This is a genomic window from Rhodococcus sp. OK302, from assembly GCF_002245895.1.
Lineage (GTDB): Bacteria > Actinomycetota > Actinomycetes > Mycobacteriales > Mycobacteriaceae > Rhodococcus_F.
Genome location: NZ_NPJZ01000002.1, coordinates 56,188 through 110,695, shown reverse-complemented (window position 1 = coordinate 110,695; position 54,508 = coordinate 56,188). Strand labels below are relative to the sequence as shown.

Here is a 54,508-nt window from a genome sequence, read left to right as displayed (position 1 = left end):
GAGGATCCTGTTGTCGGGGCGGGGATTCGGCTGACTCTCGAACTCAGTGCGGTCAACGGTCCGGCTGATCCGTACGTGGACTGGATCGAGGGATGTCGGGTCCTGATCCAGCACGCACAGCGCGAGGGGGACATCGTGGGGACTGTTTCACCTTCAAGTCTCGCAAGAACGGTCATCGCGTCCTTCACCGGTATCCAGATGGTCTCGAATGTGTTGTCGGGTCGTGCGGATCTCGAAGAGCAGATCGACGTATTCTGGGGATTCTTGTTGCCGAGCATCATGCCGGCCGCCCGCGGTGGTCGGATCGGCGATATCTGTCGGGCGCGTTTGCTTCCCTACGCGTCGTAGTCGGATCATTCGTTGTCGCGGTTCACGGGGTGCGGTGGGGTCGGGACAAGCGCACCGACCCCACCGCGACCTTTGTTCCTTCTTGTTCCAAGGTGACCACGGCACTGTGGTGACCGTCCCGGTCCAACACCACGATCACGAGTGTGTGCTCATCGAGTTCGACAAATTTGGAGAAGGTGACATCGAGTTCGTCGACAGCCGCCTCGACATTGCCTGTGGCGGCATGCGCGCCTTGGCGGACCGCCTCGAGGACCGACATTCCCGGGACATGGTCACACGGATGATCGAAGAGTATGGGATGGGTTGTGTCAGTGCGCAATTGCCACACACCTTTTCGTGGGTGATTGCTCAGAACGACGTCGGCGGATCTCGATCTTCCCACGGTGTGCGGCTCGACGGGTTCCTTGCAGATCGCCGGACCAACGCCGTCAGCTTGTCTCGATGTCCACCGAAGTCGATCATAGGTCTCCGGCGTCATCACGTTCGCGATTCCGAGGCCGGTGCCGACGACCTTCCCGTCGATGACGAATCGAAGATTGATCGTGAACTGCTTCAGAGCGGAGTCTGATCGCAGGATTCCGGACACTGCGGCATCGATCCGTACGTCGGACGGATACATTCCGATCTGTCGAAGGTCGGATCGTGCCTTCACGTGAATCCGCTGCATCACAAAACGGGATGTCAGGGGCACCCGGTAGCGTGTGTGTGCAAGGTAGATCGCCGATTGTCGAAGGGTCTCGGCGAGCAGCATCGTGTCGTGTCGACCGGCTACTGACTCGTAGAACGTGTGCGCCCGTGGCCATTGCGCACCCAAGACGAATGTGTCCGGGATTTCTGTCGAAATGCATTCTGTGACAAATACTTCCGCGACGGATCGTCGATGAACCAGCCTTCGGGGCACGGTCGACTCGAACCCCAGAATCGGTGTTCGGTCTGTTGAGTGATCAAGCGTTGCAGTCATGTCGCCGGTGTCTCTTGCTCTCCTGGGCAGTCACGCGATCGAGTGACCGTCGATAGTTTACCGAGCATATCGAACGAACCGTTTGTTATTGAGGAGGGTGCCGCCCTACTTGGGGTGTGGGTTCACGCGGTCGTCGGAACACTGTCGAATGAGAGGTTGCGACGACCGTGCCGTTTTGGAGGACTGTGCCCGGATTGATGATCAATTGGTGAGGCTGGCTGATTTCGGGATGTCGGTGAAGGGATTCCACTGCAGCGCTGGTGATTTCGCGTCAACGCTGCTATGTGACCCTGCGTGCGGTGAGGCGCCCGGCAGGAACACTGCGAGGTCCTCGTCGATCACAGTGTCGCCGGTGGAGCCGGTCTCTACCAAGGTTGTGGCGACACGATGGTAAGTGGGTGGATCGTGCTGTCGAGGACGTCGTCGATCTGCTATTCGCCGAAGCGTTTCCTCGGTGCCGCGCGCAAACATCGAGAACTGCGGGGTGCGATTCACTTTACTTCGCTGCACGGCATTTTTGCAGGCCATGCGTAGGTGGCATGTCGCTGACACACAGCTGGTCGCACAGCCTGAGCAGTCAGTTCACCTGCGATGTAACTCCTGACCTGGCCCGGTGTCCCACCAACAGAATCCACCCCGGCGTTCCCGAATCGTGTTGATCCCCAGTCGTATTCCGGAAAGTTGACAGAGACGCGGTGACTGACGGTGAGTGGATTGGCGACCGACAGCCGCCGGCGGCGGCACTGCCTGGTCAGATCAGTCCGGTGGCGTTGGAGATCCATTACCCAGGTCGGTACGGCGGCGTCGATCGCCGCCTGACCTGTGTCCACTAGTCGAGGGCAAGGCCAGTATGGGCAGAGCCACCAGCCTGCGCTGGTGGCTCTGCCCATTTCTTCGCGTAGCTGAGTCAGCTCAGATTGCCGAGCACATTGCCCAGGATTCCGCCGACCACGTTAGTGAGCGAACCCTGCGGATCGGTGATCGAGCCGAACACCTGGCCCGATCCCGTGTTCACCGAGCCGAAGCCCATATCGTCGAGGCTGCCGGAGCCGGCCTCGACGGGGTTCGGCGGACGGACGGTGACGCATACGCCCATCGGGTTGATCTTCCAGTAACCATTCGCGAGCACGATATTGGTGCCGGCACCGCTATCGATTTTGGTGCCGACGGCGGCGCTGTCGGGGATCTTGTAGGTGGTTTCCAAGGCGATGACGGCGCCGCCCATTGTGGTCCACCCACCGCCTTTTGCGGTAACGGAGTTATCGTTGCCGGGGACAACGGTAGTAGTGACGTCCGACCACTTCTGGTCCCCGACAATCCATTTGACGCTCAGGCGAGCCTTCACCAACTGGAACCCTGCCGGGTGGTAGTCAGTGATCTCGTTGACGAGTGCTCCCGAACCCGACACCTTGGTGACGTAGGTGACGTTGTTGCCCGCGGCGGCGGTGCCGTCGCCGACAACCTCCTTACTGAGGGTGTAGGGCGTGTTCAAGGAACCGGCCCATTTGGAGGTGACCGACTGGCTGGTCGCGCATGTGGGTGCGGCCTGTGCCACCGAGGCTCCGAGTCCAACGGTGACGCCGGCGGCGATGAGGGCCAGGGACGCGGTGGTCGCCACAGCATGGCGTAGTGAGCGGCGTGACATGTAGTGCTCCATTCAATTCGGGCGATCGTGCAATTGGGTCCTGAACGCCCCCGCGTCAGGTTGGGATGCTGGCCTGGTCACGATGAGTCGGAAACATCGAGACCGGACGTCCCTATTGTTTACAGGACGGTTGTCCATTTCGGGGGGAAGATCGGCATATCTATCCAATTTAAGGTTTGCGCATTAGTGGCTGCATGACCGTTGTGTCCATTTGTGACCAACATCACCACGTGACGGTTTTTCCTTCGGCAACTGCCGTCACATCGCCATTACCAGCGGAAAGGCATCTTCGGATCCCCGCTGGATTCGATTGTCAGGATAGATTATCGGCTCGATTTCCGCATCTTCCTGGTTATCCATAGACAAGCCGTCCTTTGTAGGTGCGCAAATGCCACTTATTTTGTATATGGGACGCAGAAGCGGGTTCGAATGTCGAGCCCGGATGTCGACCTGGCGCACGCGTCGCTCTCCATTGCCGAGGCCGTAACGTCTCGATGTCACCTTCGATTGATTCCTTCGACATTTCCGGATGGCAGTGGACATCATCGGCATACGATCACCAAGGCGGCCGGCGTCTCTCGGGTGACGTTTTACCGCGTAGGGTCCGACTAGCTGGCAGTCATTGCCCCTGCCGGAGCCACCTACGACACAGCTTAAATATTGTCTAACTTGTTGGTAGTCAATATTTTTGGAGGCTTTACCCCAAGGTATGACCGCAGCTGAACTCTGGTACGTCAGAGTGGCTGGCAACGTGCATTTTTCTTGCGCCACCGGTGGGTGCGCGAGGACGATCTCGGCCGCTGGTGGGTGATCGGTGCCTACAACTCGACCGTGGGCTTCGAATACGGGATCGGATGGGCACAATTGGGCAATGTCGGCGGTGGAAGATTTCGGCGGTGGAAGATTTGAGTAGCGACTACCCGCAGGGCATTTACACGCCCAGCCCCGGAACCTGTACCCGAGAACGACTCACCACCTTCGCCGTTGCACTCACTCAATCCGTAGGCCGTGAGAACCGCACCTGTCGGTCGGATCTGATTCAATGCAGGCATGACATCGCCATCGATCGAACCTCTGCAGCTTTTCGAGACGTCACCGGGAAAATGGTCACTGATGCTCACGGATCAGCACTTCGGCAGAGTCGCAGCGGTATTCGAGCAAGTTGAAGGGTTCGACGGGGGAGGTTACGACTGGGCTTCGGTGGCTCACGCAGTGGTCGGACGCGATGCGCCGAATCTGGAAGGCCGATTCGACACCGATCCCGAAGCCGGGATGTTTGTTGCGTACGGCGGCGACCATGAAGCGCTCGGTGAACTCGGTGTACTTCTCGCCAAGGCGTATTCGGATGCTGAGTACCTCGGCGGACTGGTCGCGATTTCCGAACTCGATTAGTCGGATCCAGATCGACCGCTAGAACCCAAGCCTGAGAGATCCGCGGTCCTGCTGCGGCTGAGGCTGCGTACCTTGACAATTGGGATGACGACGGTGCGGAGCGATCGTTGTCAATGTCGTGGGCGATGGTTCAGTCGATGCCGGAGGCCAAATGCACAGAGATCGAGCAGCGCTGGGATCCGGACAGCTAGGAGGCTGAAGCGCTCGGCTTCTGATCAACGGCCGGCGGTGCGGCCTGCTCGTCTACTGGACTGCGTCAGCTTTCACGGGTGCCCTGCGCGCGTTCGTCATGCCAACGATCAAGCCCGCGTTGCCGTTACGGCTACGTGGCTTGGAGTGTTCTTCAGCCCCGCGGAACCGGGCGGCCCCGCCGGCTGGTCGAGTTCGATCGCGCCTTCCGCTACCGTTGACGGTGACCAGATGATCGCGCATCACGCTGGGGATGCCCAATGCACAGCACCACGGGACCGTCGCGATCTGCGGGGATCTCAGGTGTCACGACCGCTATGCTCGTCGCCTGCGCTGTCGCACTCGCCGCGGCTTTCGTTTTCACCCCGGGGGCGCTGGCGGGCAGACCGGGCGAAGGTTGCGCAGACCAGGGTGAACTTATCGAGACGGTCCGCGCGGCGTTCGTCGGATATTGGAGTTCCGGCGTCCGGGCTTTCTCTCCGAGGTTGGAGGCAGTTGTCGACTACTGGTTCCGGTATTACGTGGCCAAGGCCGTGATTGCTGCAATCCTGCTGACGGTCCTCTTCGCGCTCGGAGCAATCCTCCGGAAGTCGTTTGCGAAGGCTGGTCCACTCACGGCGGGAAAGAAGATCGCATTCGTCTCGGCCGGAGGACTTGTCACGGTTCTGGCGTTGTTCTCATCGGTGCTGGTGATGGCCAACGTTCAGGGCGTCATTGCGCCGTTCGCCTCGTTGATGTCGGTGTTGCCGGTGCGGGAATCCGACGGAGAACTCGCCGATGCTCTCGGTCAAGTCAGGCAGCAACTCGCTGAATCGACGAGCGCGGGCAACCAGATAGCGCCTGCCCTGGATCTGATGATCAGCGACTTCGCTCGATGTCACCTGGCCATGGCTGTGATTGCGCTGATCGGCGCGGCCGTCTTCATCGGCGCGAGCGTGGTGTTGTGGACTAAGTTCGCCCGAACGGCACGGTCCAGCAGGCGGACGAGGCGTGTGTTGGGGTCGATCGGTGCACTCTGCGCAGTGTTCGCGCTGGGATTGATCGTTGTCGGCGTGGCGAATACGGCCACTGCAGAACACCCGGCGCCGGCGCTCTCGGCCTTCTTCGATGGTGGGCTCTGAACACCCGCGATTTACTGAGTTGGGCAGGCTTGAAAATCAAGCCACCGATAGCTATGTCAGGGCCGATGTCGCTGCCGCAATCGATGGACAATTCCTCACAAGTGCAGTCCGAGAGGCAAAGCAGTCCCTGAGTCACATACGTTGCGGCGACGATACCGATCCTGTCGGCCAGCCCAGGCCAGCCGCAATCAACACTTACAGGCAGTCCCCTCCCTCGAGACGAAAAAGCTATACCTCGACATCGGTAGTACCGACGTCGAGGCGTAACTCTTGCGCTTCTTTACCTACCGACCGGTTTGTCTGATTTAATGTTTGTCAACTGTCCGTCTCCCCTCGATCTCAACCGAAAGAGAGCCATGAGCAACCTACCCAACACCCCGCCCACCGACGCCGAGATCACTGCTGCCGCCCTCAATTGCATGGCAGAGCGCGCAAGTGGCGGCGTGAGGATCGCTCAAGCAATCAAGAACATCAGCTGCAAAGACGGGGTTGTCACCGCAATCTTCGACCCTGCCAAAACTGGAATCACGGTCGAACTCTTTCACGACATCAATAAGTTCGGGAACCTCGCACAGTTCGTCGGCACGCCGTTTGCATTCAACGATGACGATGGAAAATGGTTCCGTCAAAGTCTGGTTCGAATCGACACGGCGCTCTCGGATGGATCGTCACTTGGAACGCTGACGACAGCAGAGCTACACAAAATGGCCGAATCACGATCGGCTCGGAATAGTGCAGCAAACGACGGCCATCCGCAATAGCCATGTCGGATGATCTGATTCTCGGCGAAAACCCGCACGCCCTCGACAACGAGACACTGATGCTCAGACATCGCCAGTTCGTCACAAGATCCACTGAACGCGCACTGGCGGGAGACTTCGAGGGGCGTGACGTCTGGGCGCGGGCCGCTGATCGCTTCGCGGCGGTCGCTCGACGGCGCGGCCCAGGGTTCTGAGGATTGAAATTCCAGGCAAGCGGCGTCGGCCGGCTTCGCACATGAGATAGAGGAACCGAATTTGACTGACTACCTCGGCTATGAAGATCTCCGGATCTCAAACGACGCCCCGAGAACGAACGGGCTTCAACGGGTGATCTACGGATTCCTTGACGCCGAAGGGTCACCAACCGACGCCGATCGGATTGCACTACTGGGCCTCATGCAGATCGTCGGAGAATTGGAATCCACTGCCCGCGAACCCGATTCAGAACGCAGGCGACGCGGCAAGTGAAGTTGCAACACGAGCGGACCGACCCAAATTCCATGCAAAACTGTTGTGCGCTCGTTGACTGCCCGGAAGATCCGGGTTCTGGGGTGGCTCACCCGATGGATCAATGTTGTCCGTCACGGTTTTCGATGAGCCCACGCCGCAGGTCATGATCTACAGCGGCATTGGCCCGGTCGGCTGCTGAACCAGTGCAACCAGAACGAAATCGGCCCTACCAATCACGGGTATACATGCGCACGATCGGACGCAACTGCACTCTCACCTCGATTGGTGTCAACATCGAGGTGTGGCTGCGGGCGGTGGTGGCGGTCATCGGTGAAAATCTCCTCGGCTGGTGGGGTTCGTCATTGTTGCAGGGCCGGTCGTTTCTGGTGGAGCGGACGCCAGCTGCAGATGGTTCGGGTTGCGCGTAGTGAGGATGCCGGTGATGGTGATGGTGATGGTGATGTTGATGGTGACGACGACGATCGACGAGGGGACGTGTCATCACCACAGGTCAAGGGTGGGTGAGCGCCAGGCCTACTTTCTCCGACGTAGTGCGGCGGGGTCCGACTGCTGCTTCGAATGGTCGGTTGTAGGACGGTGAATCTGCTGGGACCGCGCGGCGGTGATCGGCGGTGCGGAATCTGGTGGCCAGATCGACGAGCAGCTCCAGCGATGCTCCGGAGAGTCCGTTCGCAGTCAGCAGCAGCTGTTTGAGTGCCAGGTCATCGAGGCGTTCGACGATCTCGGTGTCCGAGGCCTGTGCGCGGGTTCGATCACCGGACCAGGGGATGGTGAAGAAGTAGCCGGGCGAGACGGCGAAGTAGTCGGCCAACGCGGCCACGACTTCCTCGGACGGGTTATCGCGTATTCCGTTGCGCAACTGCGAGAGATATGGCGCCGAGAGCCGGCATCCTTGTGCCAGAAGTCCTTTCGCCACTGCCCTGTTGGTCGGCCGCCGATTCGCGGCGGCGAACAACTCGTTCAATCGAATCTGAAAGACGTTTTCGCTGGCTACTCGCCCGACCATTATCGACTCATTTCCTTCGTCGTCTCCTTCTGTGTTCGAGTGAGGATACCGACGAGGTGGGCGTGCAGTGCGGGCTGGTTCGCCGGTGACGCTGGCGGCGGGCTGCACGTCGACGGAATCGATCGGTCCTCCGGTGAGCAGAGGTCCGCCGTATCCTTGCGCGGTGCCTGAGAGTGTCGGCGTGCCGAGTCGAGCAACTGTGTCAGAGTTCGGAACTGCTGTTCGGCGCTGGCAGTGAGGGCGGACCGGTCCGCCCTCACGCCCGAATCCGTCTCGGGCGCACTTTCCTCGGCGATGGCTGCGCATCCGGGAGAGGTGAACTGATCAACGCTGCGGTCGAAAACGTCGATCGGAGATGAAGTCCGGCCCGTCCACGCCTGCACCAGACGAGATGCCGTGAAGTCGACGATGCCGCCCACTCGAGGGTGGACCAGCACCGCGGGCTTAGACTCGGCTCGTCACCCGATCCGACTACAGACAGGAAGCGGCCGTGGCCAACCGCACCTATCTCTACACCACTCCTGTTGCCCCTCAGGAAGATCCGGCGTCGGCCCGCATCCAGCGCTTCACCGGTATCTCCGAGTGGTCGTACGCAATACCGCTGGTCCCCCGGGTCCTCGTCTCCGTGGACCCCCGTGCCTGCCAGTCGATCATCTGGGACGGCACCCCCGACCTAATCGCGGTCACGGCGCGCTGCGGCCCCGGAATCGCCCGGCTAGACGGCTTCCTCGGTCGTATCGACCACCCCGGCCGCGGCACGATGGCCGAGGATGCGCTGCGATTCCTGCGCAGCCACACCGAACCCGACCACTATTTCGTTCTCGAGTGTGGCGAGGTCTTCGACATGGACGACGAGTCGTTCGCCGACCAGGGCAGGTCACTGCTGGCCGGGCTGGCGGACATCGACGCGGAGATGGAGGCGGCGTTGGCCAGGCTCGCACCCGTCAAGCCGAACTTCTGGCAGCGGGTGTTCACGCCGTCGCAGGAGAGTATCGAGGAACCCCTCCGCGAGCTCGGTCTCGGTTACTGGTCCGAGACGTTGTACGTCGAGCTCGACGGCCCGCGATAGGCGTGGCAGAGCGGGATTCGGGCAGGGTCTTCACCACGAGTTCCAGACCTTAACAGGGCAGGTGAAGCGTGCGGAGACGTGAGCGCGTTATGCGTGGGCAGCGTCCGAGGTCACGAAATGTATGCGTGTGGCTAGGGAGAATGGGACTGCCTGGACTCTGGTTGAGGCCCTCTGTCGGGTCTCGTCCGACATCGACCCGGCCAGCACCGCCTTCTCCGTGACCATCCGGACGCTGCGGTGCACCGAGATGTCGAGGCCGCATCGTTCATCCATCGACGGTGGAACGGTTTTCTCACCAACCCCTAAGAGTTCACCAACGAACGCCCAGTTTTCCGGCCATAGATTCGGAGATGTCGAGGCCACCAGGGCCGCGGCACCGAGCGAGGAGATCACCCATGCGCAAGACCGTCATCGACAACCCCGTCCGCCGGCGAGTAGCCATCACCGCAGCCGGAATCGCTGCCGTCGCCGCGATCGCCGTGCCCGGCGTTGCCTGGGCCAGCGGTGGCCTCTCCGAGACCGCACCGGTCGTAGTCTCCGACACCGCCGCGGAGTCGGTCCCGGCCATGCAGTCCGACACCCCGAACGGCGAGTGTGCCCGCGCCCTGACCCCGGAAGAGGTCTACGCGCTGGTCGCGAAGGGTGAACTCAACCTGGCGGACATCACGCCCGCTGCCGCCACCGAACCCGCGGTCGTCGCCAGCGCCGAAGAGATCCGTGCCCGCGGCGCGGACGAGACGGTCGCGAGCGCGGACGCGCAGAACGGCGACGTCACACCCGCCGTACCGGCCTGCTGACCCCGGTAAGTGCTGGGGGCGGGCGGGCCTCGTTCCTCCGCGATCAGGTGCGATGGATCAGGTGACTGACACCGTCTGCATCCTGATCGTCGACAACCAGACCAAGGTCCTCTCGTCCCTCTGTCCGGGGGTTCCGTCTGTCCGGTTTCGGCATGGAGACTGCACAGACGGGGCCTCCGCGCTGTGCTCGGTCGGGCGCAACTGAAGCGCCGGGTGTGGGGCTACGACGTCGACACTGACACCAATGTCGTCGACGTGTTCGACACGGACACCGATGTCGTCGACGTGTTCGTCACGTACCTGCATAGAAAACTGGAGGCGACGGGAATGCCGCGAGTGCTGCACACCGTGCGGGGGAGTCGGATTCGTACTGCCGGAGCAGCTATGAGGGTGCGCCGGCGATCACCGTCCCTCCGGACCCGGGTGGCAATGGTGTCGGCACTGGCGGCGGCCATCGTCATCGCCGCGATCGGTATTGCATGCGCTGTGTTCCTGCGAGTGAACGGATCCGCTCAGCTCGACCGCACACTCGACTCGGTGGTGTTGAGCGTGGCCGCCGAGACGACGATCGCGGAAACCTCGGAGCTCCCGAGCGCGGAAACCTCGGAGCTCCCGAACACGACGATCCCCGAACCGGCGGTGACCGCACCCGGCGACCACGTCGCCGAATCCGGCACGGTCCGAACGGAAACCCTGGCGGGGAGGACCGTGCGCGCCCGCGACGTCCCGGTCAACGGCACAGACGGCACGTACCTCGCCGTCACCGTCCCGGAAGACACACTGTCGCAGGCGATCCGCCAACAACAGTGGCAGGTCGCGGCAGCCGCGGTCGCGGCGATCGCGGTGGCGGCCGGGCTCGGCTGGCTGCTCGCCGGCCGTGCCGTGCGGCCCCTGCAACGGCTTGCTGCCGCCATGCGCACTGTCGGGGACGACCCGTCCAATGTGCTTGCGAACGTTCGAGGCGCCCGCGAGGCGGAGGAACTCTCCGACGCGATCACGGACATGCTCGGACGGATGCAGCAGGCGCGTAACCGAACCCAGGAGGCGCTCCGCTCGGCTCGCGACTTCGCCGCGGTGTCCGCTCACGAGCTGCGCACCCCGCTCACGTCGATGCGCACCGATCTCGAGGTGCTGGCGACGATGCCGCTCTCCGACGAGCAGCGCGCCGAGATCGTGCGTGATGTCCTCGCCACGCAGCGTGAGGTCGAGACGACGCTCACGGACCTCGAGCGTCTGGCGGTCGGTGAACTCTCCGACGTGGCCGACCATGAGGAGGTGGACCTCGTCGACCTTGCGGATCGCTGCGTGCAAGAGTCCGCGCGGCGGCTACCCGACCTGGAGATCGAACTGTGTGCCCCGGACGCGTTGACGGTGCGCGGGATTCCGTCGGGGCTGCGGCTGGTGCTCGACAATGCGATCATCAACGCGGTCCGTCACGGGCGCGCCGGGCTGGTGCGGATCACCCTCGCCGAGAACGGTGCTCACGGCGTCGCCGTCACGGTGGACGATGACGGTATCGGTATCCCCGAGTACGAGCGGGCGGGGATGTTCGTCAGGTTTACTCGGGGCTCGGCCGCGCAGGTCGAGGGCTCCGGACTCGGTCTGGCGTTGATCGCTCAGCAGGCCGCGTTGCACGGCGGCACCGCCGGCCTGTCGGAGAGTCCGCTCGGGGGTACCCGACTGCGGCTTCGGCTGCCACCAACACCCCGCGCGCACTCGGCTGGCTAGATGCCGGCGCGGCGGATCAGGGTGTCGGTCTCGCTCGGGGAGAGGGTATCGAGGACCTGCGGCAGGTCCGTGTAGGCGGGGCATCACCTCGACGGGGCTCGGCGCATTGCGTCCACCAGCCAGGACGCTGCGTGTTGTGTTCGTGTGTGTTGATGCTGTCGGGTTGTGCTGAACTCGGCGAAGAAATCTCTCCCCTTCAGTGTTTGGACGAGCGATGCAACAATGGCCCGCACCGGATTCTCGGAGCCCAAATCCGGTGCGGGCCTTTTGTGTTGAGGGACATCGAGCCGCTGGTACTGGGTCGCCGTCTTCTCGGCGAAGGCATGCGCAGGGGTAGGGGCTGTGAGTATGGATCGGGTAACGTGCATCAACCGAGCCGCTGACGCTGTTGTCGATTGCGCGGCCTACATCGATGGTCTGTGTATTCCGGAGATCTGTACACCGGAAAGGGCGAATTCGAGGGGTTTTCGTCATGCACTTCGGGGGGTGATACTCGGGGTGAAGTTCCCTGCGGCCTCTCGTTTTCTGTACTCATCTGTCATAGTGTTCTGCCGCATGCCAAATCCCCGAAAGACCGGTGTGCGCGGGGCTCGTTGGTGCGAGCTCAGATGTGCCGGCAGCACCTGACGTGTGCCGCAGCCTTCGCGTGAGCGCGAGGGCCGCGGCATGTCTATTTGTCTGAGTTCGCTGGGACGGGCGCGTTGACGCTTCTGCGATGTTGGCGCGTCTCCTGGCGGCGGATGCCCCGTGTGAGGAAGGGGGCTTTTCGTCGTTTGGGGGCTCGTCGACGAGATGGTTGCGAGCGTGGAGTTGTCGTCACCGTGCGAATCGATCCTGATGTAAGGAAAGCGGTAAGTGGTATGGAACAGATGACGGTCGATGTGGCTTTGCAGAACGATGTCGCCGCAACCAGGTGGCCGCTCGATGAGGAGCTTCTCACTCCGAAACAAGTCGCGGTTCTCTTTCGCGTCGATCCCAGGACTGTTGTTCGGTGGGCGAAGGCCGGCAAGATCGGATTCATGACCACTCTCGGCGGGCATCGTCGCTATCGAAGCGCCGAGGTGCATTCTCTTCTTCGTGCGCGCGGCAATTCTCGCCCATCGTGAAGTCGGTGGGATACGTGATTATCGGACGGTAGTGGGCGACGCGCTGAAAACTGCCGCATCGCCAACACTGTGGACCTCGCCAATTCAGTATCGGCGCCAGCTTCCGCAAAACGCAGCAACGACGGTATTGGTTGGGGCTTTCGTCGTGTGCGGGGCTCACCGACGAGATGGTTGCGAGCGCACTCCGTCGGTGAGCCGTGCGCACCGGTGGCCGGTGAACTCCGGTGCGCAGTTCGCGAGGCCCACCTCCGGCGAGCTGTCAGCCGGTAGACACGCCATCTGCGATGACGACCAGCCGCCGCGACGGGGAGACAACCGCCTGCGTGAGAGTGGAAACCCCGACTCGGGCCATTGACGAGTCGGGGCGATCCAACGTCATCCGTGTTGAGCACACAACACGGATGACCCGCTATCCGTGCCGGGCTGCCCCCTCCTGACTGACCCGCCGTATCCACGATAGGACTGTGCTCGAGCTCGGTCCAGAGTTCCGCTCGGAATCATTCGGCTGGTGACCGAAGTCCCCGGTCTTCCGGAGATTGTGAACTGCTCCCCGGGAGTGGGGACTTTCGTCGTTGAGCGGACTCTTCTTGTCGCACTCATCGAGCCTCGCGTGGCAGGTACTCGAGGAAGGCGTGGGTGCCGTCGGCGCCATCAGCGCGGATCAACACCTTTGTTTCCGGCCGCGTCGGATGTCCGGAACGGCAACTGCGTCAACGCTTGTCGAGTCACCGGAATACGGTCGGCGGCGGTAGTGGATCCGGTGTGCACGTTCTCGGGGCCGATGGGGTGGCCGGAACCCGGCGCGTTCCGGTCCACCCCGCTCGGCACCTGTTGGCGCTGATGCCAACCGGTTTTCAGCTGCCGAAGCTACCGAAGATGCTGCCCAGGTCGCCCAAGCTACCGAGCGAACCGGTGGACTCCACCACAGCGAAGTTGGTGGTGCAACCGTTGAACTTCACGGCATCGACGTTGGTGTCGCCGGAAGCGGCGCGGCCGATGCTCATGCCGTAGTGCTCGACGGTGGCGGCGGGGTTGGCGGCGACGATCGTCGCCAGGCTGGTCGGGACGTCCGCAGCTGCACCGCCGATGGTGCGGGTGCTGGTCCACAGACCGTTCTGGAGATTGGCGCGTGTTGCACCGTTGACGGGGCTGGCGGCGTTGTTCGGGTTCGGTTTCCAGTAGATGGTGGTGTATCCGTTGTCGTTCGGGTTGGTGGTTCCGGTCAGGCGCAGCTGGAAGGCTGCCTGTGAGGTCGGGGCCTTCTCGTCGAATCCGATTTCCTTCGCGGCGGCCTCGGCGAGCGGGATCGATCGGGCCGAGTGGTAGGACACGGAACGGTTGTTGGGTGAAGGTTCGACGATCTTGAGGTTCAGTGAGCCGTCGGTGTCGAGGACGTTCTCTGACGAGTAGAACGCTTTCTGTTGCTTTTCGTCGGGGAAGGGGATGCCCCAGCCGGCGGGGTCCTGGTCGGTGGACAGTGTCGAGCAGGTGAAGCCGTCGGAAGAGCCGAGTGATCCGCCTGATGAGCCGAGGGATCCGGTGTCCAGAGAGCCCAGTGAACCGGTGGCGCCGGCGAGTGCCGGAGCGGTGAGCGCTGCTGCGCTGACGAGTGCACATACGAAACCGGCGCGACGCTTGGAATGGAGAGACATGAAGAATTTCCTTTCACACAACTTCTCGGGAAACGGAATCGAATGGAAACGTAGCACGACAATTCGGACATTTTCGACGAAAATAATATTCATGCCGGCCACCTGCGTGATGCGTTACCGGCACATCCGGAAAATTGTTTATCCACCGAAAGTACTAATGCGTGGATATAGAATTGAAATGTGGACAATCGATCGAGCCGAATGCCATCGACGGTAAATTACCCCATTGTCCAGCGGAAACAAGTCAAACGCAACGCACCGTGAAAGGTGAACTGGACTTTCAGCCAAAACGTGTATTCTCGTCACTTCCGTCGGTATGCGCACCCTGAAGTTACATGTAGATTCGTTCGAAAAATACTGTGAAAGATTTACCCGAGGTTCGGATATTCGAGACAGATGGGGGACAAACAAGACTGGGTTCGGTCTGTGGACTCAATACCTCGACGCTTGTGCAGGTGGTGTGGGGTGCGGTGGCTTGCCGAGTTGGATGATGCGCTCGATGAGCGTGTGGAGAAGCAGGTCTGAGGTACGACCCCCGACTCGGGGAATGCCGCGTTGAGGATGCATGAACGCCTCCGCATTGAGCACCCAATGCGGGAACGTTCTATCCGCGCCGAGGCGCCACCGTAACCGGCCCCGCAGATTCACGGCAAATCGGAACGTGTCGGAAGAATGTGACATCTGCGAAATGTTTGCTGTTTCCCTATCGCGGGTAAAGGGTTTTCAGGTCGCAAGAGGCAGATCCGGGAATGCGCACGGAACTCGAAAATACGACTCAGGTTCTTGGCGGTTGAGCACACAGCCGGCAGGAACTGCCTTCGGGTAGGCATTCACCCCGGGCGATCCTGCCAGTTTCGTACGAAACCCCCGAATTCGTACGAAACCCCCGATTCTCCGGAAAATTTCGGAGAATCGGGGGCGTTTTACGTCGTCCGCATTGAGCACACAACACGGACGACCCGCTATCCGTGCCGAGCTGCCCCCTCATGACTAACCCCGCACATCCACAGTAAGACTGCGCCCGTGTTCGGTGCAGCGTTTTGCGCAGATACATTCAGGCAAATGGTCAAAGTCTCTTATCCGGCAAAAGGGGTCGGCTCTTCGCGGCGTGTAAGTCCCGGGAGATAGGTACCCATCCAGGTACTTTGACGCATGTGTGCAACTCGCTTCGGTGGCACAGTCGAGGAGTGCCTACACATGGCGATCGGAGGTGATTGCGATCACGACTCTCAAAAATCAACTGGACAATTGTCAATACCTGCTAACACGAGCCCGGCTGGCGGGCGATGACGACGCAGTCCAGGGATTCACCGAGCATCGAGAACTGTTGGTGAAGCAAATGGCCAGCGCAAGAACTCACCTTCGCCTTGTGTAATTGGAGGGGGCCCACCTCCCGGCGAGTGACAGCCGGAAGGCGGGCCAGGCGCGGCAGACTCTGCCCACAGATTCGCCGCAGCAAGCACTAGATGCCCACGCTCGCGCGGACGTAAACCCGTTGCACAACGAAACCCCCAGCTTTTCGAGTGAAAAGCTGGGGGTTTCGTTGTTGACCCACCCAGATTGCGTGTGACAGCGACTCGGGTGGGCCGTGCGCATCGGGGCCGATGCGTGACTCGATGCGCAGTTCTGGTGGCCCACTGAATTCTGGATTTGACTGCCAGTTTTCAGTGGGCCGTGCGCGCCCGAGCCGGCAGGTGGACGCGCACCCGTGATGTTACTTCGCGAGATCCGTCCGAACGCCACGGCCTGGACGGTTCGCCTTCCATTCGTCGATCGTCTTCTCGGTCCATCCGGCGATCGTCCCCCGGCGTAGTGACCCATCGTCATCGACCGGGCCCACTGTCACGTCGGGCGCTGGCAGTTTGTATCCGCTCAACGTCGGATCGGCCGCACCGATACGTTCGGCAAACTGCCGCTTGGACAGGTAGTGGATAGTCTTACGCTGCGCCATGACGACGCCCCGCATTGCTGACGGCCCATGCTCCGATGCCCGCCCAGACGACCCACAGGGCAAGCATCGGCTTGCTGCAGTTCGTGACCGTGAGCAGTCCGAGGATGACACCCGATGTCGCGGTGGCCTGTACGCCACGGTCGGCGATATATCTGTTCATCGTGTTCCTTTCCTGAGTCGATCGGTGAGATGATGTGGCGGGAACCTGCCCGGTGACTTCGGGCAGGTTCCCCTCTCACTTACTCATCGTCCTTTGTTGTTTCGTCCCTGCCAGCTAAAACTGCGACCGCTGTGCAGCGACCCGATGAATGCCGCGAACAGAACCAATAGTTCCAGGCCGATGACGATGCCGGCGCCGGCGACTATGCTGCCGTTTTGCTAGCTACAGAAAGCCTGTACCGCTGCAGTCCCAGCAGCACTTCCATCGGAGTAGTAAGACACGATTCCACGTTTCTGCTTGATGGAACGGTCGTCCGAAAGGACGCATTCGCGGGTCAGCTCGAGGTCGATGAATTGCTCCTGGGTCAACGGCGTCCCGGCCGTGCAAATGCCGAGATCGCTTGCGCTGCCTGACTGGCCGTACAAATATTGAGCATAATAAGTCGCACCCGAATAGTGAGTGAAGCCGCAGAAGTGGGCGGGCATTGAGCCACCCGGCTTCTTCGCCGTGAGGGGTGCCGGTACCTGCGTCGCCACGACGGGTGTTTGAGGATGCGTCCTGATAGTCGTCGTAGCGACGACAGCATCCGACGCCGTTGCGCTGACATCGCCCTGACTGGTGTCCGCGCACGACATCAAGAGCAGTGCGGCAGGGATGAGCAGGGCCGCGAAGGTTCGCTTCATCAGTAATAGATACCAGACGGTTTGTGTCGCGGCCTATGCTCTAGGCAAAGAATCCCCAAGCATAAGGAATAATGATGAGTCCGCGAACTACATGGCTCAGTACCCGATCAGCGGAACTCCGTGCCGCGTTGCAGGACCTAGGACTGACAATTGCTGACACCGAAGCCCAGTCTCTCCTTAATGAGAAGGTCGACGAATACTCGACGCTTATGCGCGTTGGTCGCCAAACCGCACAGCGGAACTTCACAGACGAGCACCTTGTCAAGTTTGCTCAGTCACTCGCGTTGTCTATTTCCGATGAAGCGCCAGGTGCGAATCTTGTCGAATTCGAAAGATTGATTTCGATGTCGGTTGCCGCTGTGGGATTGACGACAGCCGCTTTGGCCGAGGCACTGAAGGTAGCGCACAGCGATCTCGACGATAAATCGTCGGTGGCCGGACTGAGCCTCCTCTCCACCCTCGGAATGATCACCGCCGAGGCTACAAGGTTTCTCGTCCCGGTTCCGCGACCACTACTGCTCCGCATCTCCCGATTCCTCACCACCGCCGCGACGTCCGTCGAGGAAGGCTCAAACCTTCCTAGCGGGTTGGAAGAATCCAGTCGAACACAGTTCGCCGACATCCTCCATCGGGATGCGGACGGAATCCGCTCGATCGCAAACGCTAACGACGGTGACACCCCGGAGTTGTGGCGCACGCCCAATCCGCACTAAGCCGGATCGCGAAGCTGTGAAGGGCTCCCTTTTCGTCAAAAGGATTCCAGGCAGCGCAAAGCCCCCACCCGAACAGGTAGGGGCTATTCGTCGCTGCGGACTAGTTCAAATCAAAGTCCGCCTGAGTGCACATTGCCGACGCACCAACACCATTAGCAGTGTTTTCGGTCAGAACCTTGCCGTTGGCGATGATCTTGCACGTGATCGTCCCACTGTCGTCAAATCCATTGCTTGCCGTAACGGTCGCAATCTTGAGGAGTCCAGTTACGGTCACATCTTTCGTCCACGGGAGCGTCGCTGCAGTGTCCTGGGACATGTTCGAATCCTTCCCCGTATACGTGATAATCGCACCCTGGGCGCCGCCGGTCACCTCGTAGGTGACGACAACTTCCTTCTTCGATTCTTCGTCGACACTGCTGATCGCACCTCCAACCAGGGCGGTGCAACCGGCGAAGAGCGCAATGAACACCACGAAGATGGCCAGCAGGATCCACGGCCACTTCTTCTTTTTCTGCGGCGGCTGGTACGGCTGCCCGTACTGCGGTGGTTGGCCCTGCGGTTGCTGTCCGTAAGCCTGGTTCGGATTTTGCGGCGACTGTGCCACGTTGTGTTCCTTCGAGTTTGTTGTTCGCATGCCACTTGGCGAGTGCTGCACTATCAAACCAGACGGACCGGTCGCGTTTGTAGGGACAAGGAATATTCGGACCCGGCCAGCACTTGGAGGTGAGCTCGAACTGCTCGAACTCCCTGATGCGAAGCCCCGTAGCGTCAAGTCTCATGAGTTCCGAATCAGCCGCTGCACATGAAGTGATCGCCAACTTCACTCAGTGGAGTGCGGATCGACGTTTCTCCGCACTACGATCATTGGTTCCTGAAGACGTCGACGGATCGCTGCTGGCCCCGTTTCTGCTCGCGGTTGCGGCCGAGGTGTCAGAAGACGACTTGGTGAGGATCGAAGCGACGAGGGTCTTCGGCATTCTTCGGATCGATGACGAATTCCTTGCCGAGAGATGCCGCGGAGCGCTGATACACCTGGCCCGGACGGACGACGATTGGGATGTCCGCAACGCTGCTGGTTGCGCGGTATTCAACCTGCCTGGCGCCGAAGTTGAACTCGACACGATGCGCTCCGTGATCGCGGCAGAGCAAGAGGGCTTCGTGCGCGAGAATGTCGGAGCCGCTTTGGACATGTTCCTCCGACGCCGCGACTCCGCCAAGTTCTAGCCACTTGACACCTGAACCGGCGTGACAGCCGGCGCAATTTCACAAAGGCTTGCCCGTGCTGAAGCGTCGGGCCTGGTGGAGCGATCACCCGCACAGGAGGGGTCGAGAGTTGTTCTCGTGACCCTTACGGGCGCCGGGCATGAACTGGTCGAGCGGTTGGTCGACCAGGTCCTCGGACGCGAGGAACGGTTGGTGTCAGTGCTGTCGGAGTCGCAGCAAGGCAACTTACCGAGTTGTTGCGACTGCTTCTCGAAGGTCTGCGCGGCGAACTGGATGATCCTGGTGCTGCGCATGTCGGTGCGTGACTCGACGCGCAGCGCCGGATTACCGACACTGTGGACAGCTCAGTCAATGTGGTTGGGTGGTTCCTTCTCGGAACGAGAGGGTGAATCGGTGGTACAGCCACACGCAGTGCGCGATGATCTCCCGCGGAAACCGGAACCCTTTGTACGTCGACGACATCATCGGATCATTCCAGAGCAGCGGATTTCAACAACTTGACAGTGCCGTGTCGACGAAGAATTAGTGACGCTGCCCGATGCCGGCCGGTAGGTGATCCGGCAGTTGGGTCTCTCGGACCTATCTGGCATGTCTTTCACGAATTTTTTGGCACGTTGCGCGCGGCGCTGGTCGGGTCACGGCGAGACAAGGGTGAATCTCGCTATCCGGCCATGCATTCCCCGGAACGCTGGATATAGACGGTACCGGGGTGAGTTTGACGCCGAATCCCCTCGAGCGTATTCCGGTTGTGGAGCCTGCCGGAGCTGTTTTCCCAGAGATCCACCTTTAGTGCTAGAGGCTTGCGGCGGTGGAAGACCTTCCCACCGGACGGGTCGTAGATCTCGGCGATATCGAACCACTAGCTCAGTGGATCGAGCGACCAGTAGCCGGAGCGATCGACAACGATGCCAGCCGATTCGTGACAACCGGCACCGAGTCCTCCTTCGTCTCGACAGGCCGCTGGCCTGCCGCCGGAGTTGTCCGACGGCAGGCCAGCGGCCTGGGCGAGAGTTCTACGACGTCACGCCCGGGGAATCAACGCCCGGGAAATCACATTGCGTACGCCGCAACTTCCGTACTCGCTCATCTGAAACTTCGCCACCGACACCCCGTACTGGTCGATCACGGTGTACTCGTCGAAACTATCCACTTCACCGCCCCCAGGGCAGTGCCGTGAAGGATCCGTCGAATCTGGGAGCGAGAGAAGGATTCTCTGCACCTCGCCGCCATCGGTGACGAGCGCCGGCGGCGGAACGAGGTCCCCGGTAAGAGCCTTGAAATTTGAATCAGGTGCGCTCCGGTCGATATCGATGTCCTGGTTGTGCACGAAGTGGCAACGACGCAGGGTCACGACCGAAGTGGACGGGTCCCTCTTATGATCGAGAAGCCATTCCCGCCCGAACAGGCTCTCCTCATTGCCGTATCTCGCCGCAGCATCGCAGCCCCCTGATCCCGTGTTCGCCTCGACGGATGTCGATTCCGCGGCGCTCGCAGAGGGTTCCGCGGTCGGGCTGTCCGACGAACAACCGACAAGCAGCAACGGGGCGATCGCGGCCACGACGGCCAGCCCAGCCCGTGGCGCGGTCCGGCGGCGTGCCGTTCTAGCCGACTTCAACGGTCCTGCCCATCGCGGAGAGGTTCTTCGTCTCCCCGGTGACCGCCATGTCGAGGACCTGCCGCGTTTCCGGGTCGATTGTCACCGTCACGTTGCCACGAGGCGTTTCACGGCCGTCGCCCGCATTCATGCTGCGCGGCACGATGCCGTCGCCGTCGATCTGGACGACGATCACCTTGCGGTCATCATCGATGACGGCGTTCTCCGATGCCGCGTAACGGGAACGGCTGGTCTCGGTGACACGGGCTGTACCCCGTTCCTTCATCTCGAACGCGTTCGCGACGTCATCGACCACGGCCGCCGAATTGTCGGCGGTCAGGTGTGGTTTGGCTCGATTCGCCTGGACGGCCTCCTGGAACTGCGCCGGCTCATTATCGACACCGGCGGCAGCTGGCGCACCTGCGGCCAGAGGGACATTGCAGCCCTGCGCCGACCACGAGTTGATCGAACTGGTGCTGTTCTTGGAAGTGAAAAGGACACCCTGGCCAGGGTCCGCCGCGGTCAGATACGAGGGAGCCACCCATGCGCCGCTTCCGGGGTTGTACCGGAAGTTTGCGCCCTGGCCCGAACCGCGGACATTCGACGTCGAGGATTCCATCCCGATCTGGCCGCCGCCGGCAAACGCGCCGCCGTCGATCGAGGTGCCGACGACCTGGTGGTTGTTCCAGATGGTCCAGTTGTTGGTGTTCTGAACCCAGGTGATGCCGTGGTCCACCCATACGCCGGTGTTGGAGTCCCGGATGTACCACTCGTGGTAGTTGTTGCCGTTGTCGGGATCGCGCTGATCTGCCCAGAAATGGTTGTCACCCCAGATCAGGCCCGCGTTCATCGTATCGATCTTCCCGGCGGTGTATCCGGTCTCGACCCAGGTCATACGGGCGTGGTTGTAGTTGGTGTTGGTGGCCATCCAGATTTCGTGGGTCGCGAACTCGTTCTGGGGGTCGCCGACTCTGAGGCAGTCCACCTTGAGGTCGGCGGCAAGACCGGCCATCGACTGAGGGACTCCGTTCTTCATCTGGCCGAACTTCCAGTTCCCGTAACAGTGGTTTACCCCCGCGCACTGGGTTTGGGCGTTCGCCACCTGCGGTGCGGAGACTCCCAGGCCCAACACCGCCGCGGAAGCCAACACGACGGACAGTCGTTTGAATGATGTGCGTGAATTCATAGTTTGGGACAGTAAGGGGATTCATGTTGAGGGCATCACGTTTTAGAGCGGCTTGTCGGATGTGTCACATTTCTCTGAACTATGCGCCTTGATTTCTTAGTACTTTAGTAGGAGAAGCTGGGATAAATTACTAGTACTTTAAGTGGATAACTGTCTCTACGTGCACTGTCGAACTTATCGGCACATTCTCTCCGATTACTCCACCAAACGCATTGCTCAAATCTGGATCAAGTACCGAGTGAAATTGAAGTTTCGACCCAAATTGAGACCTGCCTGCGGTGGATCCATGACACTGCCCAGTGACACCTTCGATCCGGACGCACCGACGCTGAATGAGAAACAGGCCGCCACGGTGCTGCCAATCTGCGGGATTTCCTACGGATCAGCAGGCCTGCCGCCGGAGTTGTCCGGACGGCAGGCCAGCAGCCTAAGCGAGAGGTTTTACGGCGTTACGTGGAGGGGACGATGTTGTTAATCCCGCAGGGGCCCATTTCGCTAGTCTGGAACGTCGCCACCGGCGTTCCCGACGGGTCGAGCACGGTGTATTCGTCGAAGGTGTAGACCCTCTCGTAGGGAGAAATGTACGGGCCGCAGCGCTTGCCCACGTCGGTCGAATCGGGGAGCGACAGAATGATCCTCTGCACCTCAGCATCATCGGTGATGACCGATGATGGCGGTACGAGCTCGCCATCATCGGCCATGTCGGGTGAGGGCGGTACGGGACCGTCTTGGTACCGCTCATGCGAGTAGTGGCAGCGCCGAAGGGCCACACCCGAGACGGTCGGGTCCTGCTTGTAGGCGAGGAGCCATTCCCGTCCGAACAGGTTGTCTTCGTAATACGCCGCCGCGGCGGCACATTGCGTCGATCCCGCGGTCGTGTCGGCAGGCGCCGATTCCGCTTCGCTCGCAGCGGGCGCAGCGGGCGCGGAGGTTGAGTCTCCCGACGTGCAACTCGCGAGAATCAACGGGGAAAGCCCGCCCACGACGACCAGACCGGCACGCATCGTAACCCGGCGCAGCGCTGTGCTAGCCGACTTCAACGGTCCTGCCCATCGAGGAGAGGTTCTTCGTCTCCTCGGTGACCGCGATGTCGAGGACCTGCCGGGTTTGCGGGTCGATCGTCACCGTCACGTTGCCTCGGGGTGTTTCACGGCCCTCTCCGATGTGGCGTGGCGCGGTGCCGTCGCCGTCGATCTGGACGATGATCACCTGGCGGTCGTCATCGATGACGGCGTTCTCCGATGCCGCGTAGCGGGAACGGCTGGTCTCGGTGACACGGGCTGTGCCCCGATCCTTCATCTCGAACATGTTCGCGACGTCGTCGACCACGGCCGCGGAATTGTCGGCGGTCAGGCGAGGTTTGGCCCGATTCGCCTGGACGGCTTCCTGGAACTGCGCCGGCGCATTGTCGGCACCGGCCGCGGCCAGAGGGACATTGCAGCCCTGCGCCGACCACGAGTTGGTCGAGCTGGTGTTGTTCTTGGAGGTGAAAAGGACACCCTGGCTGCCGTCCAGCTCACTTAGGTATGGAGGAGCCACCCATGCGCCGTTACCGGGGTTGTACCGGAAGTTTGCGCCCTGGCCCGAACCGCGGACATTCGGCGTCGTGGATTCCATCCCGATCTGGCCGCCGCCGGCAAACGCGCCGCCGTCGATCGAGGTACCGACGACCTGATGGTTGTTCCAGATAGTCCAGTTGTTGGTGTTCTGAACCCAGGTGATGCCGTGGTCTACCCACACGCCGGTGTTGAAGTCCCGGATGTACCACTCGTGGTAGTTGAAGCCGTTGGGGTCGCGCTGATCGGCCCAGAAATGGTTGTCACCCCAGATCAGGCCCGCGTTCATCGTATCGATGCGCCCGGCGGTGTACCCGGTCTCGATCCACGTCGGGCTGGCGTGGTTGTAGTTGGTGTTGGTCATCATCCAAATTTCCTGGCTGGCCATCTTGTTTTGTGGGTCTGCGACTCTGAGGCAGTCCACCTTGAGGTCGGCGGCAAGACCGGCCATCGACACAGGGGTTCCGGAGTTACCAGTTAGCTTGCCGAAGCCCCACGACCCGTAACAGTGGTTTGCCCCCGCGCACTGGGTTTGGGCGTTCGCCACCTGCGGTGCGGAGACTGAATCGCACCGGAGTTTCCGGAGACTTCATCCTTTGGGAAAGATGGAGTCATGTCGTCAGGAACGAACAAGAGGTACCCGCCCGAGCTGCGTGAGCGTGCGGTGCGGATGGTCGCAGAAGTCCAACACGAGTACCCGTCGGAGTGGGCGGCGGTCGAATCCGTCGCCGGCAAACTCGGCATTGGAACAGCGCAAACGTTGCTCAACTGGATCCGGAAGGCGCAAACCGACGCCGGCGAACGACCCGGTGTGACAACCGAGATGGCAGCGGAAATGCGCAAACTCCGAGCCGAGAACCGGGAACTCAAGCGTGCCAACGAAATCCTGAAGTCGGCATCGGTTTTCTTCGCAGCGGAGCTCGACCGCAACAACAAGTGATCATCGACTACATCAACCGATACAAAAACGAGTACGGCGTCGAGCCGATGTGCAGGGTGCTCACCGAGCACGGCTGCACGATTGCGCCGTCCACCTACTACGAAGCCCGCGGCCGTTCCGCATCTCGACGGTCTGTGCGCGACGAAGAGCTGAAGATCGAGATCAGCCGCGTGCACGCTGAGAACTACTCGGTCTATGGCGCCCGCAAAGTCTGGCTCCATATGAGACGCGAGGGCATCGACGTGGCCAGGTGCACCGTCGAGCGACTGATGGGCATCCTCGGACTCGAAGGCGCACGTCGAGGGAAGACCAAACGCACCACCATCGCTGATCCGCAAGGGCATCGCGCAGACGATCTGGTGCAGCGGAAATTCAACCCGGTGGCGCCAAATATGTTGTGGGTAGCCGACTTCACATATGTTTCGACGTGGTCAGGTTGGGTATATGTCGCGTTCGTCATCGATGCGTACTCACGCAGAATCCTCGGCTGGCGAACCTCGACGACGATGACGACCCCGTTGGTGCTCGATGCGATCGAGCATGCGATCTGGACACGCCGCAGAGAGGGGATTACGGATTTGTCGGGGCTCATTCATCACAACGATCGCGGGTCGCAGTACACGTCAATTGCGTTCACCGACAGGCTCATTGAGGTTGGTATCGATGCCTCGATCGGTGCTACCGGGTCAAGTTACGACAATGCTCTGGCGGAGACGATCAACGGGCTTTACAAGACCGAGTTGATCAAGCCTCGCGGGCCGTGGCGAACGGTCGAACAGGTGGAAATCGCCACGCTGGAGTGGGTGGACTGGTTCAACCGCCGACGTCTCTACGAACACTGCGGCGATGTGCCTCCGGTCGAACTCGAGGCGTTCTACTACGGTAAACACAGAACTACGCGAATCGCGGAGTTCTCAAATCAGTAAGTCTCCGGACTCGCCGGTGCGATTCACTTAGTACTTTAGTAGGAGAAGCTGGGAGAAATTACTAGCACTTTAGGTGGATAACTGTCTCTACGTACACTGTCGAACTTATCGGCACATTTTCTCTGATTACTCCACTAAACGCATTGCTCCAACCTGGATGAAGTTTCGAGTGAGATTAAGGTTCCTGACTGAATTGAGACATGTCTGCGGTAGTCGAATGACTGTAAAAGCACCGGAATTTCTTGTTGACGGATACTCTCGTTCGGATCGCGAAACACGGCTGAGGCCGACCACCGCGCCCAATCACGACGAGCACAGGAGTGAATAGTGCGGACCCGGAATTATCTGCCGACCCTCCTCCTCGCGGGTCTTACCGTTGCTGCGGGATGCTCGATCCCGGAACCGGTACCCGATAGGACGCCGCGGTTCTCTGCCGGGGTTTTCACACTCACCTGGTCGTCGACGCGCGATACGACCCATGCCAACGTGGCAAACAACGTCGTCGCGGTCATGCGGAACAGCACGGAAATCGGGCGGGCGGAAACCTTTTCGTCGCTGCTGTCGTCGAGTCGGGAGATTTCGCCGGTCCACGCCGTGTGGCTGGCCGGGGGTGGGGTGAGTGCGCGACGCGTCGCGACGTTCAACGTGACTGAGCTCGCCGACGAGGGTGTGCAGAGCGTGGACTTGGACCCGTGGAGGGGGGAACAGGAGGTCCGGGTGACGACTGAACTGTCGAAGGATGTGACGGAGCCGAACTCCGACCCGTTTCTCGTGGTAACACTCGAGTAACGAAGAACCCGAGTGGAGATGTGTACCGCTGATACGTCTTAGGCTGCCGAATGTACAAAACGGACCGGTCTGAATTCTGTTGGAGCGGCATAAACGAGAGGTGCAACCATGTTTCGAATCAGCGGTATGACGAAGGGGCATCGACGTTCTCTGATGGGAGGACGACTCGCGCTGGCAGGTCTCGCAACAGTGGCAGCGGTGGCCGGGCTCGGTGTGGGTCCCGCTGCTGCGCAACCTTCTACGGTGGGCGATTCCAGTGCGACGCAGGATGTCGTGGCTATGGCCGCGATACAGTTCGTGTCCGGTGGCTGGACCTATGACGGGTGCCGCGCGAAGGGCGACAGGGGCATGGGCAGGACCTGGAACTACTACGAGTGCCGCGCGGAAGGTGGAACGTTCGCGTTGTGGGTGATTTACGATTGCTCGATCTGTCGTACCGCACCTGACGGATTTAAGGAAGGTGAGTAGCAGCTCGGAGTCGTGCAAGAGGAATCTCCATAGTTTCTGAAACTATTGCAGGCTCGAAATTTTGAGCCGGAATCGGAAGATTTCATCTGAAATCTTTTCCTGTCGAGAGTGATGAGAATCAAAACTGTTGACGACGGCTGAAAAGTGGTTCTGGCCCACTTTCCGTGATCGATTTTGAATGTGTCAGTTGCTGAGGAGTATTCGTTTGCGGAGCAAGTCGAATCCAGCACGTCCGTACATTTGCCGTTTCAGCATCTTGATCCGGTTTACGTGCCCTTCGACAGCGCCGGAACTATAGGGCAGAGTCAGCCCGTTTCGGACGGCTGCGTGGTCGGTTTCTAGTCCTCGAACGAAGCGATGCAAGTGCGGAAGATCATCTGCCGAGACGGCAGACATCCAAGAGTTCAATTGTGCACCAAGGCGTTCGGTGAGCATCTCCGCGAACGAAGTGACATGCCCTGCGGTGGCTTCGATGTGTGGACAGCTGGCGAGGATCTGTTTGAGTCCGATCTGCTCATCGTCGGTGAGGTTATCGGGATGACGCAACATCCAGGAGGTGATCCGCCGGACCTTCGGGACCTGTTCTCTGGCCGGCGCAGCGCCGATTGAACGCAGCGGTCTCAAGTAGTCGCGGACGGAGCTGTAGCTGCCGCGATATCCCAATGCTTGAAGTTCTTCGTAAAGTGCAGCAGCGGAGGTGTATCCATCGTTGAAGCGGTCATGCAGGTGAACGGCGAACTCGTCCAACATGGTGGGCCGGCCCGCCCGCGGCGCACCCAACAACTCGTCGACACTGCTCGCGCGGTAAAAACGGCGGACGGTCTCCCGTGCCAGCCCGAAGTGGCGGGCGATCGCTCTGATTCCCATGCCTTCGTTCTTGAGATTTGTGACCGCCTCGAATCGCCGTTTCGTCCGCGCGGTGAGCGCCGAACTCTCCTGGCGAGTGGCGTGTACCTGGTCGGCGGCCCGCCTCAGGAGTTCTGACGTGGTGCGTTCGATCGAAGGTTCAATTTCTGACTCTGCCTTTCGTAGGCAATGATGATGGGCCGCAACGGTTTTCTCCACCGCCTCGGCAAGGTTGTGCCACAGATGCCAGCGGTCTGCAACCTCGATCGCCTCCGATGCTCCGGCGCGGGCTGCTTCGGCATATGCGCCAGCGCGGTCGCGGCAGATCACCTCGGGTCCTGGGTGCGCCCGCAGCCATTCGGCGACGGTGCCGGCTTTCCGGTCGGCGAGAACATCGACCGGGCGATGCGTTTCCATGTCGATCAGGATCGTGCCGTACCGATGTCGTCTCCGCAGCGCGAAATCGTCGATACCGAGCACAGTGACCACTCTTGTCTGAGGGTCAGGTAATGCTCGGACCAGGCGCAACAGGGTGGAACGTCCGACATCTATCCCCAACGCAGACGTCAACCTCGATCCTGCTCGCCCCGCCAACGCCAGCGCGATCTGCTCCAAGATTTCGCGCAGCAGCGGCGTGGTCCGTGCGTAAGCCTTGGTCAGTCCGTCGATCTGCTCGACAAATGTGCGTCGGTCACAGCCACTGTCCGAGCACAGAAACCGACGCACCTGCAAAACGACGTAGCTCGATCGGCCAGCTATCGCCGTATCGGCGAGCATGCGTTCATACCGACTGTGGACCCGTTTCGAGGAAACACCACACGCCGGACAGCTCGCCGACGTCGACAACGGCGACGCACGAATACGGACTCCACCTGCGTCCGCATCGACCGAATCGATGTTGACCCCCGACAAGTGCGGAAGAAGTACGCGCAGGTCGCAACAGTTCTCAGAACACTAGAACGATCATCTCCCGCACGATCCAAGTCCTAGCGGAACGACACGCGGCGCGAAGGTGGAGCCGTCACGGAAATTGGGCCAGAACCAAAATTCAGATGCCGTTGACAGACCTCCATGGGTTTGTCTCAACTTCCACCCTAGGCGACGGGCCGGAGCCTTCGCGCATGGCCGATTCGCATTTGTCAATGTGAAGCCGCCGCGAGGCAAAGAGCCTCCAGCAGGTATCGCCAATGGTTTACTGCAGCAATGCTTCCCGAAAGAAGCGAATTTCTGTCTGCAGCCTCTGAATAACCCACGCAAAATGTTTGGCTGGAACACGCGAGCTGTGCGCTTCACTTGCCTAATCGCTGCCGGATATTAGCATCGAATCCATGTCGGCTCACGAAATGCTCGACTCCTACGGTTCGATCTTCCTCGAGCGCAACGATGACGGGCGCAGCTTCGTGGTTTCCGGCCAGTCGATTCCCACGTCATCGGTCACGTCGCCGAGCAGCGCAGCCAACGCCCGGAATTGCGTCGTGGTGCGGCCTCGTTGGGGACGTCCGGATGCTGATAGGTCTTGATCACCCCACGAGCGGGCAGGCCTACATCGACGGCCGACCGTTTCGGGAGCGTAGCAGTTGGTGCAGTTCCATAACTGATCGTTCTAGAGATGAGAACAAACATTACTTGGACTTATCGCTTGCCCCGGAGCTAGCGTTGTTGTGCAGCCTCGGCCCGACCGATCGACTCGTGTTCACCCGGGTCGGCTCTGGTGGAACGTGCGCGGCAGCAGCTACATCTCCCGAGTGAAAGGCGTCGCGTGCGTCTCCCTAATCAGTTCTTGATCTATGTCAGCGACGCCGCCTCAGCGGCGGCGTTCTACGGCGAGCTGTTCGGCATACAAGCCCAGATGCTCAGTCACCGCTACGCGACCTTCGAGTTGGGTGGGGTTGTCCTCGCTCTGTGGGGGGGAAAGGCCCGAACGGCCGGAACGCCGCCGGTCCCGGCGTTTGAGGTCGGGCTCCTGGTCGAAGGCGGAAGCCCGAAGATCCGCGAGATCTACGATGAATGGCTGGGTAAGGGGGTCGAGATGGTGGAGGAACCATCCGAGGATGTCTTCGGCCTGACATTCGTGGCTGCCGACCTGGATGGGAACCGACTCAGGGTTGCACCCGTCGACCAGTGAAATCGCTTTGTCTCGACGGCCACGCTGCGAGTCGTAGTGTGGCTACTTCAATTCCTAAGGATTACGACATGCATCTGCTTCTGCTCTCCCTCGGTATCGGTGCCGTACCCGACTTCGTGTCCGCGAACGTGAAACGACCGACCGGTGAGGTTCTCGTCGGCTATCTCAACGACGCCGCACGCCCGTACGCAGGCGAAGCGTTTGTGGCCGCCGAGCGTGAGCAACTCGCGAACCTGGGATACACACTGACTGACATCACTGCTGGCGACTACGACCAGGTCGACGAGTTTGTTGCCGCCCTCGACGACCTTGATGTCCTCTACGTGGCCGGTGGCAACACTTTCGTGCTCCTTGCTGCGCTACGCCGGCATGGGGCCGCCGCCGTCGTCGTCGAGAAAGTTCGAGCCGGGCTTCCCTATATCGGGTCAAGCGCGGGATCGGTCATCACTGGCCCTAGCATCGAACCGGTCTCATTCATGGACAACCTCGCCGACGCGCCAGACCTCGCCGACGCGCCAGACCTCGCCGACCGCAGCGGACTTTGCCTCATCGACACAGTCGTCATTCCTCACGCTGACGGTGCGCTGCCGCCCTATCCGCCCGAACTTATCGCTCAAATCAAGGAAAGCTACGAAGCCGATTATCCGCTTTCGTTTGTCAACGACGACCAAGCGATCCTCGTCGAGAACATGTCACCACGCCTGGTCTCCTCGCCCCGACTCGTCGCGCCTGCCGAAACACCGTTGTCTCGATAACGGTGTTTCGATCGGTTTCCATCAAGTAAGTTTCCGACCCAGGCCAACGATCGGCGAACGTGATCGCAAACGCATTCAGAGCAGGCTGCCACCGCATGATCCATCGTGCCTGGCCCTTCCCTGTCGGGTCCAGCGAACGCGTCACCAAATAGAGGCACTTCAGCGCGGCGGCCTCCGTGGGGAAATGTCCACGAACCTTGACAGCGCGCCGGTACCGGGCATTCAAGGACTCGATGGCATTGGTGGAGCACAGAACTCGCCGTATCTCGATGTCGTAGTACCCCCGTGCGCATTTCGCTCATGGCTGCGTGCAAGAGGGAGTTTTTGTCTTGAACTGGGGTGATTACACGTCCCGCCCGTGCCTCATGTCGCATGCGAAGCGAAACCGATCTGTAGACCCCTCCGCACTTCTGCGCGGCGCGTGCTGCTCTGGGGCCAGTCTGCGGTGGTCCACGCTGCGAGCGCGGCCCGCTCGTCGGCGGAGAGGCGACGTAGTGTGCCGGCTTCGGGGTCGGCGAACGCGAGTTGGGTGGTGGCGGTGACCGCAGGCTTCGAGTCCGCCGCGGCGTGTGCGGAGCGCACCTCGTAGCGGAGGGTGACATCGACAGCGCGGAGCTTCTCGATCCACATCGTGACGGCGAGTGGGCTGTCGGAGTGTGTGAGTGGGGTGCGGTACCGCACTTCGATCCCGGCCACGACGGACGTCCCGAAGAGATTCGCGATGTCGGGGCCGGCGGAGATCAGCGAGTCGATGCGGGCTTCCTCGAGGAGTGTCACCATGCGGGCGTGGTTGACGTGTTTGAAGATGTCCATGTCGGACCACCGGACGACGACGTGTGAGGTGTAGGTGCGGGCGGTGGTGGCGGTCAGCGGTGGAAATCTCCTCGGCTGGTGGTGAAGTCGTCATTGTCGCAGGGCGGGTCTTGACCTGTTGAGACCAAGATCGTTTCTGGTGGAGTAGACGCCAGCTGCGGACGGCATCGGGTCGCCGGCGCTTTGCGGCCGGGACCAGGTCGCCAGCAGTTTCGGTGGTTGCGTGCGTGGTTGCGTGTTTTTTCTGCGTGCAGTGGTGCGTGCATAGTTGCTTGCATGGCTGTTTTGGTGGGTCTGACCTGGGGTGATGGCACGTCCCGGCGGGTAAGTGCCTCGTTCAGGCGAGTGAGGCTGATCTGGTCGCAGTGATCGTGTTCGTTCTCAGGGGAGGTCGCTGCTAGGAGTGGTGATGAGGCGCATGTCGGAAGATGGTGTGCGTCTGCTTGGAAAGGCCCTCGCCGTGATTGAACTGCTCCCCGGAAGTTGGACTGAGAAATTCAGTGCCAACGTCCGAGGAGCAGTTCTATGTATAAACGAAGTTCACTGACCGAAAATCAGCGAGCCACAGCGGTAGCGTTGTTCGAGACCGGCGAGGGCTATCGCGGGGTCGCGAGGCAGCTGGGTGCCAAATGGTGGCCCGTCAAACAGTTGCACGAGAGGTGGAGGGTTCGCGGAAGTGGGGCGCTGGTGACGAAACGGGGCGGACAGCCGATCTCATTCGAGTTGAAACTTGATGTGGTGCAGCGTTTCCTTGCTGGCGAGACGAAGGTCGAGCTCGCCAAGGAATTCGGTTTGTCCTCGCCAAAAGCGATCGACGTGTGGTTGCGGAAATATCGCGACGAGGGCGAGGACGGCTTACGTTCTAAACGGAGAGGTCGCCCACCGGGACCCGCCGAATCCGAGACCGGTCAGCGCAGTGAGTTGGAGCAGCTGCGAGCGGAGAACGAGCGATTGCGGGCGGAGGTCGCCTATCTGGGAAAACTGCGTGCCTTGAGGGCACAGGAACGACGGTGAAGGTTCGTGCCGTCGTCTCCCTCAAGGCTCAATACCGCCTCGACATGCTGCTCGAGGTTTCCGGGCTTGCCCGGTCGACATTCTTCTATCACCAAGCCCGGCTGAGCAATCCAGATTCGCATGCCGAACTGAAGACCGCGATCACAGCGGCGTTCGAAAGCAACCACGGCCGCTACGGGCATCGCCGCATCCACCTTGTGCTGGTTCACGCAGGGTGGCAGGTAGCGAAGAAGACCGTGCTCAAGCTCATGCGTGCGCTCGGGCTGGTCTGTCGCGTGCGGCGGAAGAAGAAGTACAACTCCTACCGAACCGAGGTCGGCAAGGTCGCACCGAATGTGCTCGATCGCGACTTCTCCGCCAGCGCGCCGAATCAGAAGTGGGTCACCGATGTGACCGAATTCCGTGTCGGTGATCAGAAGCTGTATCTCTCGCCCGTGATGGACCTATTTGACCGGCAGATCATCTCCTACTCGGTCGGCACGTCACCGAACCTGCAGCTGACCAACAGTTCCCTGCGTGCCGCGATCGCATCCCTCGGTGACGGGCAAACGCCAATGGTGCACTCGGACCAGGGATTTCAATACCAGAACCTGTCCTGGCGGCGTCTGCTCGCCGATTCCGGTGCGACCCAGTCGATGTCGAGGAAGGGCAACTGCTTCGACAACGCTGTAATCGAGAATTTCTTCGGCCACCTCAAAGAGGAGGTCTTTCACCACGTCCGATATCTCAATATCGATGCGCTGGCTACGGCGCTGGACGAGTACATCCACTGGTACAACCACGAACGCATCTCCACAAAGCTCGAGGGCCTGAGCCCGGTGCAATACCGAACCCAGACCCTCGCCGCCTAGACTCCTATTCCACCAGTCCAACTTCCGGGGACCAGTTCAGAATCGGGGGCCTTTCTGCTGTCTTAGGTGGCCCATCCGTCATGATCGGATCGGGGATAGCGGCGAGGCTGTTGAATGGAAACGTGAATCCACCTCACTGCCTGGGCTGTCGGGAAACCGGATCGTGAACACCAACGGTGGTGTGTCCTCTGTCGGTGTCGTGGAGACATGCGGAGCTGGAGGAAATCGGACCCGTCGTCGTCCAGTCACGAGGCGAAAACGCCAGTCTCGGAGAGCAATTCGCAAGATTGATGTCGGCAGCCCGGTCGGCGAGATCCGAGACCGCCTCATCGACCAATTCCTGGGCCTCGCCGACCGAATCGAGGTACGTATGCGTCCCTGCGCGGATTAATACCGAAACCGCTGACCTCGATTCCGCCGTGATCGAGGTCAGCGGTTTCGACGCAGCCACCGAGGTTGTCCTGCTCGGCACTCTCGTCGACCCCGGCGGCATCGAGATCGCGTCCGACGCCCACGCCGTCCACGGACTGGCCGCCGCCGACCTTGTCGACGCCCCACGTTGACCGGTGGTTCTCGACGCCGAAGGCCCGCACCACGATTGGATGCGGGCCTTCGGTGTGTGGATCGGGTGGCGGGCTGGGTATCAGCTGCCGAAGGGTGATGTGGGTGCGACGGTGACGACAGTCGATCCGCGTAGGCGAAGGCGACGTCGTCGGCTGCGGCAGCAGAGGCCAGCGCCGGGGCGAGGATGGCCAGTGGAATCGACGCTGCCGCAATGAGCGCGGCGCGGGTGATCAGTCGCATGGGGTGTCCTGTTCGTCCAGTTGGGTTCTCCAGTTGGGTTCTGTTTGCGATCCTGCACGAGGTGCGAGCGGGCGCCGTCGGGTCAGGTCGAGGGGAGGGTGGTGGCAGCAGCGGTATTTGTGGTGGTGATCTGCGGGGATGGCATGTCCCCCTCGTGCTTTCCGTCCGGAACGTTGGGCGTGTTGGGTTGCCTGCGGCTGCGGCGCGCGTGGGATCGGGGTACAGGAACTCGGACCGGCGCTCGCCGAAGCTCGTCTGTGCTTTCCGGATCGCCGAAAATTGCCAGGTCCGCGCGCCACCAAGCGAGTAGCGTGACACAGCATCAGGGTCGGGATAGATCCAACGCGAGAGGCTAACGCCATGCGTCGTGCAGCAATTCGCCGTTCCTTCGTAGCGCGGGCAGCGGCATCCATGACCATCCTCGCCCTCCCACTCTGCTCGGCCACCGCCACCGCCACCGCCAACCCGCCACCGATCCAGGCAGCGACGACCACGGCATTTCAAGTCCCGGTGCGGTACGTCGCAGGATGCCGGAGCAACTTGTTCATGTGCTTCAGCCCGCCGCCGCTGACGACCGTCACGCCGACGGCGACGCCTGGCGAACCGGGCGCGGTGACCTTTGCGGCGGAGCATCCGACATCGACCTGGGTCGGCATCTTCAGCTGCCTCGATGTGTCGGTGAACTGGCGAAACCTGACAACCGGCGCAGTCGGCACCATGATCCTTCGACAGACGGCCGACTACACCCGACCGGCACCGGAAGACCGGTGCCAATACACCCCCGCGACAGCGGTCACCGGCAGTGGCACGATCGCCGCGATCGCCGCGATCGGCGAGGCCCTCCGTCCCGACCTGTACCAGATTCTGGTCAACCCGGGTCTCGGCACCTTCCCGGTCCCCTAACCCCACATTTTGGCAGCAGGAAAGCTGACCCAACACGAGAGGCTAACGCCATGCGTCGTGCAGCAATTCGTCGTTCCTTCGCCGCCCAGGCTGCGGCATCCGTGGCGCTCCTCGCGATCCCGCTCTGCTCGTCTGCCACCGCGATAGCGGGGCCACCACCGATCGAGACAGCGACGACCACGGCGTTCCAGGTCCCCGTGCGGTTCGTCGCAGGGTGCCTGTTACTGACCGCATTGGCCTGCGACTACCCGCCGCCGCTGTCGACCGTGACGCCGTCAGCAACGACGGGCGCAGCGGGCGTAGTGACCTTCGCGGCGCAGCGTTCAGCGACGAACTCGACCTACTGTGTCGCCGTGTCGGTGAACTGGCGAAACCTGACTACCGGCGCCGCCGGCACCACCACGCTCCCAGTCGTGCGGCCCGACCACAGTCGACCCGCCGCACCGGAGGATTGGTGCCGATACGCCCCCGCGACGGTGGCCACTGGCAGTGGCACGATCGCCGCGGTCGCGGACATCGGCGCATATCCTCCTGTTGACGGGTACCAGATACTGATCAACCCGGGTCTCGGCACCTTCCCGGTCCCGTAGAACGTGTGTGTGGCGCGCACACGATCTCCGACGACCTGTGGGCTGTGATCGAACTCGTCTTAACTGAACATCCGCCGATCCACAGAACAGCTGTATGAGCGAACATGGACTTCGTCAGCTTCGTAGAGTCCTCGGACTCCGATGGTGTGTTTCGAGGTTTCGAACGGCCAGCGAACTGTTGCGCGTCGGCTGGATCTGCCTCTGTTTGCGGAGCTTCTGCATGACCTCGAGGCCGACGATCACGGGGAGGCGATCCTGTATAACTCGCAGGTCGACATGGAGATGTACCGGGCGAACGTCCGCAAGCCGCCCATGTTCGAGGAATGGTGTCCGGAGGGAAAAGAAGAGTTCATTCGAGTGATCGATGAGTTGGCAGCGGTTTCGGCGGTTGATCTGCGGATGTCCGGCCGCTACATCTGGAACGTCGCGCTGGATTGGGACACTCTCGAGCCTCTGACGGCCTACAGAAGTATCAGGACTGCCCCTCGGTCTGAGGACCTGAGGGTTGTAGTTCGAGCCACCAACAACCCTGTCTGGTAACTGCACGAAATGCGGGTATCCCGTCCCAAAGACAGGGGTATGCGATGAGACCACACCACGGCTTACGTCGAGCATCGATCGTCGCCGGAATCGGGGTCGCGCTGCTCTTCGGGGCACAACCTGCAGTCGCGGCACCGACCGACACCGTTTTCCCCGTTCCCCTTGTCGGGGCCTCGGTCTCTGCGACCGGACTCCCCTCCGTGTGCGTCATGTACGTGACCGCCAGTACCGATCTGGCGACGCCGGGCATCACCCGATTCACCGGTGGCGGCTATTGCAACGTCTTCATTCATTGGCGAAACATCTCGACCGGCGCGGCTAGCATCGCGTACCTCGGCTATCCGAGCGTCGAAGCCCAAACAGGGTCCGGCATCGTGCTCGCTACCGTCACGGTGCCGACCGGGCCGCCGGATTACCCGGCAGTGATGGTTCAGCCCGGGATGATTCAGCCCGGTGGTGGCGCCTGGACGGTCCCCTGACCGAACCGGCAAAGGCGCGTTCGTAGCAACAGCCGGGACAGCTTGGTGGAGTAGCTGGACTTGATGTTCTCCAAGGACGCTGCCCTGGTCCCGGGCAATCTTAACGGCGGGGCCACGTGCACTCCCCGAGCACGAAGGAACAAAGTGCACTAGACGCCGCTCTCGTCTTGACTAGTGCAGAGAATCCCGAGAGGTGTTGCGGCAACCCTTCACGTCCGAGGCCGGGTACGTGCAGGTCGGCGGCGAGGTGTTGGGAGTTCGCACAGAGTAGGAAGTCCCGCAGCCACTGCCGGGTGGTTGTCCCGTCGCCGAGCGAGCGATCGACATCAGCTTGGTGGGTGCAGGACAGGCCGAGATCATGTTCGGTGAGCCAGGTCAAGAACGGTGCCGCGACATTGATGCGGGCGCGGGCATAACGCGAAACGCTTACTGCCGCCGGCAGGTGTGCGGAGGGCGCACGGAAGCTGATTTTCGGGTGTTTGAATATTGTTGTGTTTCAGTAACTTTGGTTGATCGTTTGGTGGGCAATATGTGCACCCGGCAACTGCGAACGAGTGGACTTCCGCAACCGGGCGGCAATGTGTGATGCCCGGCCTTAGCTGATGTGTCGGCTCCAGAAGTCGTCGCCGGCCCAACCCTGCGGGACACCCATCCCGGCCAGGTTCATCGGTGGGCGGGTGGTGAGCAGCTCGTGGAGCCGCCGGGCCCAACTGCTGCGTGGGGACACGGAGTCGAGCACGGATTGCAGCGACACCAGCACAAGGTAGAGGCGCTTCCTCGACCGCTCCGGTAGAGCGTCCGCACCGTCTAACCAGGAGACCGTAGGTGAGTTCGGGATCGCCGGGTAGACGCCGAGGCCGACGTTCCACAGCCGGCCGTGGTGCGCGCAGACGTTCCGCACCCGCACGTAAGTTTGCAGCCAGGACTCCAGCACCGGCGCGGTCAGGCCGATGCTCTGGCGACCGCCGTTCGGTCGGCGCGCCGGCTCAGGTTGCGGTACGCGCTGGCCAGCTGTCCGATCGTCAGTGCTTCGGTGCGACCAGTAACCGCTAGGCTGCGGCTATGACAGCCTGGATCGAAGTCCTCACGGCGCTGACTACCGGCCCTGACCTTCCCCTCCGAGGGACGATTCACGAGGTTCGTGTCGAGGGCGCTCCCGAGTCGTTCAGCGGTGGATTCGCCTACAGCGGGCAACCTCCGATGATGGTGGTACCGGGTCATGGATGCCGGGTCTGGCGGCAAGGCGACAAGGTTCGGGTCGAGAACATCGACGAAAAACCTGTTTTCATCAGTGATGGTGTTCGGGCATGGGACTTCACCGGCCGCTCCGATCGACCTCGGGTCGGCTCTCCTGATCGCGTCATTTATCTCGGTCCCAGCCAGTTCCTGCTCAGACGACGAAACGCGGCCGAATGGGCCGGTGACGACTTCGCTCAGCCGGCCGGGGAGGTGGAGGTCGCCGAGTTCGTTGGGCGGAATTGTTGGACCGTGCAACTCGCGCCACCTGAAGGAAAGCCGTACCCGCTCCGGATCTGGGTCGATACCGAGTCTGGCCAGATGCTCGGCTACCGCGTCGAGGAGGTCGGGGAGGGCTCACAGTTCATCGACGTCATTGTCGGCGAACCCTTGGATGAGAGGTTGTTCGTTTGGGACGGCCCGGCCTACACGTCCGAGGAGTATCAGCAGTTGATTCGCGACGAGCATCGAGCCAAGCAACGTCAGCAGGTGCAGTGGTTCGAGGAGAACGTGGCGGATGCCCCTTTGAGGGTGCGCGTGCCCATCGATTTCATCCCGGAGGATATTCGTGCAACGGATTCCGGAGGCTTCGATGCATCCAACAGTGCAGCAATGCTCTCCCGCCGCCCGCGCAGCACCGAAGGGTGGGAGCCGAAATGGGGTGTGCCCCATTATGTCTGGTCGACCCAGCTGTGGGACTGGGCGGCAGGGACGATTCACGCCGATCTGGACAGCGCAGCGGTTGAAGAACTCCAACAGAGTTTGCATCCAGGCGAACCGGTAGATCGCGGCCGAAGAATAGATCCTCCCGGGCGTGGACGAATCTAGTCCATCCTTGGTCTTGGTGGCTCAGTCCATGATTGAGGATCCGGTGAGAGATGTCGTAGTCGGCGAGGTTGGGCAGGTTGCAACCGAAGGTGTTGGTCTCGACGGCATCGGCACCAGCGGCGAAGTACGCACGGAGGATGTGTCCATTTCCGGCCGGAATACGGCACGTTTCGAATATTGCACGTCCGCCAGTCAAGGTGCCATTGTTCGATACGGATGCAACATAGGTCGTATGTTGTGGTTGCCGTTGCCGCAGGAATCCTGAGTTCGGTAAGTGTCGAGATGCAGCGCAGATTAGCGAGAGACGCCCCGCTACTTTGACGGGTCTCGGGCGAGTCTCCGAAGTTCGTCAAAGTATGTGCGTCGGACCGCGCGGTAGGTCGAGGTGGCGGGGAAGATGTTGGCGGAGCAAACCATTGATGGTTTCGTTGCCGCCGCTATGCCTCTCGTCAGGCAGGCGTAGACGGCCCGCGATCGTCGAGCTCTTCGCTCTTGGCGGCATGCTTGGCGCGAAGGGCCTCGAGTTGGGCAGACTTGGCCGCGGCCATGCGTTCGCGGGTGGCGGCGGTACGAGCCGGAGCCGGTGCCGGGGCTGGGTGGCGGCGGGGAATGCCCGGGCGACGCGCCGCGGACCGCCCGGGCGCGGGGACCTTGACGGTGCGCATCGCTTCGGCCAGCAAGATGAACGGGAGGATGAAGGCCCAGAGGAACATTCGGTAATGGCCACTGTGGAAGAACACGGCCAGGTAGATGCCGTAGCCCAGGAACGCGGTGCCGATGAGACCGTTGACAACGCGGCGGCCGGGGTGCAGTTCGGAGGTCACCAGCGCCACAGCGATCACGACGATTCCGCTGACGAACAGCGCCGCCACATAGAAGCCGAACACGTATTTCCCCCGTCACGAGCAGATAGAAACGATGATCAGCCTAGACCACCGGTGCCGGGACCTCTAACCGAACCCGGTCCCGGGCATCGAGGCTGTGGCATCTCGGCGTGCGCGGTGGACCAATCCTGATCGCATCCGCAATAGCGGGCATGGTGGCGGCACCACTTCGAGTGCTGCACGTCGTACACCAGCCGATCGCCCTAGTGATAGCCATCGCGCGTGAATCCTGACATCGCGCAGGGTCTTTCGATGCGCAACCACCACACGGTCGCCAGCGCCCACCGATCCAGCGAATCAACCTCCACGGCGAAGCGTTTCAGTCGCCAACCCTCGCTGACGCCAGTTTCCGGACAACTCGACCTCACCTGCCGAATCCTCACGGGGCACAGCGACACCTGTTCGTGCTGACGACGAGAGGAGTGCCGCGCCGGGCTGTGGCCTGTCGGCGTCGTGGTCGGGCGCGATCAACGACACTGTCTGTATGTCAATCTTCGTCAGACGCCCACCGGACCTGCGGCGTTGGGTTCTGGTCGCATCTATCGCGTCCGCGGTTGCGGGTCTTGCCGTCGCGCTCGTGTGGCGGTACGCGGTGCCGCGCCAACTGATAGATGCTGACCCGCCACCACCCGGTGATCCGGACGATATCGGGTACTTCCGCACCTACGACTACATGCAATACGTCTCGGGTCCTGATTGGTGGCGGATCAGTTCGCTAACAACGGTTCTCGCAGTATTGATTGGTGCAACCGTCACGATTCTCGGTTGCTTGATCAGCCGCCATTTCGCACGGTCACTCAAGCCTGGTCATCTCGTGGCGGCCCCCATTTTGTCGGGGGCATCGTGGGAGCCGTTTTAGCTTGGCGTTCCAGGCGTGATCCTCCCGAACTGCATGTCAGGATGATTGTCGACCCTTCATTCAGGGACTTCGGGCCAACGGGCCTTCCACGTGAGGAGGTCTACGGTGCGCCACCGATTTACGATGTCGCGAATGCGGCGGTGCTGTTGCCGTCCGCGGGCGCCGCTGTTGGTGCCGTCGCCTTCGGTGTATGCCTCATCATCATCGCGTCACTCAGGCGTAAGCAGCTGCCGCATCCGGCGTCAGGAGTCCCTGACGAAGCAAGCTAGGAATACTGCGCGGGTCGGCGAAGGCCGAAGGTTGGAGCGCTGATGAATTTCGAGATGCAACCTGGGGTGGTGCGGGTTGAAAGGCTCGACGCCCTGACCTGCCGGTTACATTCAGACAATGACTCTCACTGACGCATGGCTGCGGTACATGCAGGTTCTTCACCAGAAGGCGCCGATCACGGCAGGCGCGGTGCGTCCGCCCCGGCCCCTCTCCGAGAGAGAAGACGCCGAACGCGCTACGGCGCCGTGGACCGCGGAGATTCGAGAGTTCTTCTCCCTTCACGACGGCCAGAAACGACCGACTGGCGGAGAAGACTTCGTCGGCACTGTGTTCCCGAGCTTCGAGCTGCTCTGTCTCGACGAGGTTGTCGCACGGCACCGATACTTGCGAGATAACCTCCATGACACCGAATACCTCGGCGATGAGTGGGGGAGTATCGCGCGGCAGCAGCCTGCCGGAGAAATCGCGCACATGTTTCTGAGTGAATACATTCCGATCGCGGAGCACTTATGCGGTGATCTGTTGTGCGTCGACACCCGCGGTGGGCAGCGGCAAGGTTGCGTCCGCGAGTTCGGTGCGGAGGGCGCGGATGAATGCGATCCGGAGTCGGGGTCGTTAGCGGAGTACGTCGATTCGGTACGTATCAGTGTCGAGTCGGGTATCGAACATTCCGGTCTGCTCCCGACTATCGAGGATGGCGCCCTCGTCTGGGACATCGACTTCAGTGACAACCCGGTGCAGGTTCTCGCACCCGAGCCGATAATGATCCGTTTACCGTTCGCTGTGACGAGTTTTCAGCCGTCACAGATCGGACCGGACGATGACCTGATCGACCTCGATGTCGTGCGGCGAACGTGATCGACACAGCCCGCTCGTTGCATCCGGGATCGGTTATCGAAGGGGGCGAATCGGTCTTCCGTCGAGTACCCCGTCAGCAGGGTGTCGCGATCAGTTGGTTCCTCGGGATCGACAGGCAGGCTGTCACTTTCGTGTCCGTTGTGACGGGTATCGGCAATGAGGTGATCGTTCACGAGCTGCCAGAAGGGGGCGGCGCCACTTTTGTGTTCGATGAGTGATTTCCCGATCAGCCGCCTAGTCTGCTGGGGAATACCGCACGTTTCGAATACTGCACATCCACCAGTCGACCTCCCAGGCCGTCACTGACCGATCCTTTCCACACACGAAAGAAGCCGCCGGCACCGAAAAGATGTCCAGCGGCTTCAAAAGGGTCGGTGCCCGTCTTGCGCCTCTCGGCAAGTGGCCGCTCGAAGCGGCATTTCTGGGGTGGTACCCGGGGCAAAGAAACCGAACACCGACAGCCTCTACAACGAACGCCGGCCCGGGGTTATTCCGCCCGTCAGCGCTCTCCCGAGAGCCGCAACATGACGCCAAACTATGGCGAGGGGACGTGTCATCGCTACTGGTCAGGGGTTGAGATGCCGTGCCGCCCTCACGTTGATCGGTGAGGTGTTCGTCGGCAGTTTTCGTACAGGTGGATGGTTCCGCACTTCAACGCAGGTGGCACTTCGTCGGCGCTGGGCAGTAGTCGGCCGGCTAGCTCTGGTTGCGCGCACGGGTACGTGCAGTGGTGCGCGCATGGTTGCGCACAAGAGGGGGTTTGTGTTCTTGACCTGGGGTGATGACACGTCCCGCCCGTTCTCATGCCTCATACGAAGCGAAACCGATCTGTAGACCCCTCCACTTCCTCTCGGCGCGTGACGCTCTGAGGTCAGCCCGCAGTGGTCCACGCTGCGAGGGCGGTCCGTTCCTCGGCGGAGAGGCGACGCAGCGTTCCGGCTTCGGGGTCGGCGAACGCGAGCTGGGTGGTGGCGGTGACCGCAGGCTTCGAGTCCGGTGCGGCGTGTGCCGAGCGCACCTCGTAGCGGAGGGTGACATCGACGGCGCGGAGCTTCTCGATCCACATCGTGACGGCGAGTGGGCTGTCGGAGTGTGTGAGTGGGGTGCGGTACCGGACTTCGATTCCGGCCACGACGGATGTCCCGAAGAGGTTCGCGATGTCGGGGCCGGCAGAGAGCAAAGAATCGATGCGGGCTTCCTCGAGGAGCGTGACCATGCGGGCGTGGTTGACGTGTTTGAAGATGTCCATATCGGACCACCGGACGACGACATTCGAGGTGTAGGTGCGGGCGGTGGTGGCGGTCATCGGTGGAAATCTCCTCGGCTGGTGGTGAGGTCGTCATTGTCGCAGGGCGGATCTTGACCTGTTGAGACCAAGATCGTTTCTGGTGCAGTAGACGCCAGCTACGGACGGCATCAGGTCGCTGGCACTTTGCGGCCGGGACCAGGTCGCCGGCAGTTTTGGTGGTTGCATGCATGGTTGCGTGTTTTTCTGCGTGCAGTGGTGCGTGCATAGTTGCTTGCATGGCTGTTTTGGTGGGTCTGACCTGGGGTGATGGCAAGTCCCGGCGGGTAAGTGCCTCGTTCAGTCGAGTGAGGCTGATCTGTAGACCGCTCTACACTTCGCCTGTAAGTGCTCTACATGAGTTTCTTTCGGGTGCAGTCCGCAGGCGCAGACCCAGAGGCACTCCTGAGGCCCGACATGCAGGTCTCCGAGTCCTATTGCTCAGACGGTCAACCGGCTCCATGTCGTGCTCACCCATTTGATCCCTGCGGGCGCTCCCCGAGGTTTGAGCGCCGATGGTGCCGCCGAGATGCTGTGCCGGGTTCGCCCCCCGCGATCTTGCCGGCAAGACGATGCGCGGCCTCGCAGTCGATCTGGTCGCCGAGGTGCGGCAACTGGATCGGCGGATAGCAAAGGCCGTCGGCGATGTCGAAGCAGCCGTCGTCGAGTCCGGCAGCTCACTGACCGAGCTGTGCGGCTCGGGGTTCTGAACGCAGGCAAAATCCTCGGCCGGGTTGGCTCGATTCACCGGTTCCGCTCGGCTGCCGCGTTCGCCAGCTACACCGGTACCGCGCCAATCGAGGATTCCTCCGGTGACGTTGTCCGTCACCGACTCTCGCGGGCCGGAGACCGGCAACTGAACTGTGTTCTGCATACCATGGCCATCACCCAGATCGGTCGAGATACGCCCGGACGCGCGTATTACCAACGGAAACGAGCCGCCGGAAAGAGCCACATGGAAGCGTTGCGCTGCTTGAAGAGGCGACTCTCGGATGTCGTCTACAGGAAGCTTTTTCGTGACTCTGCAACGGCAATGGAGGCGAGCCCGGGAAGATACTCGGGGGCGGCTCTATCGTCCTGCGAGTTGGTCGAACACCGCTCGCAACCGTGCTTCGTCGTTGGGTAGCGCTTTGTCGTATAGACGGGTCCCGCAGGTATCGAGGCCGACGGCATGATGTTCGGATTTCCCCACGTCAATATCACGATAGACCCGTAGCTACCTATGAACAGGCGGTGTGGTGGGCAGCACCACGGTGATGCGGAGTCCACCGGATTGTCGTGGGGTGATGGTGAGTGTTCCGTCGTGCGCCTGTGTGATGCTGTTGACGATAGCCAGTCCGAGGCCGACACCGGAGTGTTCGTTGATACGTGTGCGTTTGGTGCCGCGCTGGAATGGTTCGGTGAGTGTCGAGGCTAGCCGCGGGGTGAGTTCCTCACCAGTGTTCTCGATGGTGAGCATGGCGGATTTGGGGCCGACGGTGGTGCGTATCCAAACCCTCCCTCCGGTGGGGAGGTTGTGGACAATCGCGTTCTGCACGAGGTTCATGGTCATCTGCAACAGAAGCGCGGGTGAGCCGACCACTGGGGTGATGTCGCCGGAGACGTCAATGGAGAGCCTGCGCTCTTCTGCGAGAGGAAGCAGCGTTTCGGTGGTTTCTTCAGCAAGGAGGGACAGGTCGACTGGCTCTTTGGCGAAGGATTGCTGGTCGGCATGGCTGAGCAGGAGGAGGGCTTCGGTGAGGTCAATCGCTCGGGTGTTCATGTCCTGCAGACGCACGATGAGTTCGGATGTGTCTCCGTTCGGGTCGCTGCGAGCCACGTCCAGCATCGTCTGTGAGATCGCTAACGGCGTGCGTAGTTCGTGGGAGGCGTTGGCTGCGAATCTCCGCTGTTCGGCCACATGAGCTTCGAGGCGATCGAGCATGGTGTCGACGGCGTCAGCGAGTTCGCGAAACTCGTCTTGCCTGCCTTCCAACCGAATGCGGTGTGAGAGTGTCCCATTGGCGGCGACTCGTATGGTGCTCGTGATTCGGGTTAGAGGTGTGAGCATGCGTCCGGCGAGGATCCACCCTCCCAGTAGACCGAATATCAGAAGAAAGAGCAGCACTTCGGCAGCTACTGGGACGAAGGCACGCAGGAGGTCGGAGCGGTTGGGGACGAATCCGTCGATGGATTTGATCGTGCTGTCGGGGACGTATCGCAGGAGGAATACCCACACCGCTGTGAGCAACATGATCCCTGCGAGCATGAGGAACCCGACGTAGCTGAGGGTGAGTTTGAGGCGGACAGTTAACCCGGGCGCTCTATCCACGATTGCGTTCCTCATCTTCGCTGTCAGCCGTGGCGTCGATGCGGTACCCGACTCCCTGCACTGTGGCGATGACCCAGGGTTCGCCGAGTCGCTTGCGCAATGCTGAGATGGTGATGCGAGGGGCGTTGGTGAACGGGTCTGCGTTCTCATCCCAGGCCTGTTCAAGGAGCTGTTCGGCACTGACGACGCCGCCTTGGGCGGCCATGAGGACTTCGAGCACTGCGAACTGCTTGCGGGTGAGCGCGATGTACCGGCCGTTGCGGTAGAGCTCGCGGCGGAACGGGTCCAGCCGCAGGCCTGCGATTTCTCGCACAGGCGGTCTGTGATGCACGCGCCTGCGGTAGAGGGCACGAAGCCGGAGCACGAGTTCTTTGAGTTCGAAGGGCTTCGTGAGGTAGTCATCCGCGCCGAGTTCGAATCCGGAGGCCTTGTCGTGGAGACGATCGGCGGCGGTGAGCATGAGGATCGGCATCCCGCTGCCGGACGCAACGATGTGTCTGGCCACTTCGTCGCCGGAAGGGCCGGGGATGTCGCGATCAAGGATGGCGATGTCGTAGGAGTTGACGCGCAGCAGTTCTAAAGCGGCGGCGCCGTCACCGGCGATGTCTGCTGCGATTGCCTCCAGACGGAGGCCGTCACGGATCGCTTCCGCCATGAACGGCTCGTCCTCGACGATCAGCACACGCATGCTCCCGATACTACGAGACGGAACATATCGTCTGTATATCGAAAACCTCTTACGGGTCAAGTCCATCGGCGTGGTGGCGAGGTTGTCGCGTACTTCCTCCAGTTGGTTATGCGCTCAGGACCCGGTACGACCCACTCGCTTCACGGGACTGTTTCGTTTATGTATGCGGTTCCTTAACATCGCGGCAACAACGACGCTGGTTGATTAGGTATCGACATCGGGCCGCGGCCCGGGAAAGGAACATCATGTACTCCACTACCCCGCATCGGTTCCGGCGAAAGTTCTCCGTCGCGCTACTCGCGATTCCCTTGCTCACAGTCATGGCGTCGGCCTGCTCAGGTGCAGAGCCTTCGTCGATTGAGTCATCCAAAGTGTCCGGAGCGAGCACTGCCACTACGCGCGACGAGTACGACTTGCAGTTGGCCAAGTGCCTGCGCGATGCGGGCTTCGATGTGAAGGATCCTGCACCGGGACAAGGGATCACGGAATCGAGTCCAGAGATCATCGAGGCCGCCCCCACCTGTATGCGGCAGCTCGGTAATCCACCCGTGCAGGAGTCTTCACTCAGCGATACCGAGCAGCTCCAACTCGGATTGAAAGCGGCCGCCTGTATCCGGGAGAGGGGTTTCGACTTCCCCGATCCGACCCTCGAAACACCCATCTTCCTCCCCGCCGAGGTCCCATCGGAACAGGTCGAAGATTGCTTCAAGGACTTTCCCACCAACTAGCAGTGCCCACCATACGGCCCGGGAGCTACCTAGTACTCCGGCGAGCCGATCTGCGAAGCAGACACCACTCCCTGCAAGGAAAATACGGGATGAAATCACAAGATACAGTCCATCACCCAAACCTCGATTCGGAGTCCACGAGCGAATCTGGCCCGACCGATCCGTCGCCGGAGGTCGGCAAATCTCGTGGCAAGTCGCGTCGTCGCCGTGTCGTCGTTGTGTCGGTGGTCGTGGTTGCGGCTTCTGTTGCGGCCGGGATCGGGTACTTCTCGTGGACTCCCGTTCAGGAAGAGAGAGCGGCCCCTTCGACTTTAACCACGGTGCCGGTAACCGCCGGCGATCTCGTACAAGAGGTAGCCGCCAACGGAACTCTGCAGTACGCCGATGAACAGCCTGTGCTCTCGGGGCCAGCCGGCACCGTCACAGGGCTTCCAGCGCCAGAGAAGGTCGTCCGGCCAGGCATGGCGCTGTATTGGATCGATGCCCGCCCAGTGATACTCCTACTCGGTGGCACGCCTTCGTGGCGTACCTTCGAGTTGGGTATGACCAACGGCGATGACGTACGCCAACTCGAAGAGAATCTCGCTGCCTTCGGGCTGTTCGAGGGCGCGGTCGATACGCAATTCACGACAAAGACGGCAGACGCCATCCGAGCCTGGCAGAAGAGCCTCGACCTCGAACCCACAGGTATTCTGGCTCATACCTCGGTCCTCTTCTCTCCCGTCGACCTGCGAGTGGGAACCTTGTCGGTCAGGCTCGGCGCACGTGTCGACACCGGCACGGAGATCCTCAAAGCGACCTCGACATTCAAGGTCGTCACCGTCGAGCTGAAGCTCTCCGACCAAAATCTCACTAAAACCGGTGCAACCGTCACCGTCATCCTTCCCGATGGCAAGAAGACACCCGGCACAGTCCTCGCTGTCGGTTCACCGACAGTGAAGCCTTCATCGGATGCGAATACTGCTCCCGCCGTTGGCGTCCCCGTCGCCGTCGACCTCACCGACCACGCCGCCTCCAGTCAATACGTACGGGCGGGTGTGACAGTCCGGTTCCCGGCCTCCACCGACCGAGGAGTGCTGACCGTTCCCGTCGACGCCCTCGTCGCGACAGGACCGGACTCATTCGCCGTCGAAGTTCCGACAGGAGAGGGAACGGCCAAGATCCCGGTTACGCTCGGCATGTTCTCCTCGGGTCGAGTAGCAGTCTCCGGAGCTGGTATCAGCGCTGGAACCAATGTGGTGGTACCGAGACAATGACGGAGATCAAATGACGGAGATCATTCGCCTCGTAGGGGTCACCCGTACCTACGGGTCGCCCCCGGTCCGTGCACTTGCCGGCGTGGATCTTCGAGTCGACTACGGAGAGTTTGTCGCCGTAGTCGGATCGAGCGGGTCAGGTAAATCAACGCTACTGAACGTCATCGGCACACTCGACCTGCCGAGTTCCGGTGTCGCATACATCGACGGAACCGACGCACGAAACATGTCCGACGCACAGCTCTCGGCCCTACGCGCACACCAAATCGGTTTCGTGTTCCAACAATTCCATCTCAGTGACGGCGTCACGGCACTCGACAACGTGGCAGACGGATTGCTTTATCTAGGCGTTCCCCGGCGCGAAAGGCGGGTCCGGGCACGAGCAGCTCTCGAACGAGTCGGTCTCGGTCACCGAACAGAACATCACCCAAACCAAATGTCGGGTGGCGAACGGCAACGGGTCGCCATCGCCCGCGCCGTCGTCGGCGATCCCCCGCTCCTCCTCGCCGATGAACCCACAGGGAACCTCGACAGTGCATCCGGTGAGAGCATCGTGCAGTTGCTGCACGAACTCAACCGAAGCGGCACAACCATCGTCGTCATCACCCACGACCCCGCGCTCGCGGCCCGTCTTCCCCGGCAGATAGCAATCTCCGACGGAAGGGTCATCTCCGACAGTGCATCCCCCGAAACGCGAATCGCATGACACCACAGCCTCCCGTCCTCCCACAGTCACCCATCTCCCCACAGCCACCACATGCCGAGAAGCTCTCCTCACGGCTACGGAGCCGAGACCTCGCCCATCTCGGATCGGCAGGTCTACGCGCCCGGCCGACCCGAGCAGCGTTGTCAGCGCTAGGAATCGCCATCGGGATCGCAGCGATGATCGCCGTCGTTGGATCCTCCGCATCAAGCCAAGCGCGCCTGAACAGCCAACTCGCCGAACTCGGAACCAATCTCCTCACCGCAGCCCAAGCCCCCAGCGCCGGCAGCACACCGCCACCCCCGCTGCCTGCGAATGCATCCGCCAGAGTCGAACGCATCCCCGGCGTGCTCGAGGCGACGTCCGTCGCCAACCTCAAAGACACACATATCTACCGCAATTCGGAGATCGATCGCGAACGCACAGGCGGGTTGATCGTCACCGCCACAGAGCTGAACCTCCGAGCCGTCGTCGGAGCGACCATTCGTGAGGGTCGATGGCTCAATGACGCCACAGCATCCTTGCCTGCAACGGTCCTCGGGGCAACCGCCGCTGAGCGACTTGGAATCCGCGAGCCCGACCAGCTGGTTTGGATAGGTGACCGCAACGCCGTCGTCGTCGGCATCTTGGAACCGGTATCGCTCGCCCCGGAACTCGACATCGCAGCTCTGATCGGAGTACCCGTCGCTGAATCCGTCTACGGATACAGCCCCGCACCTACGCGAGTTTACGAACGCTCGACCGATCAGACGGTGACCGCGGTACGGCAAAAGATCGCCCCCACAATGCAACCCGAACAACCCAGCAGCATCGTAGTCTCGAGACCTTCCGACGCACTGGCGGCAGCGACCGCCGCCTCCGACTCCTTTTCGGGCTTGCTGCTGGCGCTCGGGGCGATCGCCCTCATCGTCGGTGGCATTGGTGTGGCCAACACGATGATCATCTCCGTACTCGAACGCCGCAGCGAGATTGGTCTGCGCCGCGCTATCGGCGCAACCCGCGCGCACATCCGCCTACAGTTCCTGACCGAAGCGCTCATCCTGTCTGCACTTGGTGGTGTAGGCGGCGCTGCCTTGGGCAGCGCCGCCATCGCCTTGATAGCGGTCATGAACGGCTGGATCCCCGTCATCCCACCTCTCGCCCTCGCCGCCGGTATGGGTGCCACCCTCGTCGTCGGTGCCGTCGCCGGCCTCTACCCGGCAGTACGAGCTGCGAGAACGCCCCCGACAGTCGCCCTCAACATGTGAATGAACTCACCAACATGTGAATGAACTCACCGGATTCAAAACAGGTGCCGATGCTCCCTGACGAATACGACGAGCATCGGCGCCTGGCCCGCCGGATTGCGCTGGGTCCCGAAAGCGCGATGAGTCTGGCGTTGGTTGGGGAGAACCACAGGACTAAAAACGGAACCCACTTAGGTGGTCGAAGCCCTCGGCGTGCAGCACGTTCACCGCCGGTTTCTCGTACTTGCTCCGTCACTCTGACAGTCACGCCGCGATTCCGACCTGGACAAGGGTGGCGCTCACGCTGCGGGTGGTCGGAGGACTGACAAGCGGACGAGAATGCCGAGTCCTTCCTCATCCGATCTCGACCGGTGCGGGCTCGGATACTGGGGCGAAGAAGCGGACCTGGCCGTCGTGCAGGGTCTGGTTGACCGCGGCGGCATCGGGCACGACCTGCGCAAGTCCATCCCGTATGACTCGTTCGACCTGATCTTCGCCCAATACCTGCACACCCGAACCGCAGGTCCGAACAGCGGCAGTACCGTCGGGCACGAACCTGCTCGGACTGCTCGAAGACCTGACTTCTGCGAGCGTTCGATGTTCCTCGGGGACAACGTGACCGACTGACACGCGACACTTCCGGCGACACCGCCAGGCAGCGTGGCCGATGTCGTCTCCACTACTGAAAGGCGGTCGAGCGCGTGAACGAGGTTCTCGACGGGCGCAGTCGGACAGGGCCGCTCTCAGCGTCCGCTGGACATGCTTGAAAAGACCGGCCGCTACGCCGGCCACGCCGACATCCTCCGCGAAATCATAGACGGCGCGACCCGGCGCTCACTGCAGAGCGGAAGGGGCCATCGATAGGAACGAGATCGCCGCTCGAGCTGCACGGCCCTCTCCTTCGGGTGGGCGCCATCAGTGGCACGCGACGCGGCAGGGACTCTCGGTCGGTGAAGTGCGTGCAATCTCCACCATGGTCGGATAAGGGCTAAATTCCCGCCCGTGGTTCGTCGAGCATCTCAGTCATGGCAGAACAGGAGGTGTCGGAATAGTTGGTGGAGACGACCGTGCGACCACTGATCGCACGGCGGGTCCACCCCGTCGACGCTGACCTGAACCCGCGCACCGATGCGCTCGGCCTGGTCCGCGCTGTGACTGATCACCGGTGTGCCCGTGGCACGCTGAACTTGATTTGACCCGAAGGCTATTCGGAAGTCTCGATCTGTCGCCCACGGTCGCGCGTACGATACGCCCCCGACCCCAGTGGCCGACCGGTCAGCCAGGATATTTAACAGTCGGTTCGAAACCGACTGTCCTGCAATTTGTTTCGTCTATTGGACCCGTTTTCACTCGCTACCGGAACCACGCCAGCCGCGAGTAGTCACCCGGACGACGCGTCTTCGGTGGGGGCGGGGCACGTTCCTCCCGGAACTGTTGCAAGTTCGAAGTGCCACATCTCGTTGGCATAGGTCTGACACAACCCGTAGCTGGCGCCGTGCTGAGAAAGCCAATTGTCGGCGTCTGTGGGGCCGATGTCGACGGCGCGGCCGGAGACATGTGTCGACTTCTCAGGGGTGTTCACCCACCGGCGCGCTTCAGTCTCGCTTCCATAGATCCGGGCGGCGTCGTCGAGCAGCACCTGCTGGTACTGGACGCTGCGCCACCCACTGTTGACGGCCATCCGGACGTCGTCTGCCTGGGCGTCCGCCGCCGCACGCCGGAGTGCCGCACGCAATTCCGGCTCGAGCTTCGTGAGAGCTGGGTGGGCGTCATCGAACGGTGAGAGCGGCGCGTCAGACAGAATATGGCCGTCGGCTACCGACTGCCCGGGCGATGTCACAGTTGGTCTGTCGTGGAAGGGCATCAGTGCCTTGGCTTCGCCCTCCAGAGAGCTGCAGGCCGGCATTGTCAGCAGTATGCCGGCCGCCGCAGCGCACGCAAAGGCACGCGTGAGAGATGATCTTGTAGACGACGTCATTGGACGCCCCCCTTCCGGTGCGTGGCCCGTTTCTCGGGCCTGTCTCCGCACACTCCACCAGGCACGCTGTTGCGTTGGTGTCGGTCGTTCTCCACACATTTCCGCAACACGGGATCTCCTCGGCTGACGAGATGCCGGCGCAGTTCGCAGGTGGAGTGGACATGGGTGGTGTGAAGGCATCGTCAACTTAACTGGGCCCTCAGTCAGGGATGATCGTCGGACGAGCCTTGGGGACGAGACACGGGCGGATTCGACCGCGGTCACTGTACAAACGGCACCGGTATCCCGCGGAGATCATCGCGCACTGCGTGTGGCTGTACTACAGGTTCACCTTGAGCTTGCGCGATGTCGAGGAGTTGATGCTAGCCCGCGGCATCGTCGTCTCGCATGAGACGATCCGCACATGGTGCGCGAAGTTCGGGCCCGAATACGCGCGTGGTCTGCGCCGACGCGCTCCCGAACCCGGCGACATATGGTTTCCTGGCGAGGTGTTCGTCAGGATCGGCGGTATCCGGAAGTACCTGTGTCGGGCGGTCGATCAGGAAGGGAACGTCCTTGACGTCCTGGTCCAGTCACGACGCAACGCGAAGGCGGCGAAACGTTTCTTCGGCAAGCTGATGCGCAAGCAGGCCCGGGCGCCGAGGGCGCTGGTGACCAACAAACTCGCCAGTTACGTTGTGGCGCATCGGGAGTTGATGCCAGCAGCCGGGCACCGGCGCTCGAAGTATCTCAACAACCGGGCTGAGAACTCGCACCAGCCAACCAGGCAGCGAGAACGCGCCATGAAGTTCTTCCGCTCACCCGGTGCGGCGCAACGGTTTCTGGCGGTGTTCAGTGCGATCTCGCCAACTTTCGGCCCGGCCGACACAAGCTCACCGCAAGCGATTACCGCTCCGAAATGACCAACCGATTCGCCACATGGAGCGACGTCACCGGCGTATCCGCTGCTGCCTGAACTGGTGTCCCACCAGCAGAATCCGCCCAGTTGGCCCGAATTCTGTTGATTACCAGTTGCGTTCAGTTAAGTTGACAGAGCCCAGGGGTGGCACTGCACCCCTTAGTTGTGTCGGGGAGGTTGGCGAAGCTGGGTATCCCCGGACGAATCGGCCGAAACACTGCCCTGATGGAAAACGCTGCTCTGCTGCCGGCCGCGGTACTCAGTGATCTGCTCGGCTTATCGGTATCCGGGATGCTTCTATATCTGGCAAGACACCAAGATTGGGTGTGCAGTGGCGAGTGTCCGGAACAGCTGCCGGGTGACATAACGCTTGAGGGATCGCATGATCTCCTTGGTTGTGCGGCCTTCGGTTCGTCGACGTTCGACATAGGCGCGAGTTTGGGGATCAACCCGCATCCTCACGACGGATGATGGTGGTCAGTGCTCTGTTCAGACGGCGGTCACCGCCGCGATTGAGCCTGTAGCGCACCGTGTTACCTGATGAAGCCGGGACCGGGCAGGTCCCGGCGAGTGAGGCGAACGCAGCCTCGGAGCGCACCCGACCTGCATGTGACCACGCGATCAGGACAGTCGCTGCAACCACTGCGCCGACCCCGACCGCGGCAGTCAGTTCCGGCGCATTGGTCTTCACCAATGCTTCGAGAGACTTTCGATTGTCAATCAGCTCCGAGTCGAGCGCACGAATCCTCTTGGCTAGTCGCACGGCCTCTGCTCGGCACGTCGCAGTGGTGGCGTCCTCGGACCGAGCTCGCCACGTTGCGATCTCCTTTATCTGACTGTATGCCAACGATTTTCGTGCATCTACACCAAGTTCGACAGTGCGAACCAAAGCCGTCAACGCATTGACCGCGCGCGTCCGTTCACACGTCATCTGTTCGCGGGCGACCACGAGAACGCGCATCGCCACTCGCGATCCGTCCGCACGTGGTCGGCGCAGTCGATCGATGTCGACGGACAGAACTGACCGGGCGATCCGAGCGGCGTCGAGATCGTCGGTCTTACCGACTCCTCTCCGATCCGCCGAACCCATCACGGAGGGTTCGGCTACCGGGAATCCCGCCGCAAGAACGCGGTCGGAGAGTCCGGCGCCGTAGGAGCCGATGCCTTCGATGACAACGAGGGCGGCTTGTTGACCTGCTCTGTGTGCAATCCACGTGCGGGCCCGATCAAGACCCGCTGGACTTGCTGGAAAACTTGCTTTGTCCTGCACGGCACCGGTTACAGCGGCCACAACACACAGCGCATGGGCGGCAGCGTGGGTATCTACACCGATGACGATCTCGTAGCTATCTGCGACGATAGGCATAGCGACGGATGTCCTTTCCGATGGGCGACGTCGTTGTCGGCGTCGGCCCGGAAAGAGCACTTCGAGGCAGGCCTGTAATGGGCCACGACCTCGCGGCAACGGGGTCGGGCAGGCTTCTGATCAAGCCACCGAAGCAGGACCGGACCGGCGTCGCCGCCACAACAGAGTGGACAAACCCCGGCCAGTGCATCCGAAAAGGAGCAAAGCGATTCATGAGTCACACGGCGTTGTAGCGACGACACCTATCCTGTCAGCCAGCCCCGGGCCGGCCACTACAAACACTTACATGCGGTTCAGTGGACCGTGCTCGCGGGGGCGGGGGCAATACCTATGCAGCTGACGTCGCACGCTGTTCCGTATCCGGAGCCGCTTCCATTGCCGCACAGGGAGAGTGATCATCCGCTCATGATTTCCGATGAATAGGATCGACGCGGGGCCACAGGGGTAATCAGCAACTCGTCGATATGAGATTTGAACCACATTGGATGAAAAATGTGTTCATCGACATACTTATGCATCCTTCGTAATCGATACCGTCGTGCAAACGAGACCTGCTCTCTCTCAAGGTCAACAGAAATGGAGAAATATGGGCACGCATGTTGTCATCATCGGGGCAGGTTATGCAGGAGTCATGGCAGCGAAACGGCTGTTGCGCAGATCGTCGGAGATCACGGTGACCATCGTGAATCCACGGAATCATTTCGTGCAGCGGATACGGCTGCATCAGATGGTCGCGGGGGATTACGACGCGACGGTGCCCTTGAATCGGGCACTGCCGTCGAAGGCAAACCTCCTTGTCGGATTGGTGATCGAAATCGACGCGTCTGCGCAGCATCTCGTCCTCGATGACGGCACAACGCTGCGCTACGACTATTTGATCTACGCCTTGGGAAGTCGCCAGTCCACGGATCCAATCGCTGGTGCTGCGGCACACGGTTTCACCATCTCCGAATTCGAGGACGCGATACGCCTGAAATC

At 61.4% G+C, this 54,508-nt stretch carries 61 protein-coding genes, 8 pseudogenes and 1 other annotated feature (2 of these 70 running past the window's edge); of the genes and pseudogenes, 39 read left to right on the top strand and 30 right to left on the bottom strand.

What is annotated here, in order from left to right:
• A protein-coding gene (locus BDB13_RS28030) for a ScbR family autoregulator-binding transcription factor (protein WP_094275346.1) crosses the window boundary here: on the top strand, nt 1-348 show its 3' portion. It extends 294 nt beyond the left edge of the window; only the last 348 of its 642 coding nucleotides appear in the window; the start codon falls outside the window, past its left edge; it ends in the stop codon at nt 346-348.
• A 22-nt stretch (nt 349-370) separates the two neighbouring features.
• Here the strand turns inward: BDB13_RS28030 and BDB13_RS28025 are convergent, their stop codons facing one another.
• The 3 genes from BDB13_RS28025 to BDB13_RS28015 all read right to left on the bottom strand — a co-directional run bounded on the left by BDB13_RS28025 (nt 371) and on the right by BDB13_RS28015 (nt 2,954).
• The gene (locus tag BDB13_RS28025; protein WP_094275345.1) at nt 371-1,309 is read right to left on the bottom strand and encodes a ScbA/BarX family gamma-butyrolactone biosynthesis protein; all 939 of its coding nucleotides are present in this window, start codon (nt 1,307-1,309) and stop codon (nt 371-373) included.
• 201 nt (nt 1,310-1,510) lie between these two features.
• Nucleotides 1,511-1,804, bottom strand: a complete 294-nt coding sequence (locus tag BDB13_RS28020; RefSeq protein ID WP_141210725.1) for a hypothetical protein — start codon at nt 1,802-1,804, stop codon at nt 1,511-1,513.
• A 412-nt stretch (nt 1,805-2,216) separates the two neighbouring features.
• Complete coding sequence (locus BDB13_RS28015) at nt 2,217-2,954, bottom strand: hypothetical protein (RefSeq protein ID WP_094275343.1); 738 nt, start codon at nt 2,952-2,954, stop codon at nt 2,217-2,219.
• A 1,050-nt stretch (nt 2,955-4,004) separates the two neighbouring features.
• Here BDB13_RS28015 and BDB13_RS28005 point away from each other — a divergent pair.
• The 6 genes from BDB13_RS28005 (at nt 4,005) to BDB13_RS27980 (ending at nt 7,295) form a co-directional block, all read left to right on the top strand.
• On the top strand, nt 4,005-4,346 hold the full coding sequence (locus tag BDB13_RS28005) for an Imm51 family immunity protein (RefSeq protein ID WP_094275341.1): 342 nt from the start codon (nt 4,005-4,007) through the stop codon (nt 4,344-4,346).
• Nucleotides 4,347-4,795: 449 nt separating this feature from the next.
• Nucleotides 4,796-5,656 (top strand): hypothetical protein, encoded by an 861-nt coding sequence (locus BDB13_RS28000; RefSeq protein WP_094275340.1) that lies wholly within the window; start codon nt 4,796-4,798, stop codon nt 5,654-5,656.
• Between the two features lie 356 nt (nt 5,657-6,012).
• Nucleotides 6,013-6,417: a hypothetical protein gene (locus tag BDB13_RS27995; protein WP_094275339.1), complete on the top strand. Its 405-nt coding sequence runs from the start codon at nt 6,013-6,015 to the stop codon at nt 6,415-6,417.
• Nucleotides 6,418-6,419: 2 nt separating this feature from the next.
• Nucleotides 6,420-6,611, top strand: coding sequence for a hypothetical protein (locus tag BDB13_RS27990; RefSeq protein WP_094275338.1), 192 nt, complete (start codon nt 6,420-6,422; stop codon nt 6,609-6,611).
• A gap of 61 nt (nt 6,612-6,672) precedes the next feature.
• Nucleotides 6,673-6,885, top strand: a complete 213-nt coding sequence (locus tag BDB13_RS27985; RefSeq protein WP_094275337.1) for a hypothetical protein — start codon at nt 6,673-6,675, stop codon at nt 6,883-6,885.
• Between the two features lie 227 nt (nt 6,886-7,112).
• Nucleotides 7,113-7,295, top strand: coding sequence for a hypothetical protein (locus BDB13_RS27980; protein ID WP_094275336.1), 183 nt, complete (start codon nt 7,113-7,115; stop codon nt 7,293-7,295).
• An 83-nt stretch (nt 7,296-7,378) separates the two neighbouring features.
• Here the strand turns inward: BDB13_RS27980 and BDB13_RS27975 are convergent, their stop codons facing one another.
• Both BDB13_RS27975 and BDB13_RS27970 read right to left on the bottom strand, forming a co-directional pair.
• On the bottom strand, nt 7,379-7,894 hold the full coding sequence (locus tag BDB13_RS27975; protein ID WP_094275335.1) for a helix-turn-helix domain-containing protein: 516 nt from the start codon (nt 7,892-7,894) through the stop codon (nt 7,379-7,381).
• Nucleotides 7,894-8,331 carry a hypothetical protein gene (locus BDB13_RS27970; RefSeq protein ID WP_141210724.1) on the bottom strand — a complete coding sequence of 146 codons (438 nt, stop codon included), beginning with the start codon at nt 8,329-8,331 and terminating at the stop codon, nt 7,894-7,896. The genes BDB13_RS27975 and BDB13_RS27970 overlap by 1 nt, the downstream gene beginning before the upstream one ends.
• A gap of 53 nt (nt 8,332-8,384) precedes the next feature.
• Here BDB13_RS27970 and BDB13_RS27965 point away from each other — a divergent pair, with 53 nt between their 5' ends.
• The 4 genes from BDB13_RS27965 (at nt 8,385) to BDB13_RS27940 (ending at nt 12,594) form a co-directional block, all read left to right on the top strand.
• A complete protein-coding gene (locus BDB13_RS27965; RefSeq protein WP_094275333.1) occupies nt 8,385-8,963 on the top strand; it encodes a DUF7822 domain-containing protein in 579 nt (192 codons plus the stop codon).
• Between the two features lie 395 nt (nt 8,964-9,358).
• Nucleotides 9,359-9,760 (top strand): hypothetical protein, encoded by a 402-nt coding sequence (locus tag BDB13_RS27955; protein WP_094275331.1) that lies wholly within the window; start codon nt 9,359-9,361, stop codon nt 9,758-9,760.
• Nucleotides 9,761-9,943: 183 nt separating this feature from the next.
• Nucleotides 9,944-11,488 (top strand): ATP-binding protein, encoded by a 1,545-nt coding sequence (locus BDB13_RS27950; protein ID WP_094275330.1) that lies wholly within the window; start codon nt 9,944-9,946, stop codon nt 11,486-11,488.
• 860 nt (nt 11,489-12,348) lie between these two features.
• Nucleotides 12,349-12,594: a BldC family transcriptional regulator gene (locus BDB13_RS27940; RefSeq protein ID WP_441347251.1), complete on the top strand. Its 246-nt coding sequence runs from the start codon at nt 12,349-12,351 to the stop codon at nt 12,592-12,594.
• A 614-nt stretch (nt 12,595-13,208) separates the two neighbouring features.
• Here the strand turns inward: BDB13_RS27940 and BDB13_RS31840 are convergent.
• The 6 genes and pseudogenes from BDB13_RS31840 to BDB13_RS27920 form a co-directional block, all read right to left on the bottom strand.
• Nucleotides 13,209-13,356: pseudogene (locus BDB13_RS31840) on the bottom strand (IS1380 family transposase); the annotation flags it as partial.
• 92 nt (nt 13,357-13,448) lie between these two features.
• On the bottom strand, nt 13,449-14,246 hold the full coding sequence (locus tag BDB13_RS27935; RefSeq protein WP_094275894.1) for a hypothetical protein: 798 nt from the start codon (nt 14,244-14,246) through the stop codon (nt 13,449-13,451).
• A gap of 432 nt (nt 14,247-14,678) precedes the next feature.
• On the bottom strand, nt 14,679-14,927 hold the full coding sequence (locus tag BDB13_RS31835) for a hypothetical protein (RefSeq protein WP_141210723.1): 249 nt from the start codon (nt 14,925-14,927) through the stop codon (nt 14,679-14,681).
• Between the two features lie 1,033 nt (nt 14,928-15,960).
• Entirely contained in the window at nt 15,961-16,197 is a 237-nt protein-coding gene (locus BDB13_RS27925; protein ID WP_094275327.1) for a hypothetical protein, read from the bottom strand.
• Nucleotides 16,184-16,357, bottom strand: a complete 174-nt coding sequence (locus tag BDB13_RS32345; protein ID WP_169637929.1) for a hypothetical protein — start codon at nt 16,355-16,357, stop codon at nt 16,184-16,186. The genes BDB13_RS27925 and BDB13_RS32345 overlap by 14 nt, the downstream gene beginning before the upstream one ends.
• A 218-nt stretch (nt 16,358-16,575) precedes the next feature.
• Nucleotides 16,576-17,040, bottom strand: coding sequence for a hypothetical protein (locus BDB13_RS27920; protein ID WP_094275326.1), 465 nt, complete (start codon nt 17,038-17,040; stop codon nt 16,576-16,578).
• A 74-nt stretch (nt 17,041-17,114) separates the two neighbouring features.
• On the opposite strand from BDB13_RS27920, the gene BDB13_RS27915 reads away from it, so the two are divergent.
• Nucleotides 17,115-17,753 (top strand): hypothetical protein, encoded by a 639-nt coding sequence (locus BDB13_RS27915; protein ID WP_094275893.1) that lies wholly within the window; start codon nt 17,115-17,117, stop codon nt 17,751-17,753.
• 100 nt (nt 17,754-17,853) lie between these two features.
• Here BDB13_RS27915 and BDB13_RS27910 read toward each other — a convergent pair whose 3' ends face one another.
• Nucleotides 17,854-18,357 (bottom strand): MmpS family transport accessory protein, encoded by a 504-nt coding sequence (locus tag BDB13_RS27910; RefSeq protein ID WP_254923088.1) that lies wholly within the window; start codon nt 18,355-18,357, stop codon nt 17,854-17,856.
• Nucleotides 18,358-18,530: 173 nt separating this feature from the next.
• Between BDB13_RS27910 and BDB13_RS27905 the strand changes: the two genes are divergently transcribed.
• On the top strand, nt 18,531-18,977 hold the full coding sequence (locus BDB13_RS27905; RefSeq protein ID WP_094275324.1) for a hypothetical protein: 447 nt from the start codon (nt 18,531-18,533) through the stop codon (nt 18,975-18,977).
• Nucleotides 18,978-19,346: 369 nt separating this feature from the next.
• Here the strand turns inward: BDB13_RS27905 and BDB13_RS33215 are convergent.
• The 5 genes and pseudogenes from BDB13_RS33215 to BDB13_RS27880 form a co-directional block, all read right to left on the bottom strand.
• Nucleotides 19,347-19,442 (bottom strand): annotated as a pseudogene (locus BDB13_RS33215) (IS6 family transposase); the annotation flags it as partial.
• 556 nt (nt 19,443-19,998) lie between these two features.
• Complete coding sequence (locus BDB13_RS31825; RefSeq protein WP_141210722.1) at nt 19,999-20,328, bottom strand: hypothetical protein; 330 nt, start codon at nt 20,326-20,328, stop codon at nt 19,999-20,001.
• A gap of 250 nt (nt 20,329-20,578) precedes the next feature.
• Nucleotides 20,579-21,757 carry a hypothetical protein gene (locus BDB13_RS27890; protein WP_141210721.1) on the bottom strand — a complete coding sequence of 393 codons (1,179 nt, stop codon included), beginning with the start codon at nt 21,755-21,757 and terminating at the stop codon, nt 20,579-20,581.
• A gap of 449 nt (nt 21,758-22,206) precedes the next feature.
• Nucleotides 22,207-22,797, bottom strand: coding sequence for a hypothetical protein (locus tag BDB13_RS27885; RefSeq protein ID WP_141210720.1), 591 nt, complete (start codon nt 22,795-22,797; stop codon nt 22,207-22,209).
• A complete protein-coding gene (locus BDB13_RS27880) occupies nt 22,784-23,764 on the bottom strand; it encodes a hypothetical protein (RefSeq protein ID WP_141210719.1) in 981 nt (326 codons plus the stop codon). Before BDB13_RS27880 ends, BDB13_RS27885 begins: the two co-directional genes overlap by 14 nt.
• A 162-nt stretch (nt 23,765-23,926) precedes the next feature.
• On the opposite strand from BDB13_RS27880, the gene BDB13_RS27875 reads away from it, so the two are divergent.
• The 3 genes from BDB13_RS27875 to BDB13_RS27865 all read left to right on the top strand — a co-directional run bounded on the left by BDB13_RS27875 (nt 23,927) and on the right by BDB13_RS27865 (nt 26,436).
• Nucleotides 23,927-25,179, top strand: a protein-coding gene (locus BDB13_RS27875) for an IS3 family transposase (RefSeq protein WP_094275319.1) whose coding sequence is annotated in 2 segments (ribosomal slippage) — nt 23,927-24,215 and nt 24,215-25,179 — 1,254 coding nt in all. Because the reading frame shifts where the segments join, the coding sequence is not laid out codon by codon here.
• Nucleotides 24,214-24,342: a sequence feature (AL1L pseudoknot), on the top strand. Its footprint overlaps the gene before it by 129 nt.
• Before the next feature lie 327 nt (nt 25,180-25,506).
• Nucleotides 25,507-25,968: a hypothetical protein gene (locus tag BDB13_RS27870; protein WP_141210718.1), complete on the top strand. Its 462-nt coding sequence runs from the start codon at nt 25,507-25,509 to the stop codon at nt 25,966-25,968.
• Between the two features lie 108 nt (nt 25,969-26,076).
• A complete protein-coding gene (locus BDB13_RS27865; protein ID WP_141210717.1) occupies nt 26,077-26,436 on the top strand; it encodes a hypothetical protein in 360 nt (119 codons plus the stop codon).
• A gap of 183 nt (nt 26,437-26,619) precedes the next feature.
• Here BDB13_RS27865 and BDB13_RS27860 read toward each other — a convergent pair whose 3' ends face one another.
• A complete protein-coding gene (locus BDB13_RS27860) occupies nt 26,620-28,194 on the bottom strand; it encodes an ISL3 family transposase (protein ID WP_094275316.1) in 1,575 nt (524 codons plus the stop codon).
• Nucleotides 28,195-28,610: 416 nt separating this feature from the next.
• On the opposite strand from BDB13_RS27860, the gene BDB13_RS27855 reads away from it, so the two are divergent.
• The 3 genes from BDB13_RS27855 (at nt 28,611) to BDB13_RS27845 (ending at nt 30,162) form a co-directional block, all read left to right on the top strand.
• Nucleotides 28,611-28,802 carry a hypothetical protein gene (locus BDB13_RS27855; protein ID WP_094275315.1) on the top strand — a complete coding sequence of 64 codons (192 nt, stop codon included), beginning with the start codon at nt 28,611-28,613 and terminating at the stop codon, nt 28,800-28,802.
• Between the two features lie 239 nt (nt 28,803-29,041).
• Nucleotides 29,042-29,407, top strand: coding sequence for a VOC family protein (locus BDB13_RS27850; RefSeq protein ID WP_094275892.1), 366 nt, complete (start codon nt 29,042-29,044; stop codon nt 29,405-29,407).
• Nucleotides 29,408-29,475: 68 nt separating this feature from the next.
• Entirely contained in the window at nt 29,476-30,162 is a 687-nt protein-coding gene (locus BDB13_RS27845) for a Type 1 glutamine amidotransferase-like domain-containing protein (protein ID WP_094275314.1), read from the top strand.
• Nucleotides 30,163-30,190: 28 nt separating this feature from the next.
• Here BDB13_RS27845 and BDB13_RS27840 read toward each other — a convergent pair.
• Both BDB13_RS27840 and BDB13_RS27835 read right to left on the bottom strand, forming a co-directional pair.
• Nucleotides 30,191-30,439, bottom strand: a pseudogene (locus tag BDB13_RS27840) (transposase); the annotation flags it as partial.
• A gap of 86 nt (nt 30,440-30,525) precedes the next feature.
• Nucleotides 30,526-31,032: an acyl-CoA thioesterase gene (locus BDB13_RS27835; protein ID WP_369597487.1), complete on the bottom strand. Its 507-nt coding sequence runs from the start codon at nt 31,030-31,032 to the stop codon at nt 30,526-30,528.
• Nucleotides 31,033-31,500: 468 nt separating this feature from the next.
• On the opposite strand from BDB13_RS27835, the gene BDB13_RS33210 reads away from it, so the two are divergent.
• The 7 genes from BDB13_RS33210 to BDB13_RS27805 all read left to right on the top strand — a co-directional run bounded on the left by BDB13_RS33210 (nt 31,501) and on the right by BDB13_RS27805 (nt 36,156).
• The gene (locus BDB13_RS33210; RefSeq protein WP_254923087.1) at nt 31,501-31,989 is read left to right on the top strand and encodes a helix-turn-helix domain-containing protein; all 489 of its coding nucleotides are present in this window, start codon (nt 31,501-31,503) and stop codon (nt 31,987-31,989) included.
• Nucleotides 31,986-32,840 (top strand): IS3 family transposase, encoded by an 855-nt coding sequence (locus BDB13_RS33205; RefSeq protein ID WP_254923086.1) that lies wholly within the window; start codon nt 31,986-31,988, stop codon nt 32,838-32,840. Before BDB13_RS33210 ends, BDB13_RS33205 begins: the two co-directional genes overlap by 4 nt.
• 419 nt (nt 32,841-33,259) lie before the next feature.
• On the top strand, nt 33,260-33,403 hold the full coding sequence (locus BDB13_RS32340; RefSeq protein ID WP_176459764.1) for a hypothetical protein: 144 nt from the start codon (nt 33,260-33,262) through the stop codon (nt 33,401-33,403).
• A gap of 601 nt (nt 33,404-34,004) precedes the next feature.
• The gene (locus BDB13_RS27820; protein WP_094275311.1) at nt 34,005-34,547 is read left to right on the top strand and encodes a hypothetical protein; all 543 of its coding nucleotides are present in this window, start codon (nt 34,005-34,007) and stop codon (nt 34,545-34,547) included.
• Nucleotides 34,548-34,597: 50 nt separating this feature from the next.
• Nucleotides 34,598-35,137 (top strand): hypothetical protein, encoded by a 540-nt coding sequence (locus tag BDB13_RS27815; RefSeq protein WP_094275310.1) that lies wholly within the window; start codon nt 34,598-34,600, stop codon nt 35,135-35,137.
• A gap of 141 nt (nt 35,138-35,278) precedes the next feature.
• Complete coding sequence (locus tag BDB13_RS27810; RefSeq protein WP_094275309.1) at nt 35,279-35,677, top strand: hypothetical protein; 399 nt, start codon at nt 35,279-35,281, stop codon at nt 35,675-35,677.
• Nucleotides 35,678-35,721: 44 nt separating this feature from the next.
• A complete protein-coding gene (locus BDB13_RS27805; protein WP_094275308.1) occupies nt 35,722-36,156 on the top strand; it encodes a hypothetical protein in 435 nt (144 codons plus the stop codon).
• A gap of 595 nt (nt 36,157-36,751) precedes the next feature.
• Here the strand turns inward: BDB13_RS27805 and BDB13_RS33200 are convergent.
• The gene (locus BDB13_RS33200) at nt 36,752-36,910 is read right to left on the bottom strand and encodes a hypothetical protein (RefSeq protein ID WP_254923085.1); all 159 of its coding nucleotides are present in this window, start codon (nt 36,908-36,910) and stop codon (nt 36,752-36,754) included.
• Nucleotides 36,911-37,030: 120 nt separating this feature from the next.
• A pseudogene (locus BDB13_RS33855) lies at nt 37,031-37,102 on the bottom strand (hypothetical protein); the annotation flags it as partial.
• A gap of 116 nt (nt 37,103-37,218) precedes the next feature.
• On the opposite strand from BDB13_RS33855, the gene BDB13_RS32335 reads away from it, so the two are divergent.
• Nucleotides 37,219-38,220 carry a LolA family protein gene (locus BDB13_RS32335; RefSeq protein ID WP_176459752.1) on the top strand — a complete coding sequence of 334 codons (1,002 nt, stop codon included), beginning with the start codon at nt 37,219-37,221 and terminating at the stop codon, nt 38,218-38,220.
• 37 nt (nt 38,221-38,257) lie between these two features.
• Here BDB13_RS32335 and BDB13_RS33655 read toward each other — a convergent pair.
• Nucleotides 38,258-38,359 (bottom strand): annotated as a pseudogene (locus tag BDB13_RS33655) (homocysteine S-methyltransferase family protein); the annotation flags it as partial.
• Between the two features lie 310 nt (nt 38,360-38,669).
• Entirely contained in the window at nt 38,670-39,107 is a 438-nt protein-coding gene (locus BDB13_RS27790; RefSeq protein WP_094275306.1) for a hypothetical protein, read from the bottom strand.
• Between the two features lie 481 nt (nt 39,108-39,588).
• Between BDB13_RS27790 and BDB13_RS27780 the strand changes: the two genes are divergently transcribed.
• From BDB13_RS27780 to BDB13_RS27765, 3 genes are all read left to right on the top strand, one after another.
• Nucleotides 39,589-39,963, top strand: a complete 375-nt coding sequence (locus tag BDB13_RS27780; protein WP_094275304.1) for a hypothetical protein — start codon at nt 39,589-39,591, stop codon at nt 39,961-39,963.
• A gap of 387 nt (nt 39,964-40,350) precedes the next feature.
• Nucleotides 40,351-41,091 (top strand): SMI1/KNR4 family protein, encoded by a 741-nt coding sequence (locus BDB13_RS27770; RefSeq protein WP_094275302.1) that lies wholly within the window; start codon nt 40,351-40,353, stop codon nt 41,089-41,091.
• The gene (locus tag BDB13_RS27765) at nt 41,088-41,309 is read left to right on the top strand and encodes a hypothetical protein (RefSeq protein ID WP_094275301.1); all 222 of its coding nucleotides are present in this window, start codon (nt 41,088-41,090) and stop codon (nt 41,307-41,309) included. Before BDB13_RS27770 ends, BDB13_RS27765 begins: the two co-directional genes overlap by 4 nt.
• 653 nt (nt 41,310-41,962) lie before the next feature.
• Here BDB13_RS27765 and BDB13_RS27760 read toward each other — a convergent pair.
• Nucleotides 41,963-42,397 carry an acyl-CoA thioesterase gene (locus BDB13_RS27760; protein WP_094275300.1) on the bottom strand — a complete coding sequence of 145 codons (435 nt, stop codon included), beginning with the start codon at nt 42,395-42,397 and terminating at the stop codon, nt 41,963-41,965.
• Between the two features lie 494 nt (nt 42,398-42,891).
• Here BDB13_RS27760 and BDB13_RS33195 point away from each other — a divergent pair, with 494 nt between their 5' ends.
• On the top strand, nt 42,892-43,086 hold the full coding sequence (locus tag BDB13_RS33195; RefSeq protein WP_254923084.1) for a hypothetical protein: 195 nt from the start codon (nt 42,892-42,894) through the stop codon (nt 43,084-43,086).
• Complete coding sequence (locus BDB13_RS33190; RefSeq protein WP_254923083.1) at nt 43,068-43,502, top strand: transposase; 435 nt, start codon at nt 43,068-43,070, stop codon at nt 43,500-43,502. The genes BDB13_RS33195 and BDB13_RS33190 overlap by 19 nt, the downstream gene beginning before the upstream one ends.
• Here the strand turns inward: BDB13_RS33190 and BDB13_RS32640 are convergent.
• From BDB13_RS32640 to BDB13_RS27745, 3 genes and pseudogenes are all read right to left on the bottom strand, one after another.
• Nucleotides 43,458-43,574, bottom strand: a pseudogene (locus tag BDB13_RS32640) (IS110 family transposase); the annotation flags it as partial. The gene BDB13_RS33190 and the pseudogene BDB13_RS32640 overlap by 45 nt on opposite strands.
• 18 nt (nt 43,575-43,592) lie before the next feature.
• Nucleotides 43,593-44,687, bottom strand: coding sequence for a sensor histidine kinase (locus tag BDB13_RS27750; protein ID WP_094275299.1), 1,095 nt, complete (start codon nt 44,685-44,687; stop codon nt 43,593-43,595).
• Complete coding sequence (locus BDB13_RS27745) at nt 44,680-45,375, bottom strand: response regulator transcription factor (RefSeq protein WP_094275298.1); 696 nt, start codon at nt 45,373-45,375, stop codon at nt 44,680-44,682. The genes BDB13_RS27750 and BDB13_RS27745 overlap by 8 nt, the downstream gene beginning before the upstream one ends.
• 245 nt (nt 45,376-45,620) lie before the next feature.
• Between BDB13_RS27745 and BDB13_RS27740 the strand changes: the two genes are divergently transcribed.
• The 5 genes from BDB13_RS27740 to BDB13_RS32635 all read left to right on the top strand — a co-directional run bounded on the left by BDB13_RS27740 (nt 45,621) and on the right by BDB13_RS32635 (nt 49,915).
• Complete coding sequence (locus tag BDB13_RS27740; RefSeq protein ID WP_094275297.1) at nt 45,621-46,103, top strand: hypothetical protein; 483 nt, start codon at nt 45,621-45,623, stop codon at nt 46,101-46,103.
• A gap of 89 nt (nt 46,104-46,192) precedes the next feature.
• A complete protein-coding gene (locus BDB13_RS27735) occupies nt 46,193-47,359 on the top strand; it encodes an efflux RND transporter periplasmic adaptor subunit (protein ID WP_094275296.1) in 1,167 nt (388 codons plus the stop codon).
• Between the two features lie 10 nt (nt 47,360-47,369).
• Nucleotides 47,370-48,065 (top strand): ABC transporter ATP-binding protein, encoded by a 696-nt coding sequence (locus BDB13_RS27730; protein WP_094275295.1) that lies wholly within the window; start codon nt 47,370-47,372, stop codon nt 48,063-48,065.
• Nucleotides 48,062-49,309, top strand: a complete 1,248-nt coding sequence (locus BDB13_RS27725) for an ABC transporter permease (protein WP_094275294.1) — start codon at nt 48,062-48,064, stop codon at nt 49,307-49,309. Before BDB13_RS27730 ends, BDB13_RS27725 begins: the two co-directional genes overlap by 4 nt.
• Before the next feature lie 318 nt (nt 49,310-49,627).
• Nucleotides 49,628-49,915, top strand: a complete 288-nt coding sequence (locus BDB13_RS32635) for a hypothetical protein (protein WP_217902175.1) — start codon at nt 49,628-49,630, stop codon at nt 49,913-49,915.
• Nucleotides 49,916-50,669: 754 nt separating this feature from the next.
• On the opposite strand, the gene BDB13_RS27710 is transcribed toward BDB13_RS32635, so the two are convergent.
• A complete protein-coding gene (locus BDB13_RS27710) occupies nt 50,670-51,266 on the bottom strand; it encodes a M15 family metallopeptidase (RefSeq protein WP_094275292.1) in 597 nt (198 codons plus the stop codon).
• Between the two features lie 209 nt (nt 51,267-51,475).
• Here BDB13_RS27710 and BDB13_RS27705 point away from each other — a divergent pair.
• Nucleotides 51,476-52,221: pseudogene (locus BDB13_RS27705) on the top strand (IS6 family transposase).
• A 240-nt stretch (nt 52,222-52,461) separates the two neighbouring features.
• Here BDB13_RS27705 and BDB13_RS27700 read toward each other — a convergent pair.
• Nucleotides 52,462-53,530: pseudogene (locus BDB13_RS27700) on the bottom strand (IS110 family transposase).
• Between the two features lie 586 nt (nt 53,531-54,116).
• Between BDB13_RS27700 and BDB13_RS27695 the strand changes: the two are divergent.
• Nucleotides 54,117-54,508: the 5' end (the start) of an NAD(P)/FAD-dependent oxidoreductase gene (locus tag BDB13_RS27695; protein WP_094275291.1), read on the top strand. Its footprint extends 724 nt past the window's final position; only the first 392 of its 1,116 coding nucleotides appear in the window; the start codon lies at nt 54,117-54,119; its stop codon lies beyond the right edge, outside the window.

Excerpts from the sequence above, each read along its gene's own strand:
- BDB13_RS28025 (WP_094275345.1), bottom strand. The coding sequence starts at position 1,309 with ATGACTGCAACGCTTGATCACTCAACAGACCGAACACCGATTCTGGGG.
- BDB13_RS28015 (WP_094275343.1), bottom strand. The coding sequence starts at position 2,954 with ATGTCACGCCGCTCACTACGCCATGCTGTGGCGACCACCGCGTCCCTG.
- BDB13_RS28005 (WP_094275341.1), top strand. The coding sequence starts at position 4,005 with ATGACATCGCCATCGATCGAACCTCTGCAGCTTTTCGAGACGTCACCG.
- BDB13_RS28000 (WP_094275340.1), top strand. The coding sequence starts at position 4,796 with ATGCACAGCACCACGGGACCGTCGCGATCTGCGGGGATCTCAGGTGTC.
- BDB13_RS27995 (WP_094275339.1), top strand. The coding sequence starts at position 6,013 with ATGAGCAACCTACCCAACACCCCGCCCACCGACGCCGAGATCACTGCT.
- BDB13_RS27990 (WP_094275338.1), top strand. The coding sequence starts at position 6,420 with ATGTCGGATGATCTGATTCTCGGCGAAAACCCGCACGCCCTCGACAAC.
- BDB13_RS27980 (WP_094275336.1), top strand. The coding sequence starts at position 7,113 with ATGCGCACGATCGGACGCAACTGCACTCTCACCTCGATTGGTGTCAAC.
- BDB13_RS27975 (WP_094275335.1), bottom strand. The coding sequence starts at position 7,894 with ATGGTCGGGCGAGTAGCCAGCGAAAACGTCTTTCAGATTCGATTGAAC.
- BDB13_RS27955 (WP_094275331.1), top strand. The coding sequence starts at position 9,359 with ATGCGCAAGACCGTCATCGACAACCCCGTCCGCCGGCGAGTAGCCATC.
- BDB13_RS27940 (WP_441347251.1), top strand. The coding sequence starts at position 12,349 with ATGGAACAGATGACGGTCGATGTGGCTTTGCAGAACGATGTCGCCGCA.
- BDB13_RS27935 (WP_094275894.1), bottom strand. The coding sequence starts at position 14,246 with ATGTCTCTCCATTCCAAGCGTCGCGCCGGTTTCGTATGTGCACTCGTC.
- BDB13_RS31835 (WP_141210723.1), bottom strand. The coding sequence starts at position 14,927 with ATGTCACATTCTTCCGACACGTTCCGATTTGCCGTGAATCTGCGGGGC.
- BDB13_RS27925 (WP_094275327.1), bottom strand. The coding sequence starts at position 16,197 with ATGGCGCAGCGTAAGACTATCCACTACCTGTCCAAGCGGCAGTTTGCC.
- BDB13_RS32345 (WP_169637929.1), bottom strand. The coding sequence starts at position 16,357 with ATGAACAGATATATCGCCGACCGTGGCGTACAGGCCACCGCGACATCG.
- BDB13_RS27920 (WP_094275326.1), bottom strand. The coding sequence starts at position 17,040 with ATGAAGCGAACCTTCGCGGCCCTGCTCATCCCTGCCGCACTGCTCTTG.
- BDB13_RS27915 (WP_094275893.1), top strand. The coding sequence starts at position 17,115 with ATGAGTCCGCGAACTACATGGCTCAGTACCCGATCAGCGGAACTCCGT.
- BDB13_RS27905 (WP_094275324.1), top strand. The coding sequence starts at position 18,531 with ATGAGTTCCGAATCAGCCGCTGCACATGAAGTGATCGCCAACTTCACT.
- BDB13_RS27890 (WP_141210721.1), bottom strand. The coding sequence starts at position 21,757 with ATGAATTCACGCACATCATTCAAACGACTGTCCGTCGTGTTGGCTTCC.
- BDB13_RS27880 (WP_141210719.1), bottom strand. The coding sequence starts at position 23,764 with ATGGCCGGTCTTGCCGCCGACCTCAAGGTGGACTGCCTCAGAGTCGCA.
- BDB13_RS27865 (WP_141210717.1), top strand. The coding sequence starts at position 26,077 with ATGTTTCGAATCAGCGGTATGACGAAGGGGCATCGACGTTCTCTGATG.
- BDB13_RS27855 (WP_094275315.1), top strand. The coding sequence starts at position 28,611 with ATGTCGGCTCACGAAATGCTCGACTCCTACGGTTCGATCTTCCTCGAG.
- BDB13_RS27845 (WP_094275314.1), top strand. The coding sequence starts at position 29,476 with ATGCATCTGCTTCTGCTCTCCCTCGGTATCGGTGCCGTACCCGACTTC.
- BDB13_RS33210 (WP_254923087.1), top strand. The coding sequence starts at position 31,501 with ATGTATAAACGAAGTTCACTGACCGAAAATCAGCGAGCCACAGCGGTA.
- BDB13_RS27820 (WP_094275311.1), top strand. The coding sequence starts at position 34,005 with ATGCGTCGTGCAGCAATTCGCCGTTCCTTCGTAGCGCGGGCAGCGGCA.
- BDB13_RS27815 (WP_094275310.1), top strand. The coding sequence starts at position 34,598 with ATGCGTCGTGCAGCAATTCGTCGTTCCTTCGCCGCCCAGGCTGCGGCA.
- BDB13_RS27810 (WP_094275309.1), top strand. The coding sequence starts at position 35,279 with ATGGTGTGTTTCGAGGTTTCGAACGGCCAGCGAACTGTTGCGCGTCGG.
- BDB13_RS27805 (WP_094275308.1), top strand. The coding sequence starts at position 35,722 with ATGAGACCACACCACGGCTTACGTCGAGCATCGATCGTCGCCGGAATC.
- BDB13_RS32335 (WP_176459752.1), top strand. The coding sequence starts at position 37,219 with ATGACAGCCTGGATCGAAGTCCTCACGGCGCTGACTACCGGCCCTGAC.
- BDB13_RS27780 (WP_094275304.1), top strand. The coding sequence starts at position 39,589 with ATGTCAATCTTCGTCAGACGCCCACCGGACCTGCGGCGTTGGGTTCTG.
- BDB13_RS27770 (WP_094275302.1), top strand. The coding sequence starts at position 40,351 with ATGACTCTCACTGACGCATGGCTGCGGTACATGCAGGTTCTTCACCAG.
- BDB13_RS27760 (WP_094275300.1), bottom strand. The coding sequence starts at position 42,397 with ATGACCGCCACCACCGCCCGCACCTACACCTCGAATGTCGTCGTCCGG.
- BDB13_RS33195 (WP_254923084.1), top strand. The coding sequence starts at position 42,892 with ATGGTGCCGCCGAGATGCTGTGCCGGGTTCGCCCCCCGCGATCTTGCC.
- BDB13_RS27745 (WP_094275298.1), bottom strand. The coding sequence starts at position 45,375 with ATGCGTGTGCTGATCGTCGAGGACGAGCCGTTCATGGCGGAAGCGATC.
- BDB13_RS27740 (WP_094275297.1), top strand. The coding sequence starts at position 45,621 with ATGTACTCCACTACCCCGCATCGGTTCCGGCGAAAGTTCTCCGTCGCG.
- BDB13_RS27735 (WP_094275296.1), top strand. The coding sequence starts at position 46,193 with ATGAAATCACAAGATACAGTCCATCACCCAAACCTCGATTCGGAGTCC.
- BDB13_RS27730 (WP_094275295.1), top strand. The coding sequence starts at position 47,370 with ATGACGGAGATCATTCGCCTCGTAGGGGTCACCCGTACCTACGGGTCG.
- BDB13_RS27725 (WP_094275294.1), top strand. The coding sequence starts at position 48,062 with ATGACACCACAGCCTCCCGTCCTCCCACAGTCACCCATCTCCCCACAG.
- BDB13_RS32635 (WP_217902175.1), top strand. The coding sequence starts at position 49,628 with ATGCCGAGTCCTTCCTCATCCGATCTCGACCGGTGCGGGCTCGGATAC.
- BDB13_RS27710 (WP_094275292.1), bottom strand. The coding sequence starts at position 51,266 with ATGACGTCGTCTACAAGATCATCTCTCACGCGTGCCTTTGCGTGCGCT.